Below are 57671 nucleotides of genomic sequence, written 5' to 3'. Positions count from 1 at the left end.
ATAGTCCACTTCATCAAGGCCCGTTTATCGAGGTTGATGGCTCAAGTATTACTTGTACCCCCGATCTTCAACGTAGCATGATTTCAGCTCGCAGCGGGTGTTTGTGTTTAAGTAATCCACACATTATGCCAATCGAAAGCCAGCAATGGTTATGTCGTTTCTTATTAGAACAAGAGCGACAAGGTAAAAAAGAAGTGCGTTTACTTGCTCTATTCACAGGCTCACCTGAACCATCGGTGGAAAGTGAGCAGTTTTTACCTGAACTATTTTATTTTTTAAGCCAAGTACGTTTTAGTCTGCCGACACTGCGTCAACGTAGTAGCGATATTACCTTTATTTTTAAACACTACTTAAAACAGAGTTGTAAAAAACTTAATAAAGCATTACCTGCTATTGATAAAGCCTACATCAACACACTCTGTCGCTATGAGTGGCCAGGGAATGTCTTAGAGCTTAAAAACGTTGCAGAGTTATATGCCATTGGCATTGTGAAATTAGCCGGACAAGAGCGTTCTAAACCCCTTGAGCAAATGAGTAGCCCACTGGATGATTTAGTTGATGGCTATGAAAAACAAGTCATTGAAGATGCGCTATACCTGTTTGCAGGACGTATTAATGAAGTATCATCATATTTGCAAATCCCACGTAAAAAGCTTTATCTAAGAATGAAAAAGCATGGACTTGATAAAGCCGAATATAAAGTAAGACCAAGCCATTAAGCAGGTCTGCTCATCAATACTCCTTGAATAGAAGCCTTCTCTCGCGAAGGCTTTTTACTATCAGAACAAAAATACGTTAGCGACAACCAACAATAAGCATTACACTTAGCGGCTGTTTTTCCGCTTTGGTTTACTCTTATGTCCTATCAATGTCCTCTATGCCATGAGTCGCTTCTTCTTGACGCTCATAGCGAACAACCTAAAACCTACCGTTGTTGTAATAATCACCAATTTGATTTGGCAAAAGAAGGCTATGTGAATCTCATGCCTGCTCACCATAAAAGCTCGAAAAATCCTGGTGACAATAAAGAGATGATGCAAGCTCGTCGCCTATTTCTCAATACAGAGCATTATCAACCACTGCGTGATGCCGTCATTGCACAACTTGCATCACTTCTCCCTGATGGTGCGACTGAACTACTTGATATTGGTTGTGGTGAAGGCTACTACACCTCTGAATTTGTAAAACTACGCCAACAATTTCCTGCACTTTCCGTCCATGGTTTAGACATTTCAAAAGTTGCAGTGAAATACGCCGCTAAGCGTTACCCTGAATGTGATTTCTGTGTTGCATCAAGTCACCGTTTACCCTTTGCCGATCAATTATTTGATGGTGTAGTCCGTATTTATGCGCCATGTAAAGGTGAAGAGTTAGAACGCGCCATCAAACCCGGTGGAATTTTAGTGGCTGTGACCCCTGCACCCCGCCACTTATATCAATTAAAAGCATTAATTTATGATGGTGTACGCCTTCATGATGTCCCCGTTGAAACGATTCCTGGCTTTGATCTGGTTGCCGATGAGCAACTACACTACGACATGACATTAAGCGGTGAAGAAGCTACGGCATTGATGCAAATGACGCCGTTTGCTTGGAAAACATCAGAGCAAGTATGGCAGCAATTAGCTAACGCCAATAATTTCCATTGTGAGGCAGATTTCGCAATCCGCGTATATCGCCGCCAGTAACACTGTATTAATGCGAGTTATTACCATACGCAATTGATAATAACTCGTATTAACTATATTATTTATTATTGTTGTGAATTTTGCTTATTTTTAATCAATAAGCTCACTTTCAGGGATATCAATAATGAATAAATGGCTCGCTTTGAGTTTTAGCTTTGCCACACTTTTAACAGGTTGTGCATCTAACACCTCCGATATAACATCTTCGTCTTCAGCAAACCTAACCACGCTATACGACTACAGCATTACATCACCAAATGGAAAGACCTTAACAGTCGATCAATTAGCAACAGAGCTAAAGAATGCTGATATTATCTTAGTTGGTGAGTGGCATAGCCATCCTGCAGCTCACCTATTACAAAGCCAATTATTCGCTGCGTTATACCAACAAAATCCACAATTAACCTTATCAATGGAGCAATTCACCCGAGATAAACAAGCTGTTGTTGATCAATATCTTGCAGGTAAGATTGGTGAACGAACATTGGTATCGGAAGGTAATGCGTGGCCAAACTACGACAGTGATTACCGTCCGCTGGTTGAATTTGCCAAGCAGAATAACTTAGACGTGATTGCCGCTAATGCGCCAAAAAGTATTGTACGCTGTATTAGTAAAAATGGGCCTGAGTACTTAAATAAACTGCCACCATCAGAGCGTTCATGGATTGCACACTCATTGACTCTTAATAAAGATGCATATCAAACCAAATTTTTAAACTCAATGCATCACGGCAATGAAGAGCAAAACCTACGTATGTTTGCCGCACAAACCGCGTGGGACGATACTATGGCAGAAAGTATGGTCACGTATTTGAACACGCATCCAAATAAACAAATCATTCATGTCGCAGGTCGTTTTCATACCATGGAAGGACTGGGTACGGCTTCTCGCATTAAAGCGCGTAATCCCAATTTAAAAGTCGCAGTTGTCACTCCAATAACAGCTTCAGAACTACTCTCTGATGGTGCTCTAGATTATAAGGTTACTATGGCATCGCTTCCTGTTCGTTACGTACAAAAAGAAAAACAGAACAAAGCAATGATGGATATGATGAAAAGAAACAAGGATTTAAAGTGTTATAAATAACTTAAAGCAGTAAATTACCATAGCCCAGATAGAGCAGAACCCCATCGGCGGCCAAGCAGTTGGGGTTCTTAAGGGAGATAACAGCTATATCTCTTAGTAGCCATATTATAATGCCATAGCAACCTTTCTAATACCTGAACAGCATATCCATTCCGCCCATTTGATAGGTAAATGGCAACATAACTTTCATTAACATCCATAGCGAAAAACAGTGTAGATACTAATAATCCTCTATGTATTTTTTATGACAGCTATGTAGATATTTAGTTGCACTTTTTCGTTATTTTTTTTGAGAAAACTTTTTAAGACCACATTTCACTTTCTTTCCCCGAACGAAAAACACATGAAATCTTATCTCTGCCATCGCTACCCATCCCAAATTAAAGTAAAATAGAAAAAATACAGCTCTCACAATTTTGAGCCAAAGAAAACTAGGAAAACCATGAAAAAAACATTTGCTTTAACCCACCCTAAAAAAGCTGTTCCTCGCGTTGTTGAAGCAGTGAAGTTTGAAGTTAAGAAATACCTACGTCGTGAGCGTAACAAAGCACTTCCTGCTGGCGCTGACTTTTGGGATTTTGATTGTAAGTTTGGTCATACCGAGCAAGAAGCCAAAGTTATTCATGTAAAAGAAATCAACAAGTACATCGATGAAGCTGAAAAGTTAGAACTACCATCATTATACTTAGAAATCTTGGCAAAGCCTGCAACACGCGCACAACGTCCAGATTTTGATTTCGACGAAGAATAATCACATAACGTTTTAGGTTATATTCTTTACGATAAAAGAGTCACTACGGTGGCTCTTTTTTATAAAAAAAAACAAACAGTTAAATATCATAAAATTTAAATAACCTTTTATTTAAAAAGCGATAGAAACCAACATTACAACAATAAAAAACATTTAAATTCAACAAGTTAAACAAGATAAAAACTCAAACACCACATATTTAAACGTTGTATTTTATCCCCATAGATTAAGATAAATAAATATATCGGTCTTTGTTAACTGTCGCTGTAAATACAAAAGTAATACGCATAGAAAAGCGGCCTCGGTATATAAGATGAGAGCTCACGCTAAATAGTGGCAAAATATTTAGAAAACGAACGGTAAAATATTTAACGAAAAAAAAGCAGCTCATTAGGCTGCTTTTGTACGTTAAATATCTCTGATTAGAACCAGCGTTCTAATGCACTACGGTCTAATTGCTTAAATGCGCGGCTGAGTACATCAGCAAGTTCTTGGTAGCGAGGTTGTGATTTTTTCGGTTGCATCGCATAACCTTCACTGACAATTTTCTGGTAGATCTCGCTGTACCATTTCGCCAGTGATGGTGGGAGTACGGTTTGGCTACGTTTACCTAGCCACCATAAACCTTGTAATGGCATCGATAACGCCAATAACGCAATGGCAACAGCTTGCGGCATGCCTGCATAATTATGAAATACCATTTGGGTCAAAATACTAATAGCAGCGACGGCCGGCATCACCTTAGTGGCAAACTTTGTTGCTTTGATATAGCGATGTTCAGGAAAAACAGCAGCCAGCTCTTTACGCATTGGCCATGTGCTCATGTAATGCTGACCGTCTTGGAAATACTTCCACTTTGTTTGTTGAGTCATAAAGCACCATTTATCAAAAAAAAATATAATCTTTAAAATTTTTAAGCAATAAACTTGATTAAAATTAAATTTATCTAAAAATGTTTTTGTTATATTGCTTAACAATCGCTATCCTAAGCACGCCTAAAGGTAATTGTTGCTGTTAATGGTATTAACTGCAAGTTAGGCACCCTCAAGGATGAACCAGAATTGCAGGTAACTCAATTCAAATACTCAAGAATGAGCACGAATTTCACCCTGACTAGACCGATAAATATATCATCGTCTATTCTATGGGTACTTTTTTATTCAAAAATGAATATCAACTTTCAGACAGATTATAGGTAGTCACTCTCATGTCTAAGCTGGTTTTAGTTCTAAACTGCGGTAGTTCATCTCTTAAGTTCGCAATCATCGATCCTGTATCAGGTGACGAACACCTTTCAGGTCTAGCAGAATGTCTAGGTCTTCCTGAAGCACGCATCAAGTGGAAACTTGATGGCAAGCACGAAGCACAACTAGGTGAAGGCGCGGCTCACGAAGAAGCTCTAGCATTCATGGTTGATACTATCCTTGCTTCTAAGCCTGAGCTTAAAGAGAACCTAGGCGCTATCGGTCACCGTATCGTACACGGTGGCGAGCAGTTCTCTGCTTCAGCTCTAATCGACGATGTTGTTCTTCAAGGTATCGTAGATGCGTCTGATTTCGCACCACTACACAACCCTGCACACGTTGTTGGTATCGAAGCTGCTAAACACAACTTCGCTGATCTTAAGAACGTAGCGGTATTCGACACGGCTTTCCACCAGACTATGCCTGAAGAAGCATTCCTATACGCTATCCCTTACAACCTATACAAAGAAAACGGTATCCGTCGCTACGGCGCACACGGTACTTCTCACCGTTTCATCGCTCGTGAAACAGCGAAACTTCTAGACAAGCCTCTTGATGAGCTAAACATCATCAACTGTCACCTAGGTAACGGCGCATCTGTATGTGCAATCAAAGGCGGTAAATCTGTAGATATCTCTATGGGTCTAACTCCTCTTGAAGGTCTAGTAATGGGTACACGTTGTGGTGACCTTGACCCAGCAGTTATGTTCCACCTACACGATCGTCTAGGTATGAGCGTTGCTGAAATCAACACAATGTTCACTAAAGAGTCTGGCCTACTAGGTCTAACTGGTGTGACTTCTGACTGTCGTTTCGTTGAAGAAAACTACGGCGTTAAAGAAGAAGCAACGCGTGCAATGAACGTATTCTGTCACCGTCTTGCTAAGTACGTAGCTAGCTACGCTGCAAACATGGATGGTCGTCTAGACGCTATCGTATTCACAGGCGGCATCGGTGAGAACTCTGCTCCTATCCGTGAAGAAGTACTTAAGCGTCTATCTATCTTCGGTATCGAAGTAGACAGCGAAGCAAACCTTAAAGCACGCTTCGGTAACGAAGGTGTTATCACTTCTGCAAACAGCCGCATCCCTGCAATGGTTGTTTCTACTAACGAAGAGTTAGTAATCGCAGAAGATACAGCGCTTCTAGCTGAAATCTAATCTAACGATTATCTTAACGGCTGGCTTTAAGTCAGCCGTTTCTTCATGACATCCCGTCATGTTCTCATGTGGTATTGTTCTATAGTTATTCTACTAATTAAAATGAATTGTTATTGAACAGTGCTTTATCATTCAATAGTTTGAGGAATTCATAGTGTCCCGTACTATTATGCTTGTTCCAGTTGGCGCTGGCGTTGGTCTAACAAGTGTTAGCCTTGGTGTACTTCGTGCAATGGAACGCAAAGGCGTTCGCGTTTCTTTCTTTAAGCCTATTGCGCAACCGCGTAAAGGTGGCGATCAGCCAGATCTAACAACAACAATTATTAGTGCTAACAGCGATATGAAAATTGCTGAGTCATTCTCAATGGCAAGCGCTGAAGAATTGATCCGTAACGACAAAACTGATGTTCTTCTAGAAGACATTGTTGCACGCTTTAAAGCGGCAACAGCAGATGCTGACGTAACGCTAATCGAAGGTCTAGTTGCTACTCGTAAGCACCCTTTTGCAAACCAAATCAACTTTGAAATTGCAAAAACGCTAGATGCTGAAATCGTGTTCGTTGTATCTCCAGGTACTGATAACCCAGCTCAACTTAAAGAGCGTATTGAAGTAGCATGTTCTAACTTCGGTGGTATCAAGAACAAGCAAATCTCTGGTGTTATCGTTAACAAACTTAACGCGCCAGTTGATGCTGAAGGCCGTACGCGTCCAGATCTTTCTGAGATCTTTGATGACGTAGAAGGTACTGTTCCTTCAAATGTTGAAATCATGCAAGTGTTCAACTCAAGCCCAATTCGTGTACTAGGTTGTGCACCTTGGAGCGCAGAGCTTATCGCTACACGTGCAACTGATATTGCTCAGCACCTAAATGCTGAAATTATCAATGCAGGTGACATCGAAACTCGTCGTATTAAGAGCATCACTTTCTGTGCACGCTCTATCCCTAATATGGTTGAGCACTTCCGTCCAGGTTCACTACTCGTCACTTCAGCTGACCGTCCAGACGTAATCGTTGCAGCATGTCTTGCAGCAATGAACGGCGTAGAGCTAGGTGCACTACTTCTAACAGGTGGTTACGAACTACCAAAACCTGTTATGGATCTATGTGAGCGCGCATTCGCGACTGGTCTTCCAGTCATGACTGCTCAAGGTAACACTTGGCAGACTTCTCTAAATCTACAGAGCTTCACACTAGAAGTACCTGCAGACGATAAAGAGCGTGTAGAGCTAGTTAACGAGTACATGGCAAGCCACATCGACGGTAACTGGATTGAGTCTCTAACTGAAGGTTCAAACCGTGAGCGTCGCCTAAGCCCACCAGCATTCCGTTACCAGCTAACTGAGCTAGCTCGTAAAGCGGCTAAGCGTATCGTTCTTCCTGAAGGTGACGAGCCACGTACAGTTAAAGCTGCGGCTATCTGTGCTGAGCGCGGTATCGCGGAATGTGTGCTTCTAGGTAACCCAGATGAAATCCGTCGCGTTGCTGAGCAGCAAGGCGTCGTTCTTGGTGCTGGCGTAACTATCATCAACTCTGACGAAGTACGTGAAAACTACGTGGCTCGTTTAGTTGAGTTACGTGGCGCGAAAGGTATGACTGACGTTGTTGCTCGTGAGAAACTACAAGATTCAGTATTCCTAGGCACAATGATGCTTGAGAACAACGAAGTTGACGGTCTAGTGTCTGGTGCTGTTCACACAACTGCAAACACTATCGTTCCTCCGTTCCAAATCATCAAGACTGCACCAGATGCATCTATCGTATCTTCTGTATTCTTCATGCTACTACCAGACCAAGTATTGGTTTACGGTGACTGTGCGATCAACCCAGATCCAACAGCTGAGCAACTAGCTGAAATCGCTATCCAATCTGCAGATTCTGCAAAAGCATTTGGTATCGACCCACGTGTTGCTATGATCTCTTACTCTACTGGTGAATCAGGTAAGGGTGCAGACGTAGATAAAGTACGTGAAGCAACGAAGATCGCTCAAGAGAAACGTCCAGATCTAGTGATCGATGGTCCTCTTCAGTACGATGCTGCAATCATGGAAAACGTAGCTGCTTCTAAAGCACCTAACTCTCCAGTAGCAGGTAAAGCAACTGTATTTGTATTCCCAGACCTAAACACGGGTAACACAACTTACAAAGCGGTACAGCGTTCAGCAGATCTAGTATCTATCGGTCCAATGCTTCAGGGCATGCGTAAGCCAGTTAACGACCTTTCTCGTGGCGCACTAGTAGACGATATCGTTTACACAGTTGCACTAACTGCGATTCAGGCAGAACAAGCTTCAGCTAAGTAAGTTTTAATACTTATTTAATCGACTGATAAAACGCTCCAATACATGTCTTCAATTTTTATTGAAATGTGTATTGGGGCGTTTTTTATTACTGGAATAAGGTGTTTTAACCCTTTATGCTGGCAAGCTAATTAACGGTTAAGGACAACCTGTTAGCATGGATTTTCTCAACTCTCTCGGGCTATTTATTGGCTCATTGATCTCCAACACCCTCGCATCACTCTCTGGTGGCGGCGCAGGCTTAATTCAATTTCCTCTACTTATTTTTCTTGGCTTACCCTTTAGCATCGCTCTTGCGACCCACAAAGTGGCAAGTGTGGCATTAGGCGTTGGTGCAGCCATTAAACATTTACGTCAAGGCACACTGTCGTTGAAATTTACACTCTATGTGATCCTTACAGGCGCAATAGGTGTGATTATTGGCGCAAACCTGATCCTCTCTTTTCCTGAAAATATCGCTGAAGCTGCACTCGGTATGTTAATACTCAGTCTTGGTATTTATTCACTGATGAAAAAAGAGCTAGGACAAAACGAAAACGCTATTCATCGCGACATAAAAGGGATGATCATTGGTGGGCTTGGTCTAGCCATTATTGGAGTATTAAATGGCTCACTTACCGCCGGAACAGGGCTATTTGTTACCTTATTTTTAATCCGTTGGTTTGGCTTTAACTACAAACAAGCGGTAGCACTAACCTTGGTGAGCGTTGGGCTATTTTGGAATGGAATTGGCGCTATCGCAATTTACCAAGCAGGCGCACCGATTTACTGGCCTTGGATCCCCGTATTATTACTCGGTTCATTACTGGGTGGTTATTTAGGCGCTCACCTTGCTCATCAAAAAAGTAATCAACTCATTAAACGTTGCTTTGAAGCCCTGACTTTTATTATTGGCTTTAAGTTACTTTTCTCAGCTTTCTAGTCCACGTTATTTAAGGAGTATTTCATGGATAAAGCGATCATTGATATCTACTACTGTCGTCAATGTAATTGGATGCTACGCTCTACATGGATGGCCCAAGAGCTACTGCATACCTTCAGTGAAGAAATCCAAACCATCAGCCTTCACCCAGACACAGGTGGACGTTTTGAAGTTCACTGTAATGGTCAGCTTATTTGGGAACGTAAAGCCGATGGTGGCTTTCCAGATGCGAAACAGCTAAAGCAACGTATTCGTGATGTTATCGACCCAGAGCGCGATTTAGGCCATGTAGATCGCCATAGTAAACCATAAGCGATAATACCTATACCCAAGCAACCTCAAGATGCAGTGTTCAGCGAGACGACCTTAGTTCTCAGGCGCGGCAACGATTCGTAGATATAGTGGTTCTACATTGAGAATCGTTAACAAAGTCTGAGAGCTAAGGACGCTCGCCCTTTGGGATCGTGTCACTGAGCCGACTTCTTGCGTCAGACAACTTGGAAAGAGCTCACTATTCCGCTTCGTTGCCTTCCTTGAATTCAACTCAGTGACATCGCTCTGAATCAGGCATCTTGAAGTCGCTTGGGTATAGTTCTAAATACAATAACGCCCTGAATGTGCTTTCTCTATTAAGTGGCTTTGCGCTTAAAACCAGAGAGCTGCATTCAGGGCGTTACTTTTATCAATTAAAAATTAGATCTGGGTGTGTACCAGTACTTCACCGTCAAAGCTGATCACAGATAGCTGGTTGCCATCTAATAAACCATAACTTGCAGGTAACCCATTACGAGGAATAGCGACAGAGCCTGGGTTAAACACAAATAGCTCATCTTTTGCTTCTGCAACAGGAATATGAGTATGTCCCGATACAATCACATCACCGGCACGTAAACGAGGATGTTTATTGGCGTTATACACGTGACCATGCGTTAAAAAAAGACGCTGTCCTGTTGGCAATAACACAAGGTTGTAATCTGCCATAATAGGGAACTCAAGTAGCATTTGGTCGACTTCGCTGTCGCAGTTACCGCGTACCGCCGTAATACGTTCGCCGAAGCGATTTAACAGCTCAGATACCTTGATAGGATTGTACCCTTCAGGTAATGGATTACGCGGGCCATGATTTAAAATATCACCCAATAGAATTAAGTGCTCTGCACCACTTTGTTCAAAAGCAGCAATCATCTTTTCAGCACTCGCTAAAGAGCCATGAATATCAGAGGCAAAAAATAATTTCATAATCAAAAACCAGTCATTAATCCAGATTCGAAGTCTACTCGTAGTCTTATCAAATTTCCATGTTAGCGGTACTGATATCTCATCATAAAATGCAACCAAATGCTTATACGTGCATAATATTCGTGATAATTCTCTTACGTCACAATATTAAGATAATGGATTTTAAGTCTCTCGTTATACTGATAATTTAACTGATATAGAATGCTGATATATAATAGAAATAAGCAACACATCAAAGCTTAGATGATGACTGATAATGGAATAACGACATGAATATTTTAATGACAGGCGCAACAGGTTTTATCGGACGAGCACTGATTCCTCATTTCAATCATGATCACGTCACCATACTTACACGTAACCCGACTCGTGCTTACAATCAACTCGGTCATCATATCCTCGCCGTTGATAGCCTAGATAGCTTCGACAATTTCGACCAATTTGATGCTGTTATCAACCTTGCGGGTGAGCCGATCATCAATAAGCGTTGGAGTGACAAACAAAAAGAGAAAATATGTCAAAGTCGTTGGGATATTACCCAGCAACTCGTTGATAAAATTAAAGCCAGTCGTCATCCTCCGCATACTTTTCTTAGTGGTTCTGCGGTGGGCATTTATGGTGATAACCAAGATAAAACCATTGATGAATCCACCCCGCTTGATATTAACGATAACGACTTTGCCCAGAACGTCTGTTACCGCTGGGAGCAAATTGCTCTTGAAGCCAAATCAGAACAAACCCGTGTGTGCTTTATCCGCACAGGTATCGTACTTGGCAAACAAGGCGGTGCATTAGCGCGCATGTTACTGCCTTATCAACTAGGATTAGGCGGAAAAATTGGTGACGGTAAACAATACTTTCCTTGGATCCATATACAAGACATGATCAAAGGCATCATCTTTTTACTAAATCACCCAGAAGCGCATGGTGCATTTAACTTTACCGCCCCAACACCGGTGACGAATAAAGTGTTTAGCCAAACCTTAGCCGCAACTCTAAAGCGTCCACACATTTTATTTACCCCTGCTTGGGTTATAAAACTAGGACTTGGAGAATCAGCACAGCTATTGCTTGATAGCCAACGTGCGCTACCGAATAAGTTACAGCAAGAAGGGTTTAACTTTAGCTTCCCTTGTATTGAGCAAGCACTAAAGCAGACGTTGTGTGACTAGATAAAATATATTTATTAAATGGTTAAAAAAACTATTATTAACTTTGATAATCATATATGAACAATAATAATTTTAACGTGATACTTGTAGTGGTATTAGTTTGTATTTCTTTTTGGTTAGGAGTCAGTACTAATGATCAGAGTATTCAAGAATGGACAAAATTTAAGGATATCCTGAGCATTCTAATAAGTGCTCTTACCTTATTTATTGCATGGGTAGCTTTAAATAGATGGAAAAAACAACACAAATACGAAGAGCGTTACAAGGCTATAGTATCTATAGAAGAAGATATTTTTAAATGCTATAACGCATTTAATGAACTGAAACATAGTAATACAGCAATGTCTTTAATTGATAATGGATACGATGTTAGCCTCGAATGGCAAAAAGCAGCGGAAGAATACTCCTCAAAAAAATACAATTTAGAGCAAAAATTAAAAAGCTTATACCTTTCAAAAGAACGATATAATCGTTTTTTCTCAAATAAAGAAAAAGATGAAATTGAAAGTATTCTTAATGAATATTTTCATGCTATGGATAACTACACTGATAAATCTCGAGATATCAAGGAAAGCACCGTTCTAGGCAAACTAGAAAGTAGCGTTAATAATACGCATACACGTGTAATTACATTTTTTGATTATTTACGTAAAAACGTATAACAACCTAAAAAATGACATTATAAATAAAAAGCCGCTTTGTAAATAAAGCGGCTTTTTATTTATAAACAAGACTAATTACAAAATTGTATTCTCAAATGTCTTTGTAGGAATTAGAGTAGTTTTAGGCATGATTTCTTGTCTATTTTTTACGAGCACCTAATCTCTTTTAATGAAGTTATTGACGATGTACGACCTTGCTTGATATCAGATTAAGCAAAACTTATCATCTTCATCATGGCTACCACCACTTTGTCTTTCAAAGGACATTTATTATTTAAATAATCTACACTCCATCAACGCAACGGCAACAACAACTTCTTGATCTGCGATCGTGACACTAAATACACCAAGCCAATAGCCAGCATAGGTAAGCCTATCCACATTAATGGATGCAAGGTAAACGGCAGTTCAAAACCTTTTACCACCAGCAAACCGACAACAAATTCAGCGCCAATGGCTGCAATAATCCCAGCTAATAACGCAATAATGCCGTATTCAAACCACAAGGTAGCAGCAATGCGTTTTCGGCTGGCACCGAGTGTGCGATAAAGCTGAATTTCGGTTTGACGCTCTGAAATACTCAAGCGTAATAAGGTCATAATGAGTAGTAATCCACTCAGTACACCTAAGCCAGCTAATACCGTAAGTGACCAACTCACTTGGGCTAATAAAGCTTGAATCCGTGTTGCCATCATACGTAAATCAAGCACACTCACCGTTGGATAATTACTGGCTAAGGTATTAAGTAAATCGCTTTGCTGATCATTCACTCTAAAACTCACTAGCCATGTTGCAGGAAACGACTGCAATACATCTGGGGTGAAAATGAAGTAGAAGTTCGGCTTCATATTACGCCATTCCACATCACGAATGCTGTTTACTGTGGCGTTAAACTCTAGCCCACCAATGGTAAAAGCCAGCTTGTCACCCAATGCAATGTTTAAGCGTTTCGCAATGCCAGATTCCACTGAAACACCTGAGCTACTTCCCCATTTACCTGCAATCACCTCATTATGACTCGGTAAGCTTTCCGCCCATGTGAAGTTAAGCTCTCGTCTTAATGCAGGATCGCGTTCTGGACTATTGTCGGAAGTAATCTCTGCAGCTACGCCACTTTGGCTTTCATCTTCTGATAAGTAAAAGCGTTGCTCATTAATCGCGACCAATCTTCCACGGGTCACAGGATAACCTTCAGAACGGGCTAATTGATTCGCATCTAAATAATCTAAATAGGCTTGTTGCTGATCTGGCGCAATATTAATTGCAAACACATTAGGCGCATCAGCAGGTAAGGTATTTTTCCAATCCGCAAGTAACTCGTTACGTAATAATCCAATCACAGCTAATAGCATTAACGAACACGTCAATGCCGCCAATTGCGTCGCGGTCTTCGCTTTACTACGATTGACACGACTTAACGCCAAACTGTACGCAGCACCGAGTTTAACTTTCTTAAGTAAAGCAATGGCAGCAAGGCCAACTAAAGCTAACAACACTAACAGTGCCACCATGCCCAATAAGGTCAGCCAAACAAATACATTGCTACCAATCCACCATACTGCTGCAAAAACAGGGAAGATCAACAACAACCATATAGCTGAGAACTTAGATGTTGGAGTCTGGGTTGCTTGTACCGTATTCATTGCAGAAGCATTCACTAAACGAGAAAGCGGAATACCCAATGCTGGCAATGAAATGAAAAGAGCGAGCAGTAAGCTGATCACTAATGGCGCAAAACCAATCGTCGGTAATTCATCAGGTAACAACTGTTGCAGTGGATAGCGCAGTAACCATTCGAGCCAAAAACCCAACAGTAAACCAACGCCAATCGCGACTGAAAACACAACCGCAATTTGTTGTAATAACCATCGCCATAAAAAACGACGACTTGCACCAAGGCTCTTCATCATCGCGACTGATGTGATCCGCGTCGACGCATAGTGCTGACATGTAAGCACTAAGGTTGCTGATGCCATGAGCACCACCAGCACTAAAGTCAGCGATAGGTATTGCCTTGCTCGCTCTATAAAGTCACCACTGCGCCCGGCATCGTTTTCAGTTAACCAGCGCTGGCTTGGGGTTAACTTCATCGTTTCACGAATATCAGCAAGATCAGGATCGGAGCCGGAAAAATAGTAGCGATAGCTGATCCTGCTACCTTCTTGAATCCCGCCAATGGCAGCAATGTCTTTATTGTTGATCAATACTGCTGGCATTTGGCTAAAAGGGTTAAAAGACAGTTCAGGATCTTCTAAGATTCTCCCACTAATGGTTAGCTCCCCATCCCCCAGCATGAGTGTATCGCCCTCTTTGACATCCAGCAGCGAAAATAAGCGTTCTGATAACCACAACTCACCGGGGCTCACATGATGGTGCACAGACTTATCAGCCGCTTGTAATCGTAAATCGCCACGCAATGGAAATTTCGCATCAACCGCTTTAATGCTGACTAACTGCATACCGTTATCGCTAAATGCCATGGTACCAAAGCGAGTTTGCTGTGAAGTGGTGATCTTATTGGTTGATAACGGTTGTAAATCTACCGCTTGCGATGACTTCAATACCATATCTGCCGCTAACGCAGAGCGACCTTGCGAAACTATGACCCCTTCAACACGGCTTACCAATGCCGATAACGCAAATACGCAAGCTATAATTAAGCTCAGCGCTAAGGTGACTAACCACAACTGACCTTGTCGGATTTCACGCCACGCCCAACGTAAAAAGAACGGACGTTTTTTCATCGAAAGTGAATCACTCTGCATGACGTTCATCCCTCGCGAGTTTGCCGTTATCTAATCGCATAATTCGATCGCAACGAGCCGCTAATGTATCGTCATGGGTGACAAGCACCAGTGTTGTGCCACTGTTTTTATTAAGCTCAAACAACAGCTCAATAACCATGGCTGCGGTATGCTGATCGAGGTTTCCTGTTGGCTCATCAGCAAACAAAATTTTCGGTTTGATCATAAAAGCGCGAGCTAACGCGACGCGTTGTTGTTCACCACCGGATAACTGACTCGGTAAGTGAGTTTCTCGCCCTTTCAAACCAACAACAGCAAGCAATTCTTTTGCTCGCTCAACATCCACCTCATTATCTTGGATCAAACACGGTAACGTGACGTTCTCGAGTGCATTTAAGGTCGGTAGTAACAGGAAGTTTTGAAACACGAAACCAATAGATTCACTACGTAATTGAGCGCGTTGTTCATCATCTAACGTAGAAAGGTTATGACCAAGTAGCTCTATTTCACCTTGTGTTGGTACATCGAGCCCCGCCAGTAATGTCATCAAGGTTGATTTACCCGCGCCAGAGACACCGACAAGGGCAATAGACTCTCCTTGCTCGACCTCAAGCGAAACATCCTGCAAAATAGTCATAGGCGACAAGGTAGTCGTGACTTGTTTTGAAACAGAGTGTGCCTTAATTACGGAGACAGACATGATACGAATCCTTTCATTGTTGATGCTGGTGTTTTCATCCACCGCATTGAGTCAAACACTGTTAGTTCTTGGCGATAGCCTCAGTGCTGGTTATCAGATGCCAGCAGAGAAAAGCTGGCCTGCACTACTGCCGCCACTGTTAGAACAGCAAAAACAACCAACGACCATTGTGAATGCGAGTATCTCTGGCGATACCAGTGGTAATGGGTTGGCACGATTACCAGCATTATTGGAACAGCATAAGCCTGATTTTGTTTTAATCGAATTAGGTGCGAATGATGGCTTACGTGGGTTTCATCCTAAAATATTACGTAATAACCTTAGCCAAATGATCAATGAGATCCAAAAAGTGGGATCGCAGCCACTATTAATGCAAATTGAAGTCCCACCCAATTATGGTAAACGTTATAACGAACTGTTTCGTAATACTTACCCATCATTAAGTGAAGACACCAATGTGCCTTTATTGCCGTTTTTTCTAATCGATATTATTGTAAAGCCAGAATTAATGATGAAAGATGGCCTTCACCCAACCGCACAAGCACAGCCACTGATCGCTCAATTTATGGCAAAGCATCTTCAACCTTATCTCAACAAGGAAAGCTCACAGTGACACAATCTATTTTAATTACAGGGTGTAGCTCTGGTATTGGCTATTACTGCGCAAAAACACTGACCGAGCAAGGCTTTAACGTTGTTGCTAGTTGTCGAAAATCAGAGGATGTAGAAAGGCTCAATCAAGAAGGTATTCGTTGCGTTCAATTGGATGTCACTTCAGAGTCATCCATCACAGAAGGTTTAAGCCAAGCACTAGCCATCACTGGCGGAAAATTAGATGTGTTATTTAATAATGCCGCTTACGGACAACCCGGCGCATTAGAAGATTTACCGACCTCAGCTCTACGTGAACAATTTGAAGCGAACTTCTTTGGCTGGCACGAGCTAACTAAGCAAGTCATCCCACTGATGCTTACCCAAGGTCACGGTAAAATTGTACAAAACAGCTCAGTACTGGGATTAGTCGCCATGAAATATCGCGGCGCATATAACGCCAGTAAATTTGCAATTGAAGGCTATACCGATACCTTACGTTTAGAGTTAGACAATACGCCGATTAGTATTTCTTTGATCGAGCCAGGACCAATTGAAAGCCAATTTCGCGCTAACGCAAAACGCATGTTTGAACGTCATATTGATATGAACAACTCTCGCCATTATGACAACTACCAAGACACCCTCTCTCGCCTTGGTAAAGAAAAGGTAACCAACAAATTTACTTTAAACCCTGATGCAGTATTACGACCACTATTGGACATCATTAATAGCTCTCGCCCAAAATCACGCTATTACGTGACACAACCGACTTATATTTTTGGTTTCTTACGTCGTATCCTACCAACAAGATTTCTTGATAAGTTGCTGATAAAAAGCAATTAATAAAGAAGAAACCTGCTTAAAACCCATCGCTTTTAGGCAGTTTTCTCACCTTATAAAAGTGGTGATAAAAACAACATTTATAAAATCAATGATGATTAATATGCTGATTTATAACCACTAAACATAAAAAAACACTTACTCCAGTTAAGAATATCACCCAATATTACATTTTCTATAAAACGTAATATTATTGTCATATAACAAATGTAATGTGATCCCATAACTTAAGCTAATTATCAAACTTAGCTCTTTCTTCATTACGTTTAAGGTGTATATATGACATTGCGCCAAATTAACTTACTATGCGCGTGTATCACGTTAGTGCTTTTGCTGGTATTCGGTAATTAATACTGTTCTTTCTCGTTTTTTAAACACTTACTAATTTCTGTTTCATTACCTCAACTTGATCCACATCGATTCATCCCCATATATTTGGTATAGCCTTTCAAATAGTCAACGGATCGAATTACATGTACCAAAATACTGCGCTAGAAATTAATGAACAAAATCTGCAACAGGTTATCGAGCAATCGATGCAAACACCTGTTGTGATCAGTTTTTGGGCGCCATCGATGCCTGAAACGCTAGAAGTGAATGCAACGCTAGAAAAACTGGCTCGTGAATACCAAGGACAATTTATCCTTGCTTCACTAAACTGTGAAACCCAACAAATGGTCGCTTCTCAGTTCGGTGTCCGTGGTTTACCTACTGTTGCTCTGTTTAAAGATGGTCAACCTGCTGATGGCTCTGCAGGGCCACAAACAGAGCAAACATTACGTGAAATGCTAACTCGTCATCTACCAAGCCAAGAAGAGCTGGCATTAAAACAGGCATTGGTATTAGTTGATAATAAAGAATACGCTCAAGCTCTACCGCTACTGCGTCAACTGTCAGCACAACTTCCTAACGATAGCTTAGTAAAACTCGCTATTGCAGAGTGCCTGATTGAAACCGCTTTATTTGATGAGGCCGAGCCGATTCTTGCGACAATCCCAATGCAAGATCAGGATGCACAATACAAAGGCTTGGTCGCTAAATTAGAATTACACAAGCAAGCGGGTAACTCGCCAGAGATCCAACAACTAGAACAGAAACTAGCGTCCGAACCTGACAATGTTGAATTACGTTATGAACTCGCCGTGCAATACAGCCAAGTAAACCGTAATGAAGAAGCGCTAGAGTTATTGATTGCAATTTTACGTAAAGACATGAACTTCTCAGATGGTAATGCAAAGAAAACCATGATGGATATTCTTGCAGCATTAGGTCAAGGCAATCCAATTGCAGCCTCTTACCGCCGTCAGCTTTACTCTTTGATGTATTAATTCGATAAAGTATAAATAGCAAAAAGCCCGATACGCTTTTAACTCTAAGAGTTCACGTATCGGGCTTTTTCGTATTTATTTATCGTAAAATATTACTTCTTACGATCGCGCAGTACATTCGTTAGACGTTTACGTTGGCGTTCTTGAGAAACAGTTAGCTTCTGCTTTTTAGTCTCAAATGGGTTTTCGCTATTCTGGAATTGAATGCGAATCGGTGTCCCCATCATTTCTAATGACTTACGGTAGTAGTTCATTAGGTAACGCTTATATGAACCCGGAAGATCATTAACTTGGTTACCGTGAACGACAATGATCGGTGGGTTATAACCACCGGCGTGCGCATACTTAAGCTTCACACGACGACCACGGATCATTGGTGGCTGGTGATCATCTTGTGCCATTTGCATAATACGCGTTAGTAGCGAAGTACTAATACGCTTAGTTGCAGACTGGTATGCTTCAATCACTGACTCATACAAGTGACCAACACCGGTACCGTGAAGTGCTGAAATAAAGTGAATACGCGCAAAGTCAACGAAGCCTAAACGACGGTCAAGTTCAGACTTAACACGCTCTTTCACTTCGTTATCTAAACCATCCCACTTGTTCACAGCAATCACTAATGAACGGCCTGCATTTAGCGCAAAACCTAATAAGCTTAGATCTTGATCTGAAATGTTTTCACGAGCATCGATAATCAACAATACAACGTTAGCATCTTCAACCGCTTTTAACGTTTGAATAACTGAGAATTTCTCAACCGCTTGGTGCATGTTCTTACGACGACGGATACCCGCAGTATCGATCAATACGTACTCTTGACCATCACGTTCCATTGGAATGTAAATAGAGTCACGCGTTGTTCCTGGCATATCGTAAACAACAACACGTTCTTCACCTAAAATACGGTTTGTTAGTGTTGATTTACCTACGTTTGGACGACCAATAATTGCAAGCTTAATTGGCTGCTCTTGAAGACGCTTATAGGCAGCTTCCGCATCCGCTTCAGAAAGGTTTGCTTTCTCAATATCTTCAACCGATGTGAGATCTTCAAGTTGAAGTTCTTGCTCTTCACCTTCTTCTGCAAGCTCTGCATTCAGTTTGTCAGAGAACGGTGCTAATGCGCGCTCCATCAATGCAGTAACACCACGGTTTTGAGTTGCTGCAATTTGGTACATTGCATCAACGCCTAAACGCCAGAATTCAGCACAAGCACTATCTGCATCAATACCATCAACCTTGTTTACCACAAGGAACGTTGGTTTTTGACGGCTACGTAAGTGCTTAGCAATTGCTTCGTCTGCGGCAGTTAAACCAGCACGACCATCTACTAGGAACAGAACAACATCAGCTTCTTCAATCGCTGCTAATGACTGTTCAGCCATTTTTGTTTCAACGCCTTCCTCAGTACCATCAATACCACCGGTATCGATAACAATGAATTCATGCTCTTCTAGCTCTGCTCTACCGTATTTACGATCCCTAGTTAAGCCAGGAAAGTCAGCAACAAGTGCATCCCTTGTGCGAGTAAGACGATTAAATAGCGTCGATTTACCCACGTTCGGGCGCCCGACTAGGGCAACAACAGGAATCATAACTACCTCTTACTTTTCATAGTCTTATTGACATTTTTACCGTTCATTCTTGCCTCCAGTTCACATTTCTGAGAACCTTCATCCGACAATAATATATTCAACGGATATAACAACAACGGCTCCAACTACGTATCGCAGCTGGAGCCGACAAATTAATCTAGCGACATTATACCGTTTTATTGCGGTATTTGCATTTTGTTGATTTCACCATCTCGGGTTACAACAATAAAGCCATTATCGTCTAGTGCAACAGGCGGTACAGCAATACCACTACCGTCGACTGATTCTTGAGAAACAAACTCGCCACTTTGGGTATCAAGCCAGTGTAAGTAACCTTCAGCATCACCCACAACTAAATAACCATCAATCACAGCAGGCGCACTTAGCTGGCGATATTGTAAATCAGTGTTCTGCCATAGCTCTGTACCACTACGCGCATCAACAGCAACAATATGATCTTTCGCTGTTACTAAGAATAGCTCACTACCATCAATAACAAAGTCAGTTGCTGACGAATAGTTACGTTTCCATGCGATCTGACCAGAACGAAGATCGATCGATACTAATGTGCCATTATAACCAACAGCATATAAACGATCGCCATCAATAACTGGTGACGCATCAACGTCAACTAAACGATCAATTTCTGTTGAACCTTTTGGTGACGCAATCAATTGTTGCCACAACATACGTCCATCAGACATTAATGCGCCAGCTATACGTCCATTCGCTAAGCCCCAGAACACACCACCAGAAACAGCAACCGGTGAACTATCACCTCGTAATGTCAAGGTTGGAACTTCATTGCTGACTTGCCATTTAGAAACGCCCGTTTCAGCATCAAGTGCTTGCAGCACACCCAAGCTGGTATTAACAACAACTAAGCCATCAGAAACAAGTGGTTTTGACAGAACTTCACCAGCGACAGTGGTACGCCATACTTCCTTACCCGTCTCTGCATCAAGTGCAATGACTTTTGCATTGGCTGTACCGACGAACAGTTTACCATCACCTAAAACAAGTCCACCAGTCAACAACGCGCTGCTGTCTTTTTCTAGATCAGTTTTCCATTCAACTTTACCATTTGCTGGATTCAGTGCTTCGATTAAACCATTACGATCTGCAACGTACACTTTATCTAGCCCAACAACGGGGGTGAGTTTTGAGTAATAACCAGAAACACCGTTACCTACGCTACGGCTCCAATCTGTTTTTGGTGTGAAAGTATTATCAACCTTTGGCAATGGCGCCATTTGAATTGAATCGACTTCACTTGCACAACCCGATAGCACGCTTACTGCAACAGCAACGGCCAAAACACGTTTTAACACCTTATGCATCATCATCTGCCTTATTGCGCTAAATCATCAAGTTTCATTTGCAGCGCAGGTGACGAACCTTCCTGCTGAGCTTCTACATATGCTTCACGTGCACCAGTGATATCACCTTTTTGTAACAGGATATCACCACGCAGTTCAGCAACTTTTGACTTCCAGCTTGGCACTGTTACTTTTTTAAGCTCAGCTAATGCTTCATCAAATTTTTGTTGCTCAGCATAAATACGAGCTAAACGTGTTGTTGCCAATGGCAAAATAGCGTCATCTTTAGTGTGATTAATCACCCACTGAAGTTGCTCAACCGCACCGTCCAGATCTTTATTATCTACCTGAACTTTCGCTAGCTGTAGTGCTGTCAGTACCGCATATTGACTATCTTTATTCGCATCAATAAACGTTTTTGCTTCAGCGACTGCGTCTTTGCTGTTTTCATCAAGCGCAGAAACAACTTGTGTATAGGTGTCAGATGCAACGTGTTTTGCAACATGTACTTCAGACTGGTAGTAACGCCAGCCCCAAAGACCACCTAAACCAATCACGGCACCTAGAACAACGGCTTTGCCGTTTTCTTGCCACCACGATTTAATCGCTTCAACCTGTTGTTCTTCTGTGGCGTAGTCGTTCACTTCCTGTCCTCTCTTAAATCAATGCTGCCAGCTTCGCGGCAACCTCATCCTGTGCCATGGTCGTCTGCTCACCGCCGTGTAAATCTTTTACTACTACGGAGTTTTCAGCTATTTCATTTTCTCCAAGAACTAATGCAACCGCGGCACCAACGTTGTCAGCACGCTTAAATTGCTTCTTGAAGTTACCACCACCAAAGTTAGTCATCACTCGTAAACCTGGTACTTCAGTACGTAGTTTTTCAGCTAACTTCATACCCGCAGCTAATGTGCCTTCACCAGCTGTAACCATGTATACATCTACAGAACGACGAACCTCATCTTTTTCTAATGCTTCCATTAGTAATACTAGACGCTCAAGCCCCATCGCAAAACCAACTGAAGGTGTCGCTTTACCGCCTAGTTGTTCAACTAGACCATCATAACGACCACCACCACAAACAGTGCCTTGTGAACCAAGGCTCTCTGTGATCCATTCAAATACAGTACGGTTATAATAATCTAAACCACGTACAAGACGTTCATTTACTTGATATTTGATGCCAGCAGCGTCTAATAGTTCACATAAACCAGCAAAGTGTTCTTTAGACTCTAGATCTAAGTACTCTGAAAGTTTAGGTGCATCTTCTAGAATTTCTTGAATTGCTGCATTCTTAGTATCTAAAACGCGTAATGGATTGGTGTACATACGGCGTTTTGCATCTTCATCAAGCACATCTAAGTGTTGCTCTAAAAATGCGATTAAAGCTTTACGGTATTCTGCACGCGCTTCGAGTGAACCTATTGAGTTTAACTCTAAACGTACGTGCTCATTAATACCAAGTTCACGCCATAGACGTGATGTCATCATGATCAATTCAGCGTCAATATCAGGGCCATTAAGACCAAAGACTTCTACACCGACTTGGTGGAATTGACGGTAACGGCCTTTTTGAGGGCGCTCATGACGGAACATGGGACCAATGTACCAAAGACGCTGTTCTTGGTTATATAGTAAACCATTTTGAATACCAGCACGTACACATCCCGCAGTCCCTTCAGGACGTAGCGTTAAGCTATCACCGTTACGGTCTTCAAAAGTGTACATTTCCTTTTCAACAACGTCTGTCACTTCACCGATAGCACGTTTAAACAAATGTGTTGATTCAACAATCGGCATACGAACTTCATTGTAACCGTATGCACTGATCACTTGTTTAACTGTACCTTCGACTTTCTGCCAAAGTGGAGATTGTGTTGGAAGGCAATCGTTCATGCCTCGAATTGCTTGAATTTGTTTCGCCACGTTTATTCTCGTTAACCGCTGGGTATTAGAATCGAATATATAATTTCTTTTTGAAATAGTGAACCATGCTCACCGATATGAGCATGGTTTTTTGATTATATATCTTGTTGTTTTACATCAATGCGGTTGTTTTGATCTAACATTGATGCCTTTGCTCGAATTTTACTCTCAAGCTGATCAATCACATTGTCGTTATCAAATCGCTCTTTTTGACGAATACCGTCTTCATAAAAAGCACTCTTACGGTTACCGCCAGCAATGCCTAAGTGAGACGCTTCTGCTTCACCAGGGCCATTAACCACACAACCAATCACTGAAACATCCATTGGAACAACGATATCTTCTAAACGTTGTTCTAACTCGTTTACCGTACCGATAACATCGAACTCTTGACGTGAACATGTTGGACAAGCAATAAAGTTGATGCCACGAGAACGAATGCGTAATGATTTTAATATATCAAAACCAACTTTGATTTCTTCAACAGGATCAGCTGCAAGCGAGATACGTAACGTATCACCAATACCTTCTGATAGAAGCATGCCTAAACCTACGGCTGATTTAACCGAGCCAGCACGAGCACCACCAGCTTCGGTAATACCAAGGTGAAGGGGTTGAATAATTTGCTTCGCAAGCTGACGGTATGACTCAACAGCAAGGAAAACATCTGACGCTTTTACGCTGACTTTAAATTGGTCAAAGTTCAAACGGTCTAATATTTCCACATGACGCATTGCTGACTCGACCAAAGCTTCAGGTGTCGGTTCACCGTATTTTTGCTGGATCTCTTTTTCAAGAGAACCTCCATTTACGCCAATACGGATAGGAATGTTTTTATCACGAGCACATTCAACCACAGATCGAATACGATCTTCACGACCAATATTACCAGGGTTAATACGTAAACAATCCACACCGTATTCTGCCACTTTAAGTGCAATGCGGTAATCAAAATGAATATCAGCAACCAGCGGAATATTCACTTGTTGCTTGATCAATTTAAAAGCTTCCGCGGCATCCATCGTTGGTACAGAGACACGTACAATATCAGCACCAACTTTTTCTAATGCCTTGATCTGTGCAACAGTCGCTTCGATATCTGTTGTACGAGTATTGGTCATCGACTGAACGGCGATAGGTGCACCATCGCCAATAGGAACATTACCGACATAAATTCGGCTCGATTGACGGCGTATAATTGGTGATTCGTTATGCATTGCTCTTTCTCTACATTACTGCGGTAGCTTAAGTGTTACTGGCTTAGACGCGGAGTAACGACTTAAATCAAAAGGTTGACCTTTAATATTAATTTTAACGGCACCAGGTGCACCAAGTCGAACACGAAATGGTGCTTTACCTTCTAAATCTAATACTTGACCAGCTTTCTTGATACCAGACTCTAATTGTTTACCCGTTGCATCACGCACATCTATCCAACAATCAGCTGAAAACTTTAACTGTAACTGTGGTGCAGTTGCATCAACGACAGGTGTTACATTCGCTATTGTTTCAGCATTAGCAGTTGTATCAGTGGCTGTTGATACTGATGTTGCGGCTGTTTCAGCATTCTCAGCAGGCGTTGTTGACACTTCCGCTGTAGTACCCGTTGCAGCCGTCGATGCGGTTGTTGGAGATGAATCTGTCACAGCATCAGCAGATGTTGCCGATGCGGCGTTTTTTTGTTCTGTACTAGTTGATGCTGAGTGATCCACATCGGTATCGACTGTTGCTGGTTGAGTCGCACTAATTGATGCATCATCACCATTTAATGTCGTTACTATCGTTTCATCAGAGCCCTGCTCTTGCTTTTCATGAGCCGCGGTTTGATCTGCTGTAGTTGTTGTAGCAACTGGCGCTTGTTCTAAATGAATATTTTGCCACCACCAAACAGCGGTTACACCAACAAAAACAGCAGCAAGAATCCATGTTAATCCCATAATGCGACTATCATGTGCTTCACGTTTCGTTCGACGTGAAAAGCTTTGCATTTCTTGCGCTTTTGGCTTGGTGTGTCCACATTTGTCAAGCAAGGCTAATACAGCTTCTTCTTCCAAACCGACATATTTTGCATATGAACGCACATAGCCACGTGTAAACGTGGCTAATTGGGCTTGGTCAAATCGATTATTTTCTATGTTATCAATAACAGAAAGTCGCAACCTCAAACGGTTCGCAATATCCTTTTGTGAATAGCCTAGTTGCTCTCTAGCTTGACGGAGTACGTCACCTGGAAGCTGTGTTCCTTCTGTTATTTTTTGTTCTTCATTATTTTCAGTATTCATTGGCCAAATAATTCTGATATTGCAGAGAATCTGGGTATTTCTCTTTCAGCAAAATAGCGTACTTTTTTGACTGCGTTAAACGTCCAGCTTGTCTTTCCAACTGAATGAGCAACCACAAACTGTCTGCTGTGTACCCATATCTCTTATTAAATTTGAATAACTGTACGCGAGCATCTTTAAAATTGTTAGATTCAATTTCAACTTGCGCCAGTTGCAACATAGATCTCGGTCGGTACGGGTCATGGGAAAGCGCATTTTCAAAATAACCCGTCGCTGCTTCTAAATTACCTTGTTTACGACTACATAAGCCTGCATTTTCATAACTTGCCGAAATCAGATAATAATAAGGTTGTTCAATCGCTTTAACAAAAGCGGCAATGGCTTCATCATAGCGCCCTTCACTACACAAGAATACACCATAGTTATTCAAAACATCGCCATTTTTAGGCGAATGTTTTAATGCTTTTCGGTACATTTTCTCTGCAGCGTCTTTTTCACCAACTTTTTGATAATAATAAGCCATTGAAATTTGTGCACGGTAGTAATTAGGATCATACCTTAATGCTATTTCCAAATTTTCTCGTGCACGCTCCCACTGACCATCTTTTAAATAATTTAGCCCTAGGTTCAATCTCGCTTCTGAGGCTGCTTTGGCATCAAATTCTTTACCATTATCGACCACATCAACTGTGGCACAGCCTGTAAATAATAGGCATGACAACAGTGGATACACGCTCCATCGTACCATTTTCGCTCACCTCAACATCCATGTGAAATTGCGCAGTTATTTATAGTAGCCTGATTTTAGACCGCTTTTACTGCAATTTGTTCACCCGTATTCAATTTTGCTTGGGTACGCTTAGTACGGTCAATAACATCCCCGACTAACTGACCACAAGCCGCATCAATATCATCACCACGAGTCTTACGAACCGTTACTGTGAAATCGTATTCCATCAGTGTTTTCATAAAACGATCAATACGAGAATTACTTGGCTTTTTATATGGTGAGCCAGGGTACGGGTTAAACGGAATTAAGTTAATTTTTGCTGGCGTATCTTTTAATACTTTCGCTAATTGACGAGCATGCTCCATGTCATCATTAACATGATCTAACAATACGTATTCTACCGTTACTCGACCACGGTTCGCATTCGTTGAATTCACATAACGACGAACAACATCTAAAAATGTTTCAATATTCCAACGATCATTGATTGGCATGATTTGAGAGCGCAGCTCATCCGTTGGTGCATGCAATGAAATAGCTAAAGCAACATCAATTGTATCAATCATTTGCTCAAGGCCTGATACAACACCCGAGGTTGAAACTGTAACGCGACGCTTAGATAAACCAAAACCTAAATCATCAAGCATGATTTCTAATGCAGGGATCAGGTTTTTCATGTTCAATAATGGCTCACCCATTCCCATCATTACGATGTTGGTGATTGGACGACGACCGGTGTCTTTTTGAATACCGACTTCTTTTGCAGCACGCCATACCTGACCAATAATTTCTGATACACGTAAGTTACGGTTGAAGCCTTGTTGTGCTGTTGAACAGAACTTACATTCTAATGCACAGCCAACTTGTGAAGAAACACATAAAGTCGCGCGATCTTCATCAGGAATATAAACGGTTTCAACATCTTGATCGCCAACACGCATCGCCCATTTAATCGTACCATCCGTTGAGTACTGAGCTTCAGATACATGCGGCGCACGAATTTCAGCGACACGCTTTAATTTTTCACGTAATTTTTTATTAATATTGGTCATTTGATCGAAGTCATCACAACCGAAATGATAAATCCATTTCATGATCTGATCTGCACGGAATGGCTTCTCATTAAGTTCTTCGGCAAAGTATTTACGCAGACCTTTGCGATCGAAATCCAGCAGATTGATTTTGACAGTTGTCATCGGTTGGTGCCTCACTAAAAATGACTATTGCTGCGCCTTAATAACCAAGCTCTATCGATGGCTTAGTTATCTCGGGTTTAAGGCGCGAAATTGTACAGACTTTATGGCATGGTTTCCACACCTAGACTCTATGGTTATTTTAGTGTTGCCAATTTCAAAACGCTAGATACAACAACGGGAAGTCAATACTTCCCGTTAATAATATGATTAATCTATTTTTTCAGTGCTTCGCATTAATACCACTCACTGAATACTCATAAAATTAAAACCTTTATTCACCTCGTGGGCAAATTTCATCTTCAGCAAAGAAGTATGTAATTTCACGCGCAGCAGATTCAGGACTATCTGAACCATGTACTGAGTTATGACGCATACTTAATGCAAAGTCACTACGGATAGTGCCACAAGCCGCTTCTTCAGGGTTAGTTTTACCCATCAACTCACGGTAACGTGTAATCGCATTTTCACCTTCAAGTACTTGAACCATGACAGGACCTGATGTCATAAATGCCACTAAATCATCAAAGAAAGGTTTACCTTCATGCTCTGCATAAAAACCTTGCGCTTTCGCACTGTCTAAATGCAACATTTTAGCCGCAACAATATTCAAACCTGCATTTTCAAAACGCTGATAGATTGCACCAATCAAATTACGTTTAACCGCATCTGGTTTTACAATTGAGAAAGTTCTTTCGATTGTCATTATTATATTTTCCTTTTGAGTCTTATTGCTTTCTGCGAGCCAAAAACAAATTCATGAATTTAAGTTACAGCAACAAACCTGCAATATTAGCAAGACCTAACCCTGTCGCGCCAGCAGCCCAACGCGGATCTCCGCCATCACGGAAACATGCCGCTAAATCAAAATGGATCCAACGACTATTTTCAGTGTCAACAAAGCGGGACAAAAACGCTGCGGCATTGGATGCGCCTCCCATACCACCACCTTTTTGTACACGGCTATTCGCGGTGTCAGCATAAGGTGACGGGCAATATTCCTGATGCCATTTTTCTAATGGTAATGGCCATGCGGGCTCATTTACTAGCTCGGATAACTGCTGTGCTTGTTGTAATAATGGCTTATCTAAACCAAAAATTGCATTATAGTCGCTACCTACTGCAACCATTGCTGCGCCTGTTAACGTCGCAGCATCAATAATCAGTGGTGCGCCTGTCGCAGAAGCTGCAATTAAACCATCAGCTAACACTAAGCGCCCTTCAGCATCAGTGTTAACTATTTCCACCGTAACACCATTTTTATAACTTATCACATCACCAAGCTTATAAGCGTTACCTGATACGAGGTTTTCAGCACAGCATAGGATCAACTTCACACGTTGACCTAGCCCTTGCTCTATCGCATAACCTAATGCCGCAGTAACCGTTGCAGCCCCACCCATATCGCACTTCATCGCAACCATGCCTGCGCTAGGTTTTAAACTGTAGCCACCAGAATCAAAAGTGATCCCTTTACCGACTAAACAAGCCGATACTGGCGCTTCAGGATCGCCAGTAGGATTGTAATCCACTTCAAGCATTACAGGTGGTCGCACACTACCGCGACCAACATTGTATATTCCTACCCAACCATCAGCTAATAGTTCATCGCCCACAATTTGTTGTGCATGAATATTGTCACCACCGATTTTTTTTAGAAAACAAGTTGCTTCATGGGCTAACTTCTCAGGTGACATCTCTTCAGGTGTCGCGTTAACTGTTTTACGTAGCCAGTCAGAGCAATGACGACGAGCATTTAACAGCTCTAATTCATCTTCATCAATGGAGGCCCATTGAATTTCTACTGGTGTAATCGTTGCTGCAAAACCACAGTAAAACGCCCATTGACGCTCATAGTTCCAACCGTCACCCACTAAACGTACAGCTTGTGCACCTTGTGATTGAATTTGACGACCAGCCTGCTGAATACGACGTAATGGAAAATCACTGCGATAATGAACCGTCGCGCTATCTGATTGATAGCTTAGTAGCGAATTTAATCCCCAAGGACCGTTGGACTCTTCAGTTGATAAATAAACATTGAGCATAATGAAGTCTTCCTTTCTTATTCTGATAATGCAAAAAGCCTTCTTATCGTAAGAAGGCTTTTAATTTTGAAACGGAACTTATTTAGTTAGGATGCTTGCAAGTGTTCTTACACCCATACCTGTTGCACCAGCTGACCACTGATCATTAGCACTTTTACGGAAGGTACCGCTGGCATCAATGTGCATCCAGCCTTTTTTATAATCATCAACGAAGTAAGAAAGGAATGCTGCTGCAGTACTTGCACCAGGCATAAAATCACCACTTGAGATATTGGCAAGATCGGCATAATTTGATGGCAACATGTTACGATGAAGATCGGCAAGTGGTAACGGCCACATACCTTCATTTTCTTCTGCCGCTGCTGTTAATGCAGTATGAGACAATTCCGCATCAAAGCTTAGTAACGCATGGTAATCATTACCAAGCGCCATTTTGGCTGCACCTGTTAATGTTGCACAATCAATCACTAATTCAGGGTTTTGACTGTTCGCGTAAATTAAACCATCAGCCAAGACTAAACGTCCTTCGGCATCCGTGTTTAAAATCTCGACTGTCGTACCGTTTTTATATTTAATGATATCGCCAAGTTTTAATGCACGACCTGAGATCATATTTTCAGCACAACATAGCACCAGCTTAATACGCTTGTTTAAACCTCGCGCCATCGCTAATGCTAAACCACCGGTCGCTAATGCTGCCCCCCCCATATCGGCTTTCATCGCCGTCATACCCGCTGAGGGTTTTATACTGTAGCCACCTGAATCAAATGTGATCCCTTTACCAACTAAACATGCAAACACTGGCGCATTAGCATCACCTGTTGGATTATAATCTAGGCGAAGCATCGCTGGACGATGCTCAGATCCACGACCTACAGCATGGATACCGTTCCAACCTTCATCCAATAAATCATTGCCTTTGATGATCTTATAAGTTACATGTTCTGGTGCTAACGATTTAATAAATTCACCAGCACGTGTCGCTAACTGTGACGGGCGAACTACATCTGCTGGCTGGTTAATAATTTCACGTACCCACTCAGTCGCTTTGATTCGTGCTTGTAATTCCGTTTCATCTGTCTCATTTAACGCCGACCAAACCACACTGTTACCAGGCTTAGATGTACGATGTCCTTGGATAAATGCCCACGTTCGATCTAAATCCCAGCCTTCACCTGAAAGTTCTACCTGTTTGATACCCTGAGTATCTAAACGACGGGCTGCGCGTTGGATATTAGCAAGTTGCTCATTTTCCATTAAATGAATAACAGCACCTTCAGCACTAAAGCTAAGTAAGGCATTGGCACCCCATTGTGCATTCGCTGCTTGTTGGGTGAGAGAAACAGCCATGATAGTCGACATTAAAAGCTCCTTGAATGTAGCAACTGCGCAGTGTTAAACAAATACATGCGTTATAGATAAATAGTTATGGGGGTAAAGTCCGCTGATTGCAATTAGATTTAAAAATATTTATCTACGAATAAAAACAAAAAAAGCACCTAATTCAATTGTTTCGACAATCAATTAGATGCTTACTCTATTACAACCGTTTATTCGTCTGCTTCTTCAATCCAACACATTTGAATGGCTTCTAACACTCTTTCACTGCAGTGGTTAGGATCATCATCAAAATCATCCAATGCTTGCACCCATTCACTAAGATCAGTAAAGCGAATTGTTTTGGGATCAACATCAGGGTGCTGTTCACATAGCTCAATAGCAATATCGAGCGAATCAATCCATTTCAAGCTCATCGAAATACCCTCTTATATATTGACAGATATAATAATAACAACGCTGAGATGAAAAAAAAGGCTACCTAATGGTAACCTTTTTTATAATTAGTGCGCAGCCTCAGAGGCAAGATTTAGCGTATAGCGTGGAATTTCAACCACTAAATCTTCATCAGCGACTCGAGCCTGACAACCTAGACGTGATTCAGGCTCTAGCCCCCATGCTTTATCAAGCATGTCATCTTCTAGTTCATCACTTTCATTTAATGAATCAAAACCTTCACGAATCACAACGTGACACGTAGTACATGCACAAGACTTTTCACACGCATGTTCAATTCCAATACCATTACGTAGTGCAACATCAAGCACTGTCTCACCTGACTCTGCTTCTAATACTGCACCTTCAGGGCATAGCTCTTCGTGGGGAAGTACAACAATCTTAGGCATGCTTAAACCTCATCAATAGATTGGCCAGCCAATGCTTGACGAATAGACTTATCCATTCGACGAGAAGCAAATTCTTGGCTCGCTTTATCTGTTTTCTTAATTCCAGCTTCAATAGCGCGAGAATCTGATCCCTGACGCAATTGAACTAGTTCCATCATTACTGTTTCTAATTCGGCACGCTCTTGTGTGCTCAATAAGGTATCACCATCAGCGGCAAGTGCTGCGATTAACCCTTCTAAAACACGATCTGCTTCCACTTGCTGTTCTGCCAATGCACGTGCATCTTTATCATCTTGTGCATAGGTCATTGAATCACGAAGCATAGTCGCAATTTCATCTTCAGATAAGCCATACGATGGTTTAACTTGGATAGAAGACTGTACGCCACTACTCTTTTCCATTGCTGTTACTGACAATAAACCATCAGCATCAACTTGGTAAGTGACACGAATATGAGCAGCACCCGCAGCCATCGCAGGAATACCACGTAGGGTAAATCGTGCTAGTGAACGACAATCACTGACCATTTCACGCTCACCTTGTACAACGTGAACGGACATTGCCGTTTGGCCATCTTTAAACGTGGTAAACTCTTGTGCACGAGCAACAGGAATCGTCGTATTACGAGGAATAATTTTCTCAATCATGCCTCCCATCGTTTCAATACCTAGTGACAGTGGGATCACATCAAGCAATAACATATCAGAATCAGGCTTATTGCCCACCAAAATGTCAGCTTGAATAGCAGCACCAATCGCAACAACTTCATCAGGATCGATAGAGGTTAACGGTGTTTTACCGAAGTAGTTGCCGACCATATTCCGAACCAATGGTACGCGTGTTGAACCACCAACCATCACTGTTTCAATGACTTCATCAGTGGTTATATCAGCATCTTTTAATGCACGGCGACACGCCATCAGTGTTTTTTTCACTAATGGTTGAATAAGTGCATCGAACTGCTCACGGCTAATCTGACCTTGCCAACCTAAGACATCAAGATCAACGCTATCAGCATCAGTCAACGCCACTTTTGCCGCTTGTGCCGTGTCTTGTAGCGCACGACGTTGCTGCGCTGTAAGTACCTCAGTATAACCCGCTTGTTCTAAGATCCACGTTGCTAACAAGTGATCAAAGTCATCACCACCTAATGCCGAGTCACCGCCCGTCGCTAATACCTCAAATACACCTTTAGAAAGACGTAAAATAGAAATATCAAACGTACCACCACCTAAATCGTAGACAGCAATCACACCTTCTTGACCTGAATCTAAGCCATAGGCAATCGCGGCAGCTGTTGGTTCATTAAGTAAACGAAGCACATTAAGGTTAGCTAATTTCGCTGCATCTTTTGTGCCTGCACGTTGCGCATCATCAAAATAAGCAGGGACCGTAATCACCACACCTTCAAGATCACCACCCAGCGTATCAACCGCACGTTGACTTAATGATTTAAGAATTTCAGCAGATACCTGAACAGGGTTTACATTGCCACTACGCGTAATAAGCTGAGGTAATCCATTATCCGATGCTTCAAATTGGTATGGTAGTTGCGGGTAACGTTGCTCAATATCAGCCAGTGAACGTCCCATTAGACGTTTAACTGATAAAATAGTATTGGTTGGATCTTGTTGAGCGAAAGCGCGGGCTGCATCACCGGTTAGGACTTCATTGTCACCGAAATGAACAACAGAAGGTAAAATAGCACGCCCCTCTGCATCATTTAATGTTTCTGCAACGCCACTGCGTACTGCAGCAACAAGTGAATTAGTTGTACCTAGATCTATACCCACCGCCAACTTGTGTTGATGCGGTGCAGCACTTTGACCCGGTTCAGCAATCTGTAACAGTGCCATTGTCATTCCTATCTAAATAACGCATGTGGATGATTAATCGAATAGCGACTCTTCAAGGCGCTCAACTTCATCACGCAATTTTACAATAAACTTTAATTTTCGTACGCCATCAGCCGCTTCGAGCCATTGTTCATTATTCAATAACTCAGCAAGTTGCGCCAATTGTTCTTTATACATCGCAGAAGCTTGCTGCTCAAAATCAAATAACGCACTTTCAGGATCGGATGAATCAGGAATCGCTTCTAATGCTTCGCGCAGTTCCATTTGCTGCATTAAAAAAGCCATATCTTGCAAGGTTTTTTGTTCACCACGAATATCTTCATCACGCTCAGCCAACATGTATTCGGCACGTAATACCGGATTTTTTAAGGTTTGAAATGCATCGTTAATTTGTGCAGCTTTTTGAACTGACAACAGACGATCACGTTCGGACGCTGTCGCATAATTATCAGGATGAAAGCGACGCTGTAATTCTCGAAACTGACAGGCAAGAAGGCTGTTATCCAATTCAAACTGAAAAGGTAACCCGAATAATTCGAAATGATTCATATTATGACCATTAATAAAAATTAAACCTGACGACTAACTCGCCAAAGACGATTAGCAGTCAGGTTCAACTGAAACACTAAAAACGTTTATACGTTGAAGCTTTCGCCACAACCACATTCGCTAGACACGTTAGGGTTGTTAAACTGAAAACCTTCATTTAGGCCTTCTTTGGCAAAATCCAGTTCAGTTCCATCAAGGTAAACTAAACTTTTTGCATCAACGATAATTTTAACGCCTTTTTCATCGAAGACCTGATCCCCTTCATCGAGTTCATCTACAAACTCAAGGATATAAGCCATTCCAGAACATCCTGAAGTGCGAACACCTAGTCGTAAACCAAGGCCTTTGCCACGATTGGCTAAAAAAGTCGATACGCGACTTGCTGCCGCTTCAGTGATAGTAATGGCCATACAACAAACCTCAGAAAGTTATTTTTGCTCGTGTTTCTTTTTATAATCGCTAACTGCCGCTTTAATTGCATCTTCTGCAAGAATTGAACAGTGAACTTTAACCGGCGGTAACTCAAGTTCTTCAGCAATTGCAGAGTTCTTGATTGATGCGGCTTCATCTAATGTTTTGCCTTTAACCCACTCAGTGATTAGTGAGCTAGAAGCAATTGCAGAACCACAACCGTAGGTTTTGAATTTTGCATCTTCGATAATGCCTTCTTCAGTTACTTTGATCTGAAGTTTCATTACATCGCCACATGCTGGTGCACCCACCATGCCGCTACCTACATTTTGATCATCTTTGTCAAATGAACCCACGTTACGCGGATTTTCATAATGATCGATGACTTTTTCACTATATGCCATGATAAATTTCCTCGAAAACAGTCTAGCCGCAGATTAGTGGTGCGCCCACTCAACTGTGTTTAAATCAATACCTTCTTTATGCATATCCCAAAGTGGTGACATTTCGCGTAGTTTATCTACGGCACCTTTAATTTGGGCTGCTGCATAATCAATTTCTTCTTCCGTCGTAAAACGACCAAATGAGAAACGAATAGAGCTATGTGCTAGTTCATCATTAAGACCTAATGCACGAAGTACATAAGAAGGTTCTAAACTTGCAGAGGTACACGCTGAACCTGATGATACAGCAAGATCTTTTAATGCCATTAACAGTGATTCGCCTTCCACAAAAGCAAAGCTAATGTTTAAGTTTTGGGGTACGCGTTGCTCTAAGTCACCGTTAATAGACATTTCTTCAATGCCTTCTAAACGCATTAACAAACGATCGCGTAATTTAACCGCGTGTTGATAATCTTGATCCATTTCCTCTTTCGCGATACGGAATGCTTCCCCCATACCTACGATTTGATGCGTTGGTAATGTACCAGAACGGAAGCCGCGCTCATGACCACCACCATGCATTTGCGCTTCTAGGCGAATACGAGGCTTACGACGAACATATAGTGCGCCAATACCTTTAGGGCCGTAAATTTTATGCGCTGAGAAAGAGATTAAATCAACTTTCATTGCTTGTACATCAATCGGTAATTTACCTGCTGACTGTGCTGCATCGACATGAAAAACTGTTTTGTTTTCACGGCAAAGTTCACCGATTGCTGCAATATCTTGAACCACACCAATTTCATTGTTCACGTGCATGATTGAAACTAGAACTGTGTCTTCACGCATAGCATCGCGTAGCTTAGCTAAATCAATCAAACCGTTAGATTCAGGCTCAAGGTACGTTACCTCAAAACCTTCACGCTCTAGCTGACGACATGGGTCAAGAACCGCTTTATGTTCAGTTTTACAGGTAATAATGTGCTTACCTTTTTTGTTATAAAAGTGTGCCGCACCTTTAATCGCTAAGTTATCAGATTCCGTTGCACCAGAGGTAAATACGATCTCACGAGGATCTGCATTTACTAAATCAGCGATATGTTCACGAGCAGTATCTACTGCTTCTTCTGCCTGCCAACCATAACGGTGAGAGCGTGATGCTGGGTTACCGAAGTTACCTTCCATAGTTAGGCACTGCATCATTTTCTCGGCAACGCGAGGATCTACAGGGCAAGTAGCGGAATAATCAAAATATATTGGCAGTTTCATTTTCTTCTCCGAAAACACGAACGTCTGGTCTCTAGGAGCGGACATCGACACCTATTGTGGCGCTGTCGTGTGATTTTTTATGTCCAAAAGATGCTTTGCTATTTCCTTGTAGGATTTCATCCTGACGATCAGAAATGCTTTGTACATCATTATCTTTCATCAACTCACCAAGAGTGATGTTATTTAAAAAGCCGCTAATGCGATCGCTTAGGTCATGCCATAACGTATGAGTTAAACAACGAGCACCACCTTGGCAGTCGCCTTTTCCATGACATTTGGTTGCATCAACTGATTCATCAACTGCAGCGATAACCATACCGACAGCAATATCAGATGCTTCTTCGCCTAAACGGTAACCACCGCCAGGACCACGTACACTGGTTACTAACCCTGCTTTGCGAAGACGCGAAAATAATTGTTCTAAGTAAGACAGCGATATTCCTTGGCGCTCTGAAATATCCGCTAATGGAACCGGTCCATTATGCGAGTGTAATGCAACATCTAACATTGCTGTTACCGCGTATCTTCCCTTTGAAGTCAACTTCATAACACTGCTACCTGCTTGAATATTTAAAGCAAGCTTCTCATAACCGACTAAAATGGTCAAGTATTTACCTGACTGTTTTAGTTGGTTATTAAACCATTAAGTTTAAGTGGTTATTTTTCAGTCTTTTCTAGTGTTTCTATCGTCTTTTCTACTGACGATAAAATACCGCGTAAAATATTCAACTCTTGCTGCTCTGGGCGAGCACGGGTGAATAAACGGCGTAATTTAGCCATCACTACACCTGGATGGTTTTTATTTATGAAGCGGGTTTGACGAGTGACTTTTTCGAGGTGCTCATAAAACATTTCAAGTTCTTGAGCGCGAGGATATTCTTCAACTTCCGTTTTACCCGTATACTTTTGAGAATCCAAATAAGCCATACGGACTTCATAACTTACTGTTTGTACAGCCATTGCTAAATTTAATGAGCTATATTCAGGATTTGCTGGAATATAGACATGGCAATGACACTTTTGTAATTCTTCATTAGTTAACCCTGTTCGCTCACGGCCAAAAAGAATAGCGACTGGATGCTGATTAGATTCAGCAACCACTTTGATGCCGTTCTCTCGTGGATCTAATTGTGGCCATTCAAGGGTACGAGAGCGTGCACTTGACCCAACAACAAAACCACAATCTGCAACCGCTTCATCTAATGTTTTTACAATTTTTGCGTTTTCGACAACATCAGCAGCACCTGCCGCCAATGCAATAGTGTGGCCGTCAATTTCACAGGCAGGATCAACTAATACCAAATTCGTCAATCCCATAACTTTCATTGCACGTGCAGCTGAACCGATATTACCTGGATGTGACGTACCAACAAGAACAACGCGAATTTTATCTAACATGATGAAGCAACATTCCAACAATTAACTAAAGCTGACAGATTTTAGCACAGCCATAATAAAAGTGGTGAAAACATGTGTTTTTGATAGCAGTAATTATCTATTGCTGCTATTCAATAATCAGATAACGATAATCAACACTATTTATTAGTAACTTATACGTATTACCTCGCAAAAGCGCACACTACAATCTGAACAATGTCGAAAAAATAACCACTTCCTTTTTTTTTTAGCTCTGTTATACTCGCCGCCGCTTTTTAGTTCTTTAACATCCGTTGGGAAGATCCTATGCATCCGATGCTTAATATTGCCATTCGCGCTGTGCGAAAGGCTGGTGACCATGTCATTAAATCTCTAGAAAAGCCTCAATCTATTGAGGTTGCTAATAAAGGTAATGATGTTGTTACCAATATCGATCATGAAGCTGAAGCTATCATCATCGAAACAATCCTTAAGGCTTACCCTGATCACTGCATCATTGCAGCTGAATCTGGTAACAAAGAAGGACGTGACAAAGAGTGTCAATGGATTATCGACCCAGTGGATGGCACCATGAACTTCGTTCGCGGTTACCCTCACTTTGCAGTATCAGTTGCACTACGTATGCGTGGTCGCACTGAAGTTGCTGCTGTTTACGATCCTGTACGTAACGAATTATTCACTGCAACTCGCGGTGCAGGTGCTCAGCTTAACAGCCAGCGTATCCGTTCATCACAACCTCGTGATCTAACAGGAACTGTTTTAGCAACGGGTCTTCCTTTTGCCGCTAAACAGCACGCAGAAAGCTACCTAAAAATCCAAAATGCATTATTTGCAGACTGTGATGACATGCGTCAATCAGGCTCTACTGCATTGGATCTTTGCTACTTAGCGGCTGGCCGTGTTGACGGTGTATTCAAGCTAGGTCAAAAGCCTTGGGAACTTGCTGCAGGCGAACTAATCGCTCGCGAATCTGGTGCTATCTGTGCTGACTTTACTGGTAACACTAACTACCTAACATCTGGCAACATTGTTGCTGGTAATGCGCGTGTAGTTAAGCCAATGCTTGCAAAAATCCGTGAATTCGGTAGTGACGCATTAGCAAAATAATTCACTGATTATCCAGTAAGATTACAAAACGCCCTGCTGTTATACAGCAGGGCGTTTTTTTATAACAATATTATAATTAAATAATGTCATAATTAAACAGCGTGCATTGCAATCACTGTAAAGCACTATATACCAAGTAGACATGAAAAAGACATTACCACTGCATCAACTTTCTAAAACTGTCTATCCTGAGCAGCTAGAATAAAAATATAAAAAAAGGACCGCAAGCGGTCCTTTCTCATTCATAACTTATACCAACTGATTATGGTATTGCATCAAGCTCTTCACCTTCTTTTTCTACTGGCGTTGGCATTAAATGCTCACGGGTAATACCCAATTTAAGCGCTAATGCTGACGCGACGTAAATAGAAGAATAAGTACCAATCGTGATACCAATCAGAAGTGCTAATGCAAATCCATGGATCATTGATCCGCCTTGAGCAAATAGCGCAATGACAACAAACAAGGTTGTACCGGATGTAATTAAGGTACGGCTTAATGTTTGCGAAATTGAACAATTCATTATTTCAGCAGGACTTCCTTTACGCATTTTGCGGAAGTTTTCACGAATACGGTCAAATACAACAATAGTATCGTTAAGTGAGTAACCAACTACTGTTAGTAATGCCGCAACAATCGTTAGATCAACCTCTACTTGTAGCACAGAGAAAATACCAACAGTAATGATGATATCGTGTGCTAACGACAACACAGCACCTGCCGCTAAACGCCACTCAAAACGCAGTGATACGTAAAGTAAGATACACAACAAAGCGATTAAAATAGCCATGCCGCCGGCTTCTGCTAGTTCATCACCAACATTAGGACCGACAAACTCAATACGGCGCATTTCAACCGACTGTGCAGTACCGTCTTTTAGTGCATCAAGGATTTGGTTACCAAGTACTTCGCCTTTAACACCTTCTCGAGGCTGCAAACGCACCATCACATCACGCGCAGTACCGAAGTTTTGCACAACGGCATCACCAAAACCCGCTTTCTCTAATGATTCACGTATTAAGGGTAAATTAGCAGGCTCTTTGAAGCTAACTTCGATCAGCGTTCCGCCAGTAAAATCTAAGCCCCAATTTAGACCTTTGGTCGAGATAGTGGCAATCGATCCCATGATCATTATCAATGAAAAGATAAAAGCAAACTTTGACCAACGCATAAAGTCGACGACTTTGTTCGCATTCAATAACTCTCTCATCTCTGCGACTCCTTAAATCGACAACTTATCTACGCGTTTACCGCCATAGATCAAGTTAACAACAGCACGTGTACCAATAATTGCGGTGAACATCGACGTTAAAATACCAATCGATAATGTCACGGCAAAACCTTTAATTGCGCCCGTACCCACAGCAAACAAAATAATTGCTGTAATTAAGGTTGTGATGTTTGCATCTGCAATCGTGCTAAACGCATTTCCATAGCCTTGTTGAATTGCCTGTTGTGGACTACGTCCTTCACGAAGCTCTTCTCGAATACGTTCAAAAATAAGCACGTTGGCATCAACCGCCATACCGACAGTCAGTACGATACCTGCAATACCTGGTAAGGTCATGGTAGCCCCCGGGATCATCGACATAATGCCGATAATAAGCACTAAGTTCATTATCAATGCTAAGTTAGCAATCATGCCAAACCCACGGTAGTAAAGCAGCGTAAATAGCATTACCGCAACCATACCCCAGATACATGCTTGTACACCCATATCGATGTTTTGCTGACCCATTGATGGACCAATCGTACGCTCTTCAACTATCGATATTGGCGCAATCAATGCACCTGCTCGTAATAATAATGATAAGTTGTGTGCTTCAGCTTGAGAGTCGATACCTGTAATACGGAAGCTTCGGCCAAGTGCAGATTGAATCGTTGCTTGGTTTATAACTTCTTCGTGTTTAGTCAGGATAACTTTCCCTTCAGGCGTTCGCTTACCACTGTCTTTATATTCAGTGAAAACCGTTGCCATCAACTTACCGATATTATTTTTCGAGAAAGCTGTCATCTTGCTACCACCTTCGGTATCTAGCGAGATGTTAACTTGTGGACGACCATATTCATCCGCACTCGAACTTGAATCCGTAATATGAGAGCCCGCAAGAATGACACGTTTTTTTAGTACCGCAGGGCGGCCATCACGGGTCATTTTTACTTCACTGCCAGCCGGTACTCGTCCAGCCGCAGCCGCAGCTAAATCAGCATTATTATCAACTTCACGGAATTCAAGCGTTGCTGTCGCACCTAAAATTTCTTTTGCACGAGCCGTATCTTGAACCCCAGGTAGCTCTACCACTATACGGTTTGCGCCTTGGCGCTGTACTAATGGCTCAGCAACACCGAGTTCATTTACACGATTACGTAAAATGGTGATGTTTTGATCGACAGCATAATTACGGATTTCCTGTAAACGTTCTTCAGTAAACTTCGCCGTTAATACATAACGACCATTGATTTTACTGGTTGTGAACAGCATATCAGGATGCAATTTTTCTAACGCGAGTTCAGCTTGTTCCAATTGCGCTTCATCACGAAGACGAACTTGAACACTGTCTTTTGTTTTACTGATTGCACGGTAACGAATTTTTTCTTCACGAAGCTCAGTACGGAATGTTTCTTCTTGTTGACCAAGAAGTTTATCCATAGCCGCATCCATATCCACTTCCATTAAGAAATGAACACCACCACGTAAATCGAGACCCAATTTCATTGGTGATGCACCAATAGATTCAAGCCAAGAAGGAGTGGAAGCTGCAAGGTTTAGTGCAACAACATAATCATTACCTAACTCACTATTTAAGATATCGCGAGCACTGATTTGGGTATCAGTATCATTAAAGCGGACAAGCACTGAACCTTTTTCAAAAACAGCTGACTTGTATGGGATATTGTTCTTTTTTAAATCTTCGATGACAGTATCCAAAGCACTCATATTAACCGAGGCGCCACGCGCCCCGGTAATTTGAATCGCTGGATCTTCACCGTATACGTTAGGAAGTGCATAAAGCAAACCAATGATAAGCGCAAACAACACCATCAGGTTCTTCCACAGGGGGTATCGGTTAAGCACTGCTATGATCCTTCAAAGCGAATGTTTTTATATTAAAGCGACTTCATTGTGCCTTTTGGTAAAACAGCCGTAATGAAATCTTTTTTAATTGTTACTTCCGTATTGTCGTTAAGTGCTAGAACAATGTAATCACTTTCAGCAGAAACTTTAGTAATACGGCCTAGTAGACCACCGTTCGTCATTACTTCATCACCTTTGCCCATCGAGCTCATTAGCGCTTTGTGCTCTTTCACACGCTTAGCTTGTGGACGATAAATCATGAAGTAAAAAATAACAGCAAATAAACCAAGCATAATAAATAGCTGCATGCTTCCGCCCTGAGGGGCACCTTCTGCTGCTGCGTGTGCTTGTGAGATAAAGAAACTCATTTATAACGTCCTCGTTTTAAACATTTTGTAATGGTGGAACTTCACGGTCGCGACGCGCGTAGAACTCTTCTACAAACGCATCGAAACGATCTTCTTCAATTGATTTACGAATACTTGCCATTAGGCGTTGGTAGTAACGTAAATTATGAATTGTATTTAAGCGTGCACCTAAGATTTCATTACATTTATCTAGATGGTACAAATACGCTTTAGAGTAATTTTTACAAGTGTAACAGTCACAATGCGGATCTAAAGGCGTTGTGTCTGTTTTATGTTTCGCATTACGGATCTTGATCACACCACCAGTCACAAATAGGTGACCATTACGGGCATTACGTGTTGGCATTACGCAATCGAACATATCAATACCGCGACGAACACCTTCCACTAAATCTTCAGGTTTACCTACACCCATAAGGTAGCGAGGCTTATCTTCTGGCAGTTGTGGACACGTGTGCTCAAGAATACGGTGCATGTCTTCTTTAGGCTCACCGACCGCTAAACCGCCTACTGCATAACCGTCAAAACCAATTTTGGTTAGACCTTCAACAGAAACATCACGAAGATCTTCGTATACACCACCTTGAACAATACCAAACAGTGCATTTGGATTTTCTTGCTTATCAAAATGATTACGGCTGCGCTGTGCCCAACGTAGTGACATTTCCATCGACTTTTTCGCTTCGTCGTGTGTCGCTGGATATGGCGTACACTCGTCAAAAATCATTACGATATCAGAACCAAGATCTTTTTGAATTTCCATCGACTTTTCAGCGTCCATGAAAATCTTGTCACCATTAACAGGGTTACGGAAGTGAACCCCCTCTTCAGTGATTTTACGTAAAGAGCCAAGGCTAAATACTTGGAAACCGCCTGAATCGGTAAGGATCGGACCTTGCCATTGCATAAAGTCATGTAAATCACCATGTAACTTCATCACTTCTTGACCAGGACGTAACCATAGGTGGAACGTGTTACCCAGTAAGATTTGAGCACCCGTATCTTTAACTTCTTCAGGTGTCATGCCTTTAACAGTACCGTAAGTACCTACCGGCATAAACGCAGGTGTTTCTACCGTACCACGTTCAAACTGCAAACGACCGCGACGAGCACGACCTTGCGTTTTATCTAATTCAAATTTCACAAAACCTCCAAAAGCCAGAGAAACAATCTGACGTATTTCCCATTACAGGACCTAGCCCCACAGGCAAACGCCTGATCAGCCACAAAAAACAATCACAATATATAGATATATGATTGCCGACTGCACCTTAACTCATCAAACCATATTGGCAATGACAACCTAAAGCGTAGCGGAAGAACGTAACGTTGTGGCTGGCTTAATATCATAGAATTTATACTATGCTACAGACACAACAAAGGCTGCAATTGTAACAAAAAGCAGCCTCAACCTTTTCTTGGTAAAAATGTATACCTATTAAGCCTTATACATCTTTACGAGTGATAAACATTGAATCGCCATAACTAAAGAAGCGGTATTTATTTGCTACTGCTTCATGATAGGCATTCATGGTGTTTTCATAACCCGCAAAAGCACTAACTAACATAATTAATGTTGATTCTGGTAAGTGGAAATTAGTAATCAACACATCCACGAGTTGGAACTGATAACCCGGGTAAATAAAGATCTCAGTATCACCAAAAAATGGCTTAAATTCAGTACCATTTTTTAGGGCATCTTGTGCGGCACTTTCTAATGAACGTACAGATGTTGTCCCCACAGCAATAATTCGTCCGCCATTTGCACGCGTCTCGTTAACAGCAGTAACAACCTCTTCAGGAACTTCCACATATTCAGAATGCATATGGTGATCATTGATATCATCAACACGCACAGGCTGGAACGTACCAGCACCGACATGCAGAGTGACAAAAGCAAAATTAACACCTTTTGCTTTTAGATCCGCCATTAGCTTATCGTCAAAGTGTAAGCCTGCTGTTGGTGCAGCTACCGCACCAGGCTTGGCATTATATACTGTTTGGTAGCGCTCTTTATCAGCATCTTCATCTGGGCGATCAATATAAGGAGGCAACGGCATATGACCCACTGCATCTAAGATCTCCAGCACTGTTTTATCGCTATTAAAACGAATTTCAAACAATGCATCATGACGGGCAACCATTTCAGCTGAAAACTCACCATTTTCACCCAATAATAATTCATTACCTGGTTTCGGCGGCTTAGAGGCACGAACATGCGCTAAAATAGATTTGTCATCAAGCATACGCTCAACTAAAACTTCAATTTTACCACCTGAAGCTTTATGTCCAAACATACGCGCAGGGATCACACGAGTATTATTAAATACAAGTAAATCACCAGCTTGTACAAGATCTAGCACATCTTTAAAACCTTTATGTGCCAATTCACCCGTATTGCCCGTCATTTGTAATAAACGACTCGCGGTACGTTCAGGTTGAGGATAACGAGCAATCAGCTCATCTGGTAAGTCAAAATCAAAATCTGAAACTTGCATTGTATTACGCCCTAAATCACAGCAAGCGGGCATTATATACTTAACTTCCCTTAAGATGCGAAACCCAACTGTAATTTAGATCTCGTAATATGAGAATTTCTTTCATATCGTCTGATATCAGACACTCATCCCACCAAGGAATAAAGACCACAAATATTATATTGAAATATTTGATATTCATCATGCGTGCAAACAACGTATTCCGATATATTGAAAAAAGATCAGCGAATAGAACCACCGTTCGCGATTTTTTGCAGTATTGCATGGAGGTTTATATGTTTACCGTTGCCGATATGATGACACCCCAACCGCGTACTTTGTCACGTAATGATACGTTGCTTGATGCGAAAGAAATGATGGATACTTTATCTATTCGCCATATACCGATCACCAACCACAACAATGAACTTATCGGGTTAGTAAGCCAGCGCGATATTTTGTCAGCCCAAGATTCCAATCTAAAATCAATTATTGAAAATCCACTGTCTTCCCCACTTGATGTTTTAATTGAACAAGGCATGAAAACAAAAATAATGAGTGTGGATTATCGTGCAGGATTAAAAGAAGCAGCACTTTATATGCAAAAGCATAAAATAGGTTGCTTACCCGTACTAAAAAATAAAAAATTAGTGGGTATTATTACAGATAGTGATTTTGTATCAATTGCAATTTCACTGCTAGAAATGCAAGAAGAAGTCGATCCTATTGAGCCTGATTTAGATACCCTTGATATTCTTGATTAATAAAAAAGGGGAGCATCACTGCTCCCCGATGATAACGTAATTAACAAGTACTGGTATTATATGCGGCTTAATACATGAGTACTGTCGATAACAACACTGCTAGGATAGTCACTACTATAAACACGTTATCTTAAAACTGTTTTTAGGTTTACTTAAATTGCTCTTCTTCTGTAGACCCCGTCAATGCGGTCACTGAAGAATTCCCCCCTTGAATCGTATTGGTCATGGTATCAAAGTACCCTGTTCCCACTTCTTGCTGGTGAGCAACAAAGGTATAACCTTTATCGGCTGCTTCAAATTCAGGGCGCTGAACTTTTTCAACGTAATGGCGCATACCTTCACCTTGCGCATAAGCATGGGCTAATTCAAACATGTTGAACCACATATTATGAATGCCCGCTAATGTAATGAACTGGTATTTATAGCCCATGTCGGAAAGTTCTTGCTGGAATTTAGCAATAGTTTCAGCATCAAGGTTTTTCTCCCAGTTAAAAGAAGGTGAACAGTTATAAGCCAGGAGTTGATCTGGGTATTGTTCATGAATGGCTTCTGCAAACTTACGTGCTTCTTCTAAGCATGGTGTTGCTGTTTCACACCAAATTAAATCAGCGTAAGGCGCATACGCTAAGCCACGAGCAATGGCCTGATCAATCCCTGCACGAACACGATAAAAACCTTCTGCGCTACGCTCTCCAATAATGAAATCTTTATCATACGGATCGCAATCGGACGTTAATAAATCTGCTGCATTGGCATCGGTACGAGCAATCACTAAAGTCGTGGTTCCCGCCACGTCAGCCGCAAGACGAGCTGCAACTAACTTTTGTACCGCTTCTTGTGTCGGTACTAATACCTTGCCGCCCATATGACCACATTTTTTTACCGATGCTAATTGGTCTTCAAAGTGAACACCAGCCGCCCCTGCTTCAATCATGCTACGCATTAATTCATACGCATTTAATACGCCACCAAATCCGGCTTCTGCATCAGCAACAATAGGTAAAAAGTAATCAACGCCATCTTCAGGGTTACCACCATTCGCCCACTGAATTTGATCTGCGCGACGGAACGAATTATTGATACGTTTAACAACCGCAGGTACTGAATCGACAGGATAGAGAGATTGATCAGGATACATGGTCGACGCAGTATTATTATCAGCCGCAACCTGCCAACCTGATAAATAAATCGCTTCAATCCCGGCTTTTGCTTGTTGTACTGCCTGACCGCCAGTTAAAGCGCCAAGACAATTTACATAGCCTTTTTTGGCATCACCATTCACTAATTGCCATAATTTATCTGCGCCACGCTGGGCAATCGTATTTGCAGGTGCAAATGAGCCGCGCAGGTTAATGACTTCTTCCGCAGTATAGGTACGTTTAACATGTTTCCAACGTGGGTTTTCTGCCCAGTCTTTTTCAATTGCTTCAATTTGCTGTTGGCGTGTTAATGTCATAATGGTTATCCCTCGTCTCTGTCCGCATTAATCCGTTGGTATGATGGTCAATTGATATTACGTTCTAAAGTGGTTCTATTACTGCTTACCCTCAACTACCGCGGATCCTCAGTTTTACTCAAACGCGACTGCGTTTAATTCAAATATTCATAGCCATGAAGGGTTAAGAAATTATCTAACTCTTCACTTGTCGTTAGTTTTGCCATTAATGCTGCAGCTTCATCAAATCGCCCTTGCTTAAAGCGCTCATCACCGAGCTCAGCTTCTACAACTCGCATTTCTTCTATTAGCATTTGCTCAAATAAAGCTTTAGTTACGACTTTACCGTTTGATAATGCTTTACCATGTTTAATCCATTGCCATATTGAAGCTCGCGATATTTCAGCTGTTGCTGCATCTTCCATTAAGCCATAGATAGGTACACAGCCATTGCCGGAGATCCAAGCTTCAATATATTGCACCGCAACACGAATGTTATGACGCATCCCCTCTTCTGTACGCTCACCATCACACGGCGCTAATAACTCATCAGCAGTAATGGGTGCATCGCCGTCTCGGGTAATATCTAATTGATTTTTACGATCACCCAGTACCTGATCAAAGACTCCACAAGCGGTGTCAGCCAAACCTGGATGTGCAACCCATGTACCGTCATGACCATTACTCGCTTCCAGTGCTTTATCTGTTTGAATTTTATTAAGCACCCATGCTTGACGCTCTGCTTCTTTAGATGGAATAAAAGCGGCCATGCCTCCCATCGCAAATGCGCCACGACGGTGGCAGGTTTTCACCAGCAAACGTGAATAAGCATTAAGGAACGGTTTTTCCATGGTTACAACTTGGCGATCAGGCAAAATACGATCAGGATACTGGCGAAGGGTTTTAATGTAGCTAAAGATATAATCCCAACGACCGCAATTAAGCCCAACAATATGTTCTTTCAAACTAAAAAGGATTTCATCCATTTCAAACACGGCAGGTAAAGTTTCAATAAGTACCGTTGCTTTAATTGTTCCGCGCATTAAACCGAACTCATCTTCGGTGTAGCTAAACACATCACTCCACCATGCGGCTTCACGATAAGCCTGTAGTTTTGGTAGGTAGAAATAAGGACCACTGCCTTTGGCTAGTAATGCTTTTTGATTCAGGAAAAAGTATAAGGCAAAGTCTAATAGCGCCCCAGGGATGGGTTTTCCATTCCACAGCACATGTTTTTCTGGAAGGTGTAATCCCCTCACACGGCAGATTAATACTGCAGGATCATCCGCAAGTTGATAATGCTTACCAGTGTTGGGATTGGTATAGCTAATCGTACCATTCACCGCATCCCGCAGATTACGCTGACCTTCAATAACTTCATTCCATGCCGGCGCGAAGGAATCCTCAAAGTCAGCCATAAACACTTTCACATTGGCGTTAAGTGCATTAATAACCATTTTACGATCGACAGGGCCTGTTATTTCAACTCGTCGGTCTTGCAAATCTGCTGGAATATTCTGAATCTTCCACTCTGCTTGTCGAATAGACTCTGTTTCAGGGTTGAAGTCAGGTAATTGCCCTTTATCTATCAGGCATTGACGACGTTCTCTATCTTCTAGCAACAATGGAACACGTTCAGCAAAACGATCCACTAAGCGTTCTAAGAAAAGCAACGCGTCATCAGTTAGGATTTCACGCTGAGTTTCTGTTAACGGTTGCTGTAATGATAATTTCATTTGGTAATTAGATTGAACCGCAGTATCTGCCATAACGCCCCATCCTTGTAACTTAATCACTACTTTTATCAATAAGCCTCAAGAGCTTTTTAATGTTATTTACTTCTTAACTTTCCCTTTACGTTGCCGCAACATATAACAAAAAGCAAATTTCACCTTTTCTAACCAAAATCACAATAAAACAACAAAACCCTTCAAAAACAAAAAGTTAAAAAAATTAGAGTAAAAAGTCAAAACACTGAATTAAAACAAAAGTCAGTAAATAACTCGGAATCAACAACTTGTTTTAATAATGATATTTTTTGTAGGTAGTTACGTAATTTTATTACACAACGAGGAAGTTAGAATTTATTGATAATATTTGTTTTAAACAAAAATAATTTTATCAAGGGAAGGTAATTATCTGATTTAATATATTTTAAAAGTAATTATTAAGACTGTAGTTAAACAAAGGAGGAATATACTGATAAATATCACTATTCTTTGTTTGTGACGCAAAACAAAATAATCCATCAAAACAGCAACTTAAACCCATTACAACAAAAAGATTAAAATGCCGTTTAATTGAGAATTTTCGATATTTTAATCCAAATTAATGATTTTTTATTATGACGACAAAGTTAAATAAAAAAAGCCTGAAAAATACCACTTATTATCATTTCAAATAATAACGGCACCCATTCAGACTTCTCTAATATAGTGATAATTTACTTATAATAAGGTTTCAACGAGAGAGGCAAGCTTTTCAAAGGTATTAACCCTACTAGACGTTGGTCGCCAAACTAATCCTATTTCACGAAATGCCGCTTGGCCTGGTGGCTCAATCACCACCAGATTCTGGTTATCTAAGATACCGTGCTCAATTGCCATTTGGGGAATAAATGTCGTTCCTAATCCATTGGCTACCATCTGAACCAAGGTATGCAAGCTAGTTGCAGTGAATGGATTAATTTTTTCTTTCGTTGTTAGCTTACACGCAGAAACAGCATGCTCAGTTAAACAATGCTCTTTTTCTAGTAAGAAGACGGATTCATCAGGTAAATCTGCATAACGTAACGGTACAGAGACACGTTCAGCTTGGTTTTTACTGATCACCATTTTAAATGCATCACGCCCAACCACTTTACTGTGCATACCGTTAATCTCAATCGGTAGTGCAAGGATCAGAACATCCATTTCACCATTGCGTAGAGCTGTAAGTAAATTCGTGGTCGTATCTTCTCGTAAGAGTAAGTTAAGGTTGGGATAGCGTCGATTAACCTCCTGCACCAAATCACACAATAGAAAAGGCGCTATCGTTGGAATACATCCCACACGAAGAGGACCTTCCATACCATCACCGGCAGAATGGGACAATTCAATTAAATCTTGGCTGCGTGCCAGTAACTCACGGGAACGCACCACAACCTCATCCCCCATACTGGTAAAAACAAGGGATTTATTATCACGCTCAATAAGTTGGCAACTCAATAAATCTTCTAAATTCTGGATCCCCGAACTAAGTGTCGACTGGCTCACAAAACACTTTTTTGCCGCTTCGCCAAAGTGCCGAGTTTCCGATAAAGTAACTAGGTAATGCAATTGTTTTAACGAGGGAAACTTATTCATCGTATTTTTCGATTACTTCAATCTGTTTATTCCGCTTTTTTCAATTTAACAGTTTGGCTATAGTTTGTCTCGTCCAAGTATGGAGCTAACCACCGAAGGTTAGCAAAACCCAATATTTCAGGAGCACCAAAATGGTACTAGTAGGTCGTCAAGCACCAGATTTTACTGCTGCAGCTGTTCTAGGTAACGGCGAAATCGTTGATAACTTCAACTTTGCAGAGTTCACTAAAGGTAAAAAAGCGGTAGTTTTCTTCTATCCACTAGACTTCACATTCGTATGTCCATCTGAGCTGATCGCTTTTGACAAGCGTTTCGAAGATTTCCAAGCGAAAGGTGTTGAAGTAATTGGTGTTTCTATCGATTCTCAATTCTCTCACAATGCATGGCGTAACACTGCTGTTGAAGACGGCGGTATCGGTCAAGTTAAGTACCCACTAGTTGCTGACGTTAAGCATGAAATTTGTAAAGCTTACGACGTTGAGCACCCAGAAGCAGGCGTTGCTTTCCGTGGTTCTTTCCTAATCGACGAAGATGGCCTTGTACGTCACCAAGTGGTTAACGATCTACCTCTAGGCCGTAACATCGACGAAATGCTACGCATGGTTGACGCATTAAACTTCCACCAAAAACACGGTGAAGTATGTCCAGCACAGTGGGAAGAAGGTAAAGCAGGTATGGACGCATCACCAAAAGGTGTAGCAGACTACCTATCTGAGCACACTGCAGACCTAGGTAAGAAATAATTATCTAATAACACCATGCTCACGGTGTTATTTCTGACAATCAGCTAAACATAAAGCTACAGTCAGCTCAAAGATAAGAAATATAATGAGGCTTGGATTATACCAGGCCCTTTTTTTATCTGTAATTTACAACCAATCGCACATTATATCCCGTCTTTGTTCGCTCCTACCTTGCCAATCCTCTACACTGCAATACACGCTTTTTATTTCATTAAAAATTATGTCTATTCAACTTGAAGTTTGTATCGATAATCTTGAATCACTCCACTATGCCCAACAAGGTGGCGCAACACGCATCGAGTTGTGTTCCTCTCTCGCACTAGGCGGGTTAACGCCAAGTGCTGGTTTTATGCACTTAGCCGCAAAACAAGCACACATTCCGGTTTACGCCATGATCAGACCACGCCAAGGTGACTTTTTATTTAGTGGTGACGATATTGAGATCATGCTTGCCGACATTCATGCAGCCCATCAAGCAGGATTACAAGGAATCGTCATTGGCGCACTCACAGAACAAAGCCTTATCGATAGCACAACCGTTGCGAGCTTAATAAAACAAGCGAAAGGCTTAGGGGTGACTTTTCATCGAGCCATCGATCAATGTGTCGATCCTTTTGCAGCATTAGATACCATTATGAGCTGCGGCTGCGAGCGCGTACTGACATCTGGGCTTGAAGCTACCGCACCTGAAGGCGCCGCTATGATCAAAAAAATGGTTCGCTATTGTGGTGATAGGCTCAGTATTATGGCAGGCGCTGGCGTCACACCAGATAATGTTCAAACCTTAGTTGCAGAAACGGGAATAAAAGAAGTGCATCTTTCTGGTAAAACAACGCGCCCCAGTAAAATATTAAATCACACTTCTAGTGCACATATGGGCAACGCCATCTTTGATGATTTTCAAATCCCAGTAACAAGTATTGATACGATCAAAAGTGTCAAATCTAAGCTGAGAAGAGAATAAGCCGGTAAATGAACACAACTAAAAAGAGCGCTAAGCTTCTAAATCAAGCTCAGCGCCCTTATTACAGATTCATGTATCCCGAGTATTATAGGAAGTTGGTAATATCTTCTGGGTTAGTGTGGCGAATATCTTTACCTTGCACGAAATAGATAATGTATTCACAAATATTTTGGCAACGATCCCCCACACGTTCAATAGAGCGCGCCGCCCACATCACCTTCATCACACTAGGAATAGAATCGGGATCTTCTTTCATGTAAGTCATCAGTTGACGAATAATTGCTTCATATTCTCGATCAATTCGATCATCCGTTTGATAAACATCAATCGCGGCTTTAACATCCATACGGGCGAAAGCATCTAGCACTTCATGTAACATGCGTACTGCGTTTTGACCTAAAGATTCTAACGATGCTAACAAGTTATATTGCTTATTAGTAAAATTGCCTAGTGCGACTTTAGCAATACTTTCCGCCACGTCACCAATACGTTCTAAATCGGTAATGGTTTTTATAATTGCGATAACAAGACGTAAGTCACTGGCTGTCGGTTGGCGTTTAGCAATAATACGCGTACACGCCTCATCGATTGCGACTTCCATTGCATTAACTTTGCGATCATCTTGGATCACGCGTTTCGCCAAATCTTCTTCTTGTTTATGCAGTGCTTTTAAGGCATCTGCCAACTGCTGTTCAACTAAGCCGCCCATCGCTAAAACATGGGTACGAATACTTTCTAATTCATGATTAAACTGACCAGAAATATGTCGACCAAGGCTAATGTTATTTAACATGATGGTGTGTCCTTAACCATAACGTCCTGTAATATAATCTTCAGTACGTTTTTCTCTTGGGGTGGTGAAAATATCATTGGTGCTCGAGTATTCCACCAGCTCTCCCATATAGATAAAAGCTGTTTGATCTGACACCCGTGCTGCTTGCTGCATGTTATGTGTCACGATAATCACGGTATATTTGGTTTTTAGATCATTAATCAACTCTTCAATCGTTAAGGTTGATATTGGATCCAGCGCTGATGTTGGCTCATCAAGTAGTAATATCTCAGGTTCAATAGCAATCGCACGCGCAATCACTAAACGCTGCTGTTGGCCTCCTGATAAACCAAACGCATTTTCATGCAACCTGTCTTTTACTTCATCCCATAACGCTGCCGAACGCAATGAACTTTCAACCGCATCATCTAAAATACGTCGATCACTGATCCCTTGTAGACGTAAACCATAAACCACATTTTCATATATGGATTTAGGAAAAGGATTCGGGCGTTGAAACACCATTCCTACACGACGACGTAATGACGCAACATCCACTTTTGTATCGTAGATATTTTGTCCATGTAGCATAATTTTACCATCGACATGGCAGCCTTCAATCAAATCGTTCATTCGGTTAATACAACTTAATAACGTTGATTTACCACAACCTGAAGGGCCGATAAATGCAGTAACCTGACCTTTAGGAATACGCATATTGATATTATACAAAGCTTGCGTTTTACCATAGTGTAGGTTCAAACCTTCAATCGATAATGCCGTTTGCTCATCGGGTAACGAAGAGAGATCGACGGGTTCAAATAAACCTATTGATGGTGAAGCAGAATACATAATGTTCTCTCTGTTAATAATCGAATACTCATCGCACTACGTTGGCTCACAACTCTAACGAGCGAAATTTTTCACGCAGATGATTACGGATCCCAATTGCGGTTAAATTCAAACTTACAATCACCGTCACTAATAAAAATGACGTCGCGTAAACCAAGGGTCTTGCCGCTTCAACATTCGGGCTTTGGAACGCAACATCATAAATATGATACCCCAAATGCATAAACTTACGATCAAGGTGAACAAAAGGAAAATGCACATCTACGGGTAATGTTGGTGCCATTTTTACAACCCCAACTAACATCAACGGTGCCACTTCACCCGCCGCCCTTGCCACCGCTAAAATCAACCCCGTCATAATTGCAGGGCTTGCCATAGGGAGCACTATACGCCATAACGTTTCAGCTTGAGTTGCGCCTAATGCCAAAGAACCATTTCTCACCGAACTCGGTATTCGCGATAAACCTTCTTCTGTTGAAACAATAACAACCGGTAATGTCATGATCGCCAATGTTAATGCCGACCATAAAATCCCAGGGGTGCCAAATGTTGGTGTCGGCAATTGGGCAGAGAAAAAGACATCATCAATTGTCCCCCCTACCATGTACACAAAAAAGCCTAACCCGAACACTCCATAGACAATAGACGGTACACCCGCAAGATTAATCACCGCAATACGTATGACCTTTGTAAAGTTATTATTCCCTGCATATTCATGAAGATAAATTGCGGCTAACACACCTAATGGCGTCACCATGACACTCATTAGCAATACCATAAATACCGTACCAAAGATTGCCGGAAAAACACCGCCTTCGGTATTAGCTTCACGGGGCGCTTCGGTTAAAAACTTATAAACCTGTTTCCCCCAATGCTGAAACTTTTCAATGAAGGTTAAATTATTGGGATACCAAATATCTAATACTTGAGACATCGATAAGGTGATTGTTTTACCTTGGCTATCTCGAAGTAATAAACTGGCACTATCTAATTGAGACTGTAGCGAAAACAAACGATTTTCAATGTTTTTATAAATCGTTTTATAGTTCAGTTCCTCACGTTCAATCCGTGCTTTTTCGTCAGACGTTAATTTATCTTTTAAAGCTAATTGACGCTTTTCTAAACGTAGCTTTTCTAAATGCCAATTCGTATCTGCAATTTCGATCTGTTGTAGTTTCTTTAATTCAGTTCTAATTGCAGAAGCTTCACTTAACGCGATAGGTAAATAGTCCATGCTATTACGCACACCATTTGCCATGATTGCGATAGGATAGCCATAAAACTTACCATTCGTTTCTCGATCGACAACAGCAATGTTTTTCGCTATTTCTTGATGTTTTATTTGGCTTTTTAATACCGTAAAAAAGTCGGTGCCCACTCGTTCACGATTACCAATTTTGATGAGATAACGCATCTCAACCGGACCAGGCATATGAGAAACATCAACCCCAGCTTCACGCAACTGCTGCAACGGGATCGCTTTACTGTCATACAACTCACCAATCACGGTTTGGTGTTTACCTGCAATATCAATATCGAATTGATAAACAGGTGAAGGCCAAAAGTAGCTTAAGCCTTTATAACCAATAAGTAATAATAATCCTAAAACAGCAACAAGGCTTAGGCTAACCGCACCCGCAGTTACCCAAATCCAAGGAGAGCCAGATTTAAACCATTTAATCATGATCACCTCCCTCTCTTATAGTGAACTGTATTTTTCACGTAAACGTTGCCTCACAACCTCAGCGATTGTATTGAATACAAAGGTAAAGACGAACAATACAAACGCCGCTAAAAACAATACGCGATAATGCGAACTTGCCACTTCCGATTCAGGCATTTCAATCGCAATGGTTGCAGCCAATGTTCTTAAGCCCTGTAATAAATTCCAATCCATAACAGGGGTATTCCCCGTCGCCATCAATACAATCATCGTTTCTCCAACAGCTCGACCTAGCCCCATCATTACCGCCGAGAAAATACCTGGGCTTGCTGTTAGCAAAACCACTTTGGTTAAGGTTTGCCATTGCGTCGCACCCAATGCCAAAGAACCTTTCGTTAAATGGCTAGGGACAGAGAACACTGCATCTTCTGCAATCGTGAAAATAGTGGGGATCACCGCAAACCCCATTGCGATACCAACAATTAACGCATTACGTTGATCGTAACCAATACCATAATCATGAGATAAATAACTTTGTAAATCGCTGCCAAATAGCCACTGAGACAACCATGGACTCACCGCAAAACAGCCATAACCGATCAAGACGATCATCGGGATCAAAATAGCGATGTGAAAACCATGAGGGATACGTGAACGCCATTGTCCAGGTAACATTGACCAAATAAAACCAATTACAATCATGCTTATCGGTAATGTAATAAAGCTTAAGGCAACCCCAGTCAGATTCTGATCAACGATAGGTGCAAGCCAAATTCCAGCTAAAAAACCTAAGATCACCGTCGGTAAAGCTTCCATTAATTCAATCGTTGGCTTGATTAATCGACGCACTTTAGAGGACATAAAGTAAGCGGTATAAATCGCACCCGCCAGTGCCAACGGTATCGCAAATAACATCGAAAAAAACGCAGCTTTCAATGTGCCAAAAATAATCGGCACCAAGCTTAATTTGGGTTCAAACTCGTCACTTGCTGACGTTGATTGCCAAACATAATCAGGCTCAGGATATCCCTCGTACCACACTTCTTGCCACAGTGATGAAATACCAATATCCGGATGGGAATTATTCACTTTATAGGTTTGCCACTTACCATTATCTAGCGTGAGCAACATATTCGCTTTTGGTGATATAGCGATATCTTGAGGGACAGTCTCAAATACCTGATCTTGATAAATCACATCACGCTCAGAGGTATAATAAGCCGATACTCGACCATCTTGTTGAATAACAAAAAAGCCTTTGCGGTAATACTCAGGGACGATTTTCACAATAGGGCTAGAAGAAAAAAGGAAATCTCGCACCTTCACTAATTGACGTTTCCCCTCTTTGACCACTTCAAACCATTGGGTGATCGTATTATTAGAGTTTGTTACTAATAAGGAATTCGCCCCTGATAATAAATTAATCCGCTCAGGCGTTACTGTTTTATCATTAGAGAGTTTCGTTGTTTGTCTCAATACCGCGTGCTGATGTTGAAGAGAATAAGTAAAGAGTGTTTTACCACTTAAAACATAAAGTGTTTTACCGTCAGGCGTTAATACAAGCTGCTCAACACTCGCAGGTACATCATCAATATTAAATTGAAATTGGTGCCATGTTTTATCATCTGCTGCGCTCATTTCTGAATGAGAGAACCTAACCACAGAGAGTTTATCTTGGTTAGTATAAGCGGCTAAAATAATAGTGTTATCACGCCCTGATATGGCTAATTTATCAATAATATCTTGTTTGGCAACGATAGATAATGACGCTTTTCCAACAGGGTAATCAATAACCGGAAATAGCTGCTTTTTGTTTTGATCAAACGTGAAATTAAAATCAGCTTTCACTATTTTTACTTGGCCACCCGCCAATGCATAGGCGACCAATCCATCCCGCGGCAAACTGGTTGCAACGGCAGTAGGATCATTAACAAGTGTCTGTTGTTTAATCACCTGTCCTGATGCTGGCGGTGGTGATAGTCGGATAAAATCTACCTGGCCTTCCGTGGTAAAACGATAAGCTAAGGTATTACTATCATCAATGCCTACTCGCGCAGTGTGCCCCGGCAAGGTCAATGAGAACTGGGAGGTTGGTTTAACCGAAACAGAAGAGAAAATCGGAACAATAACGTAGAGTAAATAGAAAAAAATCAGTACCAAGGTTACAAGTACAAAAATACCGCCAGCCGTCACACCTAAACGCGCTAACTTATCTTTCATTCGACGAAGATGATTTTCTCCCATTAAAAACGAACTGGCGTGTGCCATTATTACCTCAAACCTATTTATACGGACTAAAGTGTATTTCTATTACATGACACTTTTATTACAGGTGATATTACTCAAAATTACATAGTGCACAAATTTATAAATCAGAACTGAAAGAGAATGTCATTAACAATCAATAAATCATGACAACTTACGCATTTACTCATTTATGTCCATTTCAACCATAGACAGCATAAATGGTTATTAGGATAATTATTGATAAGTATCAATAAGTTTGTTGCTAATTGTCACGGCATCAACAACCATTACAAATAAGGAGAGCTGTA

53 protein-coding genes (1 of these 53 only partly in view) are annotated in these 57671 nt (G+C 41.5%); 17 read left to right on the top strand and 36 right to left on the bottom strand.

Annotated features, from left to right (window positions below; genetic code table 11):
• From C9J40_RS15725 to C9J40_RS15710, 4 genes are all read left to right on the top strand, one after another.
• Positions 1 to 719 carry the 3' portion of a sigma-54 dependent transcriptional regulator gene (locus C9J40_RS15725; RefSeq protein ID WP_107206006.1) on the top strand. 556 nt of this gene lie to the left of the window's left edge, so the window shows 719 of its 1275 coding nt (coding positions 557-1275); the start codon falls outside the window, past its left edge; its stop codon occupies positions 717 to 719.
• Positions 720 to 857: 138 nt separating this feature from the next.
• A complete protein-coding gene (gene rlmA, locus C9J40_RS15720) occupies positions 858 to 1688 on the top strand; it encodes a 23S rRNA (guanine(745)-N(1))-methyltransferase (protein WP_107247382.1) in 831 nt (276 codons plus the stop codon).
• Between the two features lie 124 nt (positions 1689 to 1812).
• Complete coding sequence (locus C9J40_RS15715) at positions 1813 to 2775, top strand: ChaN family lipoprotein (protein WP_107247381.1); 963 nt, start codon at positions 1813 to 1815, stop codon at positions 2773 to 2775.
• A 442-nt stretch (positions 2776 to 3217) separates the two neighbouring features.
• Positions 3218 to 3526, top strand: coding sequence for a DUF6172 family protein (locus C9J40_RS15710; protein ID WP_105059635.1), 309 nt, complete (start codon positions 3218 to 3220; stop codon positions 3524 to 3526).
• 422 nt (positions 3527 to 3948) lie between these two features.
• Here C9J40_RS15710 and yfbV read toward each other — a convergent pair whose 3' ends face one another.
• A complete protein-coding gene (gene yfbV / locus C9J40_RS15705) occupies positions 3949 to 4398 on the bottom strand; it encodes a terminus macrodomain insulation protein YfbV (protein WP_158259290.1) in 450 nt (149 codons plus the stop codon).
• Between the two features lie 335 nt (positions 4399 to 4733).
• Between yfbV and C9J40_RS15700 the strand changes: the two genes are divergently transcribed.
• From C9J40_RS15700 to C9J40_RS15685, 4 genes are all read left to right on the top strand, one after another.
• Complete coding sequence (locus C9J40_RS15700; protein WP_107206002.1) at positions 4734 to 5930, top strand: acetate kinase; 1197 nt, start codon at positions 4734 to 4736, stop codon at positions 5928 to 5930.
• Positions 5931 to 6084: 154 nt separating this feature from the next.
• Positions 6085 to 8232, top strand: a complete 2148-nt coding sequence (gene pta / locus C9J40_RS15695) for a phosphate acetyltransferase (RefSeq protein ID WP_199187094.1) — start codon at positions 6085 to 6087, stop codon at positions 8230 to 8232.
• 154 nt (positions 8233 to 8386) lie between these two features.
• A complete protein-coding gene (locus tag C9J40_RS15690; RefSeq protein WP_107206000.1) occupies positions 8387 to 9151 on the top strand; it encodes a sulfite exporter TauE/SafE family protein in 765 nt (254 codons plus the stop codon).
• Positions 9152 to 9175: 24 nt separating this feature from the next.
• The gene (locus C9J40_RS15685) at positions 9176 to 9463 is read left to right on the top strand and encodes a SelT/SelW/SelH family protein (protein ID WP_107247380.1); all 288 of its coding nucleotides are present in this window, start codon (positions 9176 to 9178) and stop codon (positions 9461 to 9463) included.
• A gap of 381 nt (positions 9464 to 9844) precedes the next feature.
• Here C9J40_RS15685 and yfcE read toward each other — a convergent pair whose 3' ends face one another.
• Positions 9845 to 10390, bottom strand: a complete 546-nt coding sequence (yfcE, locus tag C9J40_RS15680) for a phosphodiesterase (protein WP_107247379.1) — start codon at positions 10388 to 10390, stop codon at positions 9845 to 9847.
• Between the two features lie 269 nt (positions 10391 to 10659).
• Here yfcE and C9J40_RS15675 point away from each other — a divergent pair, with 269 nt between their 5' ends.
• Positions 10660 to 11562 (top strand): TIGR01777 family oxidoreductase, encoded by a 903-nt coding sequence (locus C9J40_RS15675; protein WP_107247378.1) that lies wholly within the window; start codon positions 10660 to 10662, stop codon positions 11560 to 11562.
• A 56-nt stretch (positions 11563 to 11618) separates the two neighbouring features.
• Positions 11619 to 12224, top strand: a complete 606-nt coding sequence (locus C9J40_RS15670; RefSeq protein WP_107247377.1) for a hypothetical protein — start codon at positions 11619 to 11621, stop codon at positions 12222 to 12224.
• 293 nt (positions 12225 to 12517) lie between these two features.
• On the opposite strand, the gene C9J40_RS15665 is transcribed toward C9J40_RS15670, so the two are convergent.
• Positions 12518 to 14989: an ABC transporter permease gene (locus C9J40_RS15665; protein WP_107247376.1), complete on the bottom strand. Its 2472-nt coding sequence runs from the start codon at positions 14987 to 14989 to the stop codon at positions 12518 to 12520.
• Positions 14979 to 15668 carry an ABC transporter ATP-binding protein gene (locus tag C9J40_RS15660; RefSeq protein WP_107247375.1) on the bottom strand — a complete coding sequence of 230 codons (690 nt, stop codon included), beginning with the start codon at positions 15666 to 15668 and terminating at the stop codon, positions 14979 to 14981. The genes C9J40_RS15665 and C9J40_RS15660 overlap by 11 nt, the downstream gene beginning before the upstream one ends.
• Here C9J40_RS15660 and tesA point away from each other — a divergent pair.
• The 3 genes from tesA to C9J40_RS15645 all read left to right on the top strand — a co-directional run bounded on the left by tesA (position 15667) and on the right by C9J40_RS15645 (position 18430).
• Complete coding sequence (tesA, locus tag C9J40_RS15655) at positions 15667 to 16281, top strand: multifunctional acyl-CoA thioesterase I/protease I/lysophospholipase L1 (RefSeq protein ID WP_107205993.1); 615 nt, start codon at positions 15667 to 15669, stop codon at positions 16279 to 16281. The two genes, C9J40_RS15660 and tesA, sit on opposite strands and share 2 nt — an antisense overlap.
• Positions 16278 to 17105: an SDR family oxidoreductase gene (locus tag C9J40_RS15650; RefSeq protein ID WP_107247374.1), complete on the top strand. Its 828-nt coding sequence runs from the start codon at positions 16278 to 16280 to the stop codon at positions 17103 to 17105. Before tesA ends, C9J40_RS15650 begins: the two co-directional genes overlap by 4 nt.
• A 470-nt stretch (positions 17106 to 17575) precedes the next feature.
• Positions 17576 to 18430, top strand: coding sequence for a co-chaperone YbbN (locus C9J40_RS15645; protein WP_107205991.1), 855 nt, complete (start codon positions 17576 to 17578; stop codon positions 18428 to 18430).
• A 92-nt stretch (positions 18431 to 18522) separates the two neighbouring features.
• Here C9J40_RS15645 and der read toward each other — a convergent pair whose 3' ends face one another.
• The 20 genes from der to trmJ form a co-directional block, all read right to left on the bottom strand.
• Positions 18523 to 20025 (bottom strand): ribosome biogenesis GTPase Der, encoded by a 1503-nt coding sequence (der, locus tag C9J40_RS15640; RefSeq protein WP_107205990.1) that lies wholly within the window; start codon positions 20023 to 20025, stop codon positions 18523 to 18525.
• A 176-nt stretch (positions 20026 to 20201) separates the two neighbouring features.
• Positions 20202 to 21365, bottom strand: coding sequence for an outer membrane protein assembly factor BamB (bamB, locus tag C9J40_RS15635; protein ID WP_107205989.1), 1164 nt, complete (start codon positions 21363 to 21365; stop codon positions 20202 to 20204).
• Positions 21366 to 21376: 11 nt separating this feature from the next.
• Positions 21377 to 21988 (bottom strand): YfgM family protein, encoded by a 612-nt coding sequence (locus C9J40_RS15630; protein ID WP_107205988.1) that lies wholly within the window; start codon positions 21986 to 21988, stop codon positions 21377 to 21379.
• A 13-nt stretch (positions 21989 to 22001) separates the two neighbouring features.
• Positions 22002 to 23270: a histidine--tRNA ligase gene (hisS, locus tag C9J40_RS15625; RefSeq protein WP_107205987.1), complete on the bottom strand. Its 1269-nt coding sequence runs from the start codon at positions 23268 to 23270 to the stop codon at positions 22002 to 22004.
• A gap of 95 nt (positions 23271 to 23365) precedes the next feature.
• Positions 23366 to 24487 (bottom strand): flavodoxin-dependent (E)-4-hydroxy-3-methylbut-2-enyl-diphosphate synthase, encoded by a 1122-nt coding sequence (gene ispG, locus C9J40_RS15620; RefSeq protein WP_107205986.1) that lies wholly within the window; start codon positions 24485 to 24487, stop codon positions 23366 to 23368.
• A 15-nt stretch (positions 24488 to 24502) separates the two neighbouring features.
• Positions 24503 to 25552, bottom strand: coding sequence for a cytoskeleton protein RodZ (gene rodZ / locus C9J40_RS15615; RefSeq protein ID WP_107247373.1), 1050 nt, complete (start codon positions 25550 to 25552; stop codon positions 24503 to 24505).
• Positions 25542 to 26300, bottom strand: a complete 759-nt coding sequence (pilW, locus tag C9J40_RS15610) for a type IV pilus biogenesis/stability protein PilW (RefSeq protein ID WP_107205984.1) — start codon at positions 26298 to 26300, stop codon at positions 25542 to 25544. Before pilW ends, rodZ begins: the two co-directional genes overlap by 11 nt.
• A gap of 56 nt (positions 26301 to 26356) precedes the next feature.
• Positions 26357 to 27478 (bottom strand): bifunctional tRNA (adenosine(37)-C2)-methyltransferase TrmG/ribosomal RNA large subunit methyltransferase RlmN, encoded by a 1122-nt coding sequence (locus C9J40_RS15605; RefSeq protein ID WP_045148230.1) that lies wholly within the window; start codon positions 27476 to 27478, stop codon positions 26357 to 26359.
• Positions 27479 to 27749: 271 nt separating this feature from the next.
• Positions 27750 to 28181: a nucleoside-diphosphate kinase gene (gene ndk, locus C9J40_RS15600; protein ID WP_107247372.1), complete on the bottom strand. Its 432-nt coding sequence runs from the start codon at positions 28179 to 28181 to the stop codon at positions 27750 to 27752.
• Positions 28182 to 28245: 64 nt separating this feature from the next.
• Positions 28246 to 29523, bottom strand: coding sequence for an aminopeptidase PepB (gene pepB / locus C9J40_RS15595; RefSeq protein WP_107247371.1), 1278 nt, complete (start codon positions 29521 to 29523; stop codon positions 28246 to 28248).
• A 78-nt stretch (positions 29524 to 29601) separates the two neighbouring features.
• Positions 29602 to 30885, bottom strand: coding sequence for an aminopeptidase PepB (pepB, locus tag C9J40_RS15590; RefSeq protein WP_107247370.1), 1284 nt, complete (start codon positions 30883 to 30885; stop codon positions 29602 to 29604).
• A gap of 188 nt (positions 30886 to 31073) precedes the next feature.
• Complete coding sequence (gene iscX / locus C9J40_RS15585; RefSeq protein ID WP_107205981.1) at positions 31074 to 31277, bottom strand: Fe-S cluster assembly protein IscX; 204 nt, start codon at positions 31275 to 31277, stop codon at positions 31074 to 31076.
• An 87-nt stretch (positions 31278 to 31364) separates the two neighbouring features.
• Complete coding sequence (fdx, locus tag C9J40_RS15580) at positions 31365 to 31706, bottom strand: ISC system 2Fe-2S type ferredoxin (protein WP_005369292.1); 342 nt, start codon at positions 31704 to 31706, stop codon at positions 31365 to 31367.
• A gap of 2 nt (positions 31707 to 31708) precedes the next feature.
• Positions 31709 to 33562: a Fe-S protein assembly chaperone HscA gene (hscA, locus tag C9J40_RS15575; protein WP_107247369.1), complete on the bottom strand. Its 1854-nt coding sequence runs from the start codon at positions 33560 to 33562 to the stop codon at positions 31709 to 31711.
• A 33-nt stretch (positions 33563 to 33595) separates the two neighbouring features.
• Positions 33596 to 34111 (bottom strand): co-chaperone HscB, encoded by a 516-nt coding sequence (hscB, locus tag C9J40_RS15570; RefSeq protein WP_107247368.1) that lies wholly within the window; start codon positions 34109 to 34111, stop codon positions 33596 to 33598.
• An 86-nt stretch (positions 34112 to 34197) separates the two neighbouring features.
• The gene (gene iscA, locus C9J40_RS15565) at positions 34198 to 34521 is read right to left on the bottom strand and encodes an iron-sulfur cluster assembly protein IscA (protein WP_005369297.1); all 324 of its coding nucleotides are present in this window, start codon (positions 34519 to 34521) and stop codon (positions 34198 to 34200) included.
• Between the two features lie 18 nt (positions 34522 to 34539).
• Entirely contained in the window at positions 34540 to 34926 is a 387-nt protein-coding gene (gene iscU, locus C9J40_RS15560; protein WP_006646316.1) for a Fe-S cluster assembly scaffold IscU, read from the bottom strand.
• Positions 34927 to 34959: 33 nt separating this feature from the next.
• Positions 34960 to 36174 (bottom strand): IscS subfamily cysteine desulfurase, encoded by a 1215-nt coding sequence (locus tag C9J40_RS15555; RefSeq protein WP_107247367.1) that lies wholly within the window; start codon positions 36172 to 36174, stop codon positions 34960 to 34962.
• 31 nt (positions 36175 to 36205) lie between these two features.
• Positions 36206 to 36721, bottom strand: a complete 516-nt coding sequence (gene iscR / locus C9J40_RS15550; protein ID WP_107206458.1) for a Fe-S cluster assembly transcriptional regulator IscR — start codon at positions 36719 to 36721, stop codon at positions 36206 to 36208.
• Between the two features lie 110 nt (positions 36722 to 36831).
• A complete protein-coding gene (trmJ, locus tag C9J40_RS15545) occupies positions 36832 to 37572 on the bottom strand; it encodes a tRNA (cytosine(32)/uridine(32)-2'-O)-methyltransferase TrmJ (protein ID WP_107205978.1) in 741 nt (246 codons plus the stop codon).
• A 285-nt stretch (positions 37573 to 37857) separates the two neighbouring features.
• Here trmJ and suhB point away from each other — a divergent pair, with 285 nt between their 5' ends.
• The gene (gene suhB / locus C9J40_RS15540) at positions 37858 to 38658 is read left to right on the top strand and encodes an inositol-1-monophosphatase (protein WP_107205977.1); all 801 of its coding nucleotides are present in this window, start codon (positions 37858 to 37860) and stop codon (positions 38656 to 38658) included.
• Between the two features lie 262 nt (positions 38659 to 38920).
• On the opposite strand, the gene secF is transcribed toward suhB, so the two are convergent.
• The 5 genes from secF to queA all read right to left on the bottom strand — a co-directional run bounded on the left by secF (position 38921) and on the right by queA (position 44600).
• A complete protein-coding gene (gene secF, locus C9J40_RS15535) occupies positions 38921 to 39868 on the bottom strand; it encodes a protein translocase subunit SecF (RefSeq protein ID WP_045084286.1) in 948 nt (315 codons plus the stop codon).
• Positions 39869 to 39880: 12 nt separating this feature from the next.
• Positions 39881 to 41734 (bottom strand): protein translocase subunit SecD, encoded by a 1854-nt coding sequence (secD, locus tag C9J40_RS15530; protein ID WP_107205976.1) that lies wholly within the window; start codon positions 41732 to 41734, stop codon positions 39881 to 39883.
• Between the two features lie 32 nt (positions 41735 to 41766).
• The gene (gene yajC, locus C9J40_RS15525) at positions 41767 to 42102 is read right to left on the bottom strand and encodes a preprotein translocase subunit YajC (protein ID WP_107205975.1); all 336 of its coding nucleotides are present in this window, start codon (positions 42100 to 42102) and stop codon (positions 41767 to 41769) included.
• Between the two features lie 16 nt (positions 42103 to 42118).
• Positions 42119 to 43246, bottom strand: coding sequence for a tRNA guanosine(34) transglycosylase Tgt (gene tgt / locus C9J40_RS15520; RefSeq protein ID WP_005369317.1), 1128 nt, complete (start codon positions 43244 to 43246; stop codon positions 42119 to 42121).
• A 301-nt stretch (positions 43247 to 43547) separates the two neighbouring features.
• Positions 43548 to 44600, bottom strand: coding sequence for a tRNA preQ1(34) S-adenosylmethionine ribosyltransferase-isomerase QueA (gene queA, locus C9J40_RS15515; RefSeq protein WP_005369318.1), 1053 nt, complete (start codon positions 44598 to 44600; stop codon positions 43548 to 43550).
• Between the two features lie 275 nt (positions 44601 to 44875).
• Between queA and C9J40_RS15510 the strand changes: the two genes are divergently transcribed.
• A complete protein-coding gene (locus tag C9J40_RS15510) occupies positions 44876 to 45343 on the top strand; it encodes a CBS domain-containing protein (RefSeq protein WP_045152137.1) in 468 nt (155 codons plus the stop codon).
• Between the two features lie 148 nt (positions 45344 to 45491).
• Here the strand turns inward: C9J40_RS15510 and aceA are convergent, their stop codons facing one another.
• The 3 genes from aceA to C9J40_RS15495 all read right to left on the bottom strand — a co-directional run bounded on the left by aceA (position 45492) and on the right by C9J40_RS15495 (position 50122).
• Positions 45492 to 46799, bottom strand: coding sequence for an isocitrate lyase (gene aceA / locus C9J40_RS15505; RefSeq protein ID WP_107205974.1), 1308 nt, complete (start codon positions 46797 to 46799; stop codon positions 45492 to 45494).
• Positions 46800 to 46933: 134 nt separating this feature from the next.
• Entirely contained in the window at positions 46934 to 48547 is a 1614-nt protein-coding gene (aceB, locus tag C9J40_RS15500; protein ID WP_107205973.1) for a malate synthase A, read from the bottom strand.
• Between the two features lie 678 nt (positions 48548 to 49225).
• Positions 49226 to 50122, bottom strand: a complete 897-nt coding sequence (locus C9J40_RS15495) for a hydrogen peroxide-inducible genes activator (protein ID WP_107247366.1) — start codon at positions 50120 to 50122, stop codon at positions 49226 to 49228.
• Between the two features lie 131 nt (positions 50123 to 50253).
• Between C9J40_RS15495 and C9J40_RS15490 the strand changes: the two genes are divergently transcribed.
• Entirely contained in the window at positions 50254 to 50865 is a 612-nt protein-coding gene (locus tag C9J40_RS15490) for a peroxiredoxin C (protein WP_045084291.1), read from the top strand.
• A gap of 220 nt (positions 50866 to 51085) precedes the next feature.
• Positions 51086 to 51829: a copper homeostasis protein CutC gene (locus C9J40_RS15485; RefSeq protein WP_107205971.1), complete on the top strand. Its 744-nt coding sequence runs from the start codon at positions 51086 to 51088 to the stop codon at positions 51827 to 51829.
• A gap of 85 nt (positions 51830 to 51914) precedes the next feature.
• Here the strand turns inward: C9J40_RS15485 and phoU are convergent, their stop codons facing one another.
• Genes phoU through C9J40_RS15465 form a run of 4 tightly spaced genes read right to left on the bottom strand, consistent with a single transcriptional unit; the run spans position 51915 to position 57384 of the window.
• The gene (phoU, locus tag C9J40_RS15480) at positions 51915 to 52622 is read right to left on the bottom strand and encodes a phosphate signaling complex protein PhoU (protein ID WP_006646297.1); all 708 of its coding nucleotides are present in this window, start codon (positions 52620 to 52622) and stop codon (positions 51915 to 51917) included.
• A 12-nt stretch (positions 52623 to 52634) separates the two neighbouring features.
• The gene (gene pstB / locus C9J40_RS15475) at positions 52635 to 53453 is read right to left on the bottom strand and encodes a phosphate ABC transporter ATP-binding protein PstB (RefSeq protein ID WP_107205970.1); all 819 of its coding nucleotides are present in this window, start codon (positions 53451 to 53453) and stop codon (positions 52635 to 52637) included.
• A gap of 46 nt (positions 53454 to 53499) precedes the next feature.
• Positions 53500 to 55137, bottom strand: coding sequence for a phosphate ABC transporter permease PstA (gene pstA, locus C9J40_RS15470; RefSeq protein ID WP_107247365.1), 1638 nt, complete (start codon positions 55135 to 55137; stop codon positions 53500 to 53502).
• A gap of 15 nt (positions 55138 to 55152) precedes the next feature.
• Positions 55153 to 57384 carry an ABC transporter permease subunit gene (locus C9J40_RS15465; RefSeq protein WP_107247364.1) on the bottom strand — a complete coding sequence of 744 codons (2232 nt, stop codon included), beginning with the start codon at positions 57382 to 57384 and terminating at the stop codon, positions 55153 to 55155.
• Positions 57385 to 57671: the final 287 nt, after the last annotated feature.

This window comes from Photobacterium sp. GB-72 (genome assembly GCF_003026095.1).
Taxonomy (GTDB): Bacteria; Pseudomonadota; Gammaproteobacteria; order Enterobacterales; family Vibrionaceae; genus Photobacterium.
Note: the sequence above shows the minus strand (reverse complement) of the source record. Positions and strands in the feature narration are given on the sequence as shown.

Coding starts and splice junctions, on each gene's coding strand:
- C9J40_RS15645 (WP_107205991.1), top strand. CDS start 17,576: ATGTACCAAAATACTGCGCTAGAAATTAATGAACAAAATCTGCAACAG.
- aceA (WP_107205974.1), bottom strand. CDS start 46,799: ATGACATTAACACGCCAACAGCAAATTGAAGCAATTGAAAAAGACTGG.
- tesA (WP_107205993.1), top strand. CDS start 15,667: ATGATACGAATCCTTTCATTGTTGATGCTGGTGTTTTCATCCACCGCA.
- C9J40_RS15465 (WP_107247364.1), bottom strand. CDS start 57,384: ATGGCACACGCCAGTTCGTTTTTAATGGGAGAAAATCATCTTCGTCGA.
- ndk (WP_107247372.1), bottom strand. CDS start 28,181: ATGACAATCGAAAGAACTTTCTCAATTGTAAAACCAGATGCGGTTAAA.
- queA (WP_005369318.1), bottom strand. CDS start 44,600: ATGCAAGTTTCAGATTTTGATTTTGACTTACCAGATGAGCTGATTGCT.
- iscR (WP_107206458.1), bottom strand. CDS start 36,721: ATGAAGTTGACTTCAAAGGGAAGATACGCGGTAACAGCAATGTTAGAT.
- iscU (WP_006646316.1), bottom strand. CDS start 34,926: ATGGCATATAGTGAAAAAGTCATCGATCATTATGAAAATCCGCGTAAC.
- iscX (WP_107205981.1), bottom strand. CDS start 31,277: ATGAGCTTGAAATGGATTGATTCGCTCGATATTGCTATTGAGCTATGT.
- fdx (WP_005369292.1), bottom strand. CDS start 31,706: ATGCCTAAGATTGTTGTACTTCCCCACGAAGAGCTATGCCCTGAAGGT.
- rlmA (WP_107247382.1), top strand. CDS start 858: ATGTCCTATCAATGTCCTCTATGCCATGAGTCGCTTCTTCTTGACGCT.
- pepB (WP_107247371.1), bottom strand. CDS start 29,523: ATGCTCAATGTTTATTTATCAACTGAAGAGTCCAACGGTCCTTGGGGA.
- C9J40_RS15490 (WP_045084291.1), top strand. CDS start 50,254: ATGGTACTAGTAGGTCGTCAAGCACCAGATTTTACTGCTGCAGCTGTT.
- iscA (WP_005369297.1), bottom strand. CDS start 34,521: ATGGCCATTACTATCACTGAAGCGGCAGCAAGTCGCGTATCGACTTTT.
- hscA (WP_107247369.1), bottom strand. CDS start 33,562: ATGGCACTGTTACAGATTGCTGAACCGGGTCAAAGTGCTGCACCGCAT.
- pstA (WP_107247365.1), bottom strand. CDS start 55,137: ATGATTAAATGGTTTAAATCTGGCTCTCCTTGGATTTGGGTAACTGCG.
- pstB (WP_107205970.1), bottom strand. CDS start 53,453: ATGTATTCTGCTTCACCATCAATAGGTTTATTTGAACCCGTCGATCTC.
- secF (WP_045084286.1), bottom strand. CDS start 39,868: ATGAGAGAGTTATTGAATGCGAACAAAGTCGTCGACTTTATGCGTTGG.
- C9J40_RS15690 (WP_107206000.1), top strand. CDS start 8,387: ATGGATTTTCTCAACTCTCTCGGGCTATTTATTGGCTCATTGATCTCC.
- C9J40_RS15555 (WP_107247367.1), bottom strand. CDS start 36,174: ATGAAACTGCCAATATATTTTGATTATTCCGCTACTTGCCCTGTAGAT.
- C9J40_RS15685 (WP_107247380.1), top strand. CDS start 9,176: ATGGATAAAGCGATCATTGATATCTACTACTGTCGTCAATGTAATTGG.
- C9J40_RS15665 (WP_107247376.1), bottom strand. CDS start 14,989: ATGCAGAGTGATTCACTTTCGATGAAAAAACGTCCGTTCTTTTTACGT.
- trmJ (WP_107205978.1), bottom strand. CDS start 37,572: ATGTTAGATAAAATTCGCGTTGTTCTTGTTGGTACGTCACATCCAGGT.
- C9J40_RS15660 (WP_107247375.1), bottom strand. CDS start 15,668: ATGTCTGTCTCCGTAATTAAGGCACACTCTGTTTCAAAACAAGTCACG.
- aceB (WP_107205973.1), bottom strand. CDS start 48,547: ATGGCAGATACTGCGGTTCAATCTAATTACCAAATGAAATTATCATTA.
- C9J40_RS15675 (WP_107247378.1), top strand. CDS start 10,660: ATGAATATTTTAATGACAGGCGCAACAGGTTTTATCGGACGAGCACTG.
- suhB (WP_107205977.1), top strand. CDS start 37,858: ATGCATCCGATGCTTAATATTGCCATTCGCGCTGTGCGAAAGGCTGGT.
- hscB (WP_107247368.1), bottom strand. CDS start 34,111: ATGAATCATTTCGAATTATTCGGGTTACCTTTTCAGTTTGAATTGGAT.
- C9J40_RS15485 (WP_107205971.1), top strand. CDS start 51,086: ATGTCTATTCAACTTGAAGTTTGTATCGATAATCTTGAATCACTCCAC.
- ispG (WP_107205986.1), bottom strand. CDS start 24,487: ATGCATAACGAATCACCAATTATACGCCGTCAATCGAGCCGAATTTAT.
- phoU (WP_006646297.1), bottom strand. CDS start 52,622: ATGTTAAATAACATTAGCCTTGGTCGACATATTTCTGGTCAGTTTAAT.
- C9J40_RS15670 (WP_107247377.1), top strand. CDS start 11,619: ATGAACAATAATAATTTTAACGTGATACTTGTAGTGGTATTAGTTTGT.
- C9J40_RS15605 (WP_045148230.1), bottom strand. CDS start 27,478: ATGACAACTGTCAAAATCAATCTGCTGGATTTCGATCGCAAAGGTCTG.
- yajC (WP_107205975.1), bottom strand. CDS start 42,102: ATGAGTTTCTTTATCTCACAAGCACACGCAGCAGCAGAAGGTGCCCCT.
- rodZ (WP_107247373.1), bottom strand. CDS start 25,552: ATGAATACTGAAAATAATGAAGAACAAAAAATAACAGAAGGAACACAG.
- yfbV (WP_158259290.1), bottom strand. CDS start 4,398: ATGACTCAACAAACAAAGTGGAAGTATTTCCAAGACGGTCAGCATTAC.
- pilW (WP_107205984.1), bottom strand. CDS start 26,300: ATGGTACGATGGAGCGTGTATCCACTGTTGTCATGCCTATTATTTACA.
- C9J40_RS15510 (WP_045152137.1), top strand. CDS start 44,876: ATGTTTACCGTTGCCGATATGATGACACCCCAACCGCGTACTTTGTCA.
- yfcE (WP_107247379.1), bottom strand. CDS start 10,390: ATGAAATTATTTTTTGCCTCTGATATTCATGGCTCTTTAGCGAGTGCT.
- C9J40_RS15495 (WP_107247366.1), bottom strand. CDS start 50,122: ATGAATAAGTTTCCCTCGTTAAAACAATTGCATTACCTAGTTACTTTA.
- C9J40_RS15700 (WP_107206002.1), top strand. CDS start 4,734: ATGTCTAAGCTGGTTTTAGTTCTAAACTGCGGTAGTTCATCTCTTAAG.
- bamB (WP_107205989.1), bottom strand. CDS start 21,365: ATGCATAAGGTGTTAAAACGTGTTTTGGCCGTTGCTGTTGCAGTAAGC.
- C9J40_RS15715 (WP_107247381.1), top strand. CDS start 1,813: ATGAATAAATGGCTCGCTTTGAGTTTTAGCTTTGCCACACTTTTAACA.
- C9J40_RS15710 (WP_105059635.1), top strand. CDS start 3,218: ATGAAAAAAACATTTGCTTTAACCCACCCTAAAAAAGCTGTTCCTCGC.
- der (WP_107205990.1), bottom strand. CDS start 20,025: ATGATTCCTGTTGTTGCCCTAGTCGGGCGCCCGAACGTGGGTAAATCG.
- pepB (WP_107247370.1), bottom strand. CDS start 30,885: ATGTCGACTATCATGGCTGTTTCTCTCACCCAACAAGCAGCGAATGCA.